We start from the raw sequence: 54,130 nt of genomic DNA on the forward strand, positions 1-54,130 counted from the left end.
GAACAGAACCAGGCGTGCCCTCGACATCTCGAAGCCGCGTCCCTCCGCATTGCTGCAGCGCAGGCCGGTCGGGCTCGCCGTGCAGGACAGGCCGCGCCCCTGCCAGGCGCGGCCATAGCCGAGCACCGGCGAGGACGGATCGGCCACGGTGTCGCCGTGGCAGACATAGCGGGCCGGCCCGCGCGGACCGAGTTCCGCGGAATCTCCGAAATCCAGATCGCAGTCCCGCGGCCTTGGCGGGCGGGGATAGGTCGATTGCAGGACGTCGCAGCGCAACGTGCCTTCGAAGGCCATGCAGTGGATGTTGCCCGAGGGCAACTGGAACGCCTCCTGCGCGGATGCTAGGACCGGGAGAAGCATGAAGGCCGCGATCCAGCGGATCATTCGAAACTCCTCAGCGGGATACCGAACGCGATGTCCTACGAAACGATCGACGCACTCGACGCCAAGGGCAAGCGGGTGTTGCTGCGGGCGGACCTGAACGTGCCGGTGCGCGACGGCCGCATCACTGACCGCACGCGGATCGAGCGCCTTTGCCCGACCATCGCCGAGCTGTCGAATGCGGGCGCGCGCGTCATCGTGTGCAGCCATTTCGACCGCCCCAAGGGCAAGCGCGTGCCCGAGATGTCGTTGAAGCCGCTGGCCGAGGCGCTGTCCGAGGCGCTGAAGCGCCCGGTCGCCTTCGCCGATGACTGCATCGGGCCGGAGGCCGAGGCGGCGGTGGCGAAGCTCGCCGACGGCGACATCCTGCTGCTGGAGAACACCCGCTTCCATGCGGGCGAGGAGAAGAACGACCCGGCCATGGCGGCGGGCCTCGCGAAGCTGGCGGACGCCTATGTGAACGATGCCTTTTCCGCGGCGCATCGGGCGCATGCTTCCACCGAAGGCGTGGCGAAGCTGTTGCCGGCCTATGCCGGGCGGTTGATGGAGGCGGAACTGACCGCGCTGGATGCGGCGCTGGGCTCGCCGGCGCGCCCGGTCGTCGCGATCGTCGGCGGGGCGAAGGTGTCCACGAAGCTCGACCTGCTCGGCAACCTGTCGAAGAAGGTCGATGTGCTGGTGATTGGCGGGGCGATGGCGAACACCTTCCTCGCGGCGCAGGGCTTCAACGTCGGCAAGTCGCTGCAGGAAGCCGAGATGCACGACACGGCGCGCGCCATCCTGGCCGAGGCGAAGTCCGGCGGCTGCGAGATCCTGCTGCCGGTCGACCTGGTGGTGGCGGAGCAGTTCGCCGCCAACGCGCCGACCCGCATCGTGCCGGCGGATGCGGTGCCGGAGGGCTGGATGGCGCTCGATCTCGGCCCGAAGTCGGAGGAGGCGATCGAGCAGCGGCTGCGTGGTGCCTCCACCCTGGTGTGGAACGGCCCGCTCGGCGCCTTCGAGACGCCGCCCTTCGATACGGCGACGGTGGCGGTGGCGCAGATCGTCGCCGCGATGACGCAGTCGGGCGCGCTGAAGTCGATCGGCGGCGGCGGCGACACGGTGGCGGCGCTGCGCCACGCCGATGTGGCGGACCGCATGACCTATGTCTCGACCGCCGGCGGCGCGTTCCTGGAATGGCTGGAGGGGAAGACGCTGCCGGGGGTGGCGGCGCTCTCCAAGGCGTGATTGCGGCTCGGCGGAGCTGCACGCAAAGGTTGCTGGAAGATTAACGGGCCGTCGGCGCAGGGTTTGGCCATGCGCATCGGACCCGTTCGTCGCTGGCAGCGATTAAGCCATTCTTCACGGCTCGGCTGGACAATGCTGTCCATGCTGAGCCTCAACACCCTTTCCGCCTTCACGCAGGAGGTCACGCGCAGCGCTGGCATTCAGCCGGTGCGCGGGCCGGAGCGGGCCGATGCGGCGCGCGGCGCCGGCGTGCCGCCGCAGCGAATTCTGGAAAGCGCACCGCCGACCGGCAGCGCCCCGCCCGCCGGCGGGGCATCCCTGCCGCGGGGCTCGCTGCTGGATCTGCGGGTCTAGCGGTCACGTTATTGCCGGATCGCGACGGCGCTTCGCAGCCTGCGCTTGCGCCGCGGGGGTGTGCGCCACCATGATTCGCGCATGTCACGTTTCGTCCGGCGCGTTCCCGATGGCGACGACCGCGAGCGCCTGATCTGCGCCGATTGCGGGCATGTCGCGTACGAGAATCCTAAGATCGTCGTCGGCTCGGTCGTGGCCGAGGACGATACCGTCCTGCTGTGCCGTCGCGCCATCGAGCCGCGCCCGGGCTTCTGGACGCTCCCCGCCGGTTTCCTGGAGATGGGCGAGACGGTGAAGGAGGGTGCCCGCCGCGAAGCGTGGGAGGAGGCACGGGCGCGCATCGCACTCGACGGCGTCCTCGCGGTCTATTCCATTGCCCGGATAGGCCAGGTGCAGGTGATCTTCCGCGCGCGCTTCGACGAGCCGGGCTTCGAAGCCGGCCCCGAGAGCCTGGAGGTACGGCGCTTCGCCTGGGATGAGATCCCCTGGGACGAGATCGCCTTTCCCTCCGTCCGCTGGGCGCTGAAGGCGTGGCGGAATGGCGCGGCCGGCGGGGCTGTGGCGCTGAACCCGCCCGAGGACCGCCGCGGCGTCCGCCCCTTGCCCGGCGGTGCGGCGTCATGATGGCGCGACGGACCCTGCTGGCGACGGCGACGTTGCTGGTCGCGACGCCGGTCCTGGCGCAACAGGCGCGGCGGGGCCGGCGGAACGACCCGCTACCCTTGCCGCCGCCGCCACCGCCGCCGGAAGCATCGAGCTTCGGCGAACCCGCGCCCGTGCCCAACAACGACATCGAGGCACCGCGCAGCCGGACGGCCGACAGCACCGCGCCCCAGGTCAACCCGGTGCTGATCGATCCGGACGACCCCCAGATAGGGACGCAGCGCGACCGCAGCAGCCTGCAATCGCGGGAGGACCGGCTGCTGCGCCAGCCGGCGCCAGGGGCGCGGCTGCGATTGCCGTTTGCCTACTGATGGCGGGGCCGGCGCCGGCGCTATGCAGAGCGAAACATTTCCCGACCCGGCGTTAGCCCGCTTCCTCCTCGGGCGTCGCCAATCGCAACGCCAACGCATGCATCCCGCCGGCGAACTCCCCCGCCAGCGCCGCGTGTACCGCACGGGAGCGTGCCACGCGGGACTGGCCGGCGAAGGCGGGTGAGACGACCGTGACGGAGAAATGCGTCTCCCCTTCGGGCCGGGCCCCGGCGTGGCCGGCGTGGCGATGGCTGTCGTCTTCGACCGTCACGCGGGCGTGCGCGAAGGCGGCTTCGAGGGCGGTGCGGATGCGATCGGCGCGCGTGCTCATGGTCGGCGCTTCTCTCGCCTCTGGCCCGCGCTGCCAAGGGGCAGCCGCTGCTTGCGGGACGCATCGTGGCGACCCATAACGGGCGAATGTCCCGACAAGGCAGGAAGCGCGCGCCGGAACCAGCGGATGACGGCGCGCCATTGCGCCACTGCGACCACCCCGGCTGCGAGGAGGCGGGGCTGTTCCGCGCGCCGCGCGATCGCACGTTGCGGGAGTTCCACTGGTTCTGCCTGCCGCATGTGCGCGCCTACAATGCCGCCTGGGATTTCTACAAGGGCATGGGTCCGAACGAGATCGAGCAGGCCCTGCGGTCGGACAGTTCCTGGCAGCGGCCGTCCTGGCCGCTCGGGCGGCTGGGCGGGGCGGGACGCTTCGACCCCGAACTGTTGCGCGATCCATTCTCGGTGCTGGGCCAGCAGGCACCGACGGCCCGCCGGCGGCCGCGCGAGGCGGCCGAGGCGCCGCCGCCCGAGCTGCGTGCGGCGCTCGACCTGCTGGAACTGCCATGGCCGTTGGACCAGGCCGATTTGCGTAGCCGTTACAAGGAACTGGCAAAGCGCTACCACCCGGATGTGACCGGGGGGGATCGCAGCGCGGAAGAAAGGCTGAAGGACATCAACCGGGCATACAGCCTGCTGAAGCGGCGGGTTCCGGCACGAAGGCCGGCCCCGACGCAGCCGGAAGCTGCGGCCGCCGGGTAGCGGTGCCCGCGCGAGAGGCATAGTATGTCCCCCGACCGTCACGGAACCGGACTTGCGATGAACAAGGTTGCCCAGATTTCCGAAATCCGCCCGACCTCGGCCATCGAGGCGCCGGACACCACGGTGAAGGCGCGCGAGGTCTTCGGCGTCGACATCGAGATGGATGTCCCGGCGTTCTCGGTCCGCACGGAACATGTGCCGGAGGTCGACAACACCTATCGCTTCGACAAGGAGACGACGCTCGCGATCCTCGCGGGCTTTGCCTTCAATCGGCGCGTGATGATCCAGGGCTACCACGGCACCGGCAAGTCGACGCATATCGAGCAGGTGGCGGCGCGGCTGAACTGGCCGTGTATTCGCGTGAACCTCGACAGCCACATCTCGCGCATCGACCTGATCGGCAAGGATGCGATCGTCCTGAAGGACGGCAAGCAGGTCACGGAATTCCGCGAAGGCATCCTGCCCTGGGCGCTGCAGCATCCCTGCGCGCTGGTGTTCGACGAATACGATGCCGGCCGCCCGGACGTGATGTTCGTGATCCAGCGCGTGCTCGAAGTCGAGGGCAAGCTGACGCTGCTCGACCAGAACAAGGTGATCCGGCCGAACCCGTATTTCCGCCTGTTCTCGACCGCCAACACGGTCGGCCTCGGCGACACCACGGGCCTGTATCACGGCACGCAGCAGATCAATCAGGGCCAGATGGACCGCTGGTCGATCGTCGCCACGCTGAACTACCTGCCGCACAAGCAGGAGACGGACATCGTGCTGGCCAAGCTCGGCCAGGAGAGCGACCCGAAGATGCGCAAGCAGGTCGAGGCGATGGTCGCGCTGGCCGATCTGACGCGCGCCGGCTTCATCGCGGGCGACATCAGCACCGTCATGTCGCCGCGCACCGTCATCACCTGGGCGGACAATGCGCGCATCTTCGGCGATGTCGGCTTCGCCTTCCGGCTGACCTTCCTCAACAAGTGCGACGAGGCGGAGCGGTCGACGGTGGCCGAGTACTACCAGCGCTGCTTCAACGAGGAAGTGCCGACGGGGCTGCTCCGCAAGGCCGGGTGAGGCGGCATGGCGCCGCGCTTCCGCCTGCACCACGCCCCGCGCTCCCGCGCCTTCCGCATCCTGTGGGTGCTGGAGGAGCTGGGCGCGCCGTATGAGCGTGTGCCGCATGTCCTGCAGCACGGGACGCAGAAGGCGCCGGACTTCCTCGCGATCAATCCCGACGGCAAGCTGCCGGCGCTTGAGGATCGCGGGCCGAATGGCGACTGGGCCGGCGTGGTGGTGACGGAGAGCGGGGCGATCTGCGCCTATCTCGCCGATGCGATGGAGTTGCTGGCGCCGCCGATCGGCACGCCGGATCGCGCGATCTATGCGATCTTCCTGGCCTATGCCGGGGCGGTGCTGGAACCGGCGATGACGGATGTCGCCTTCGCGCGCAAGGAAGCGCCGCCGCCCTCGACGATCGGTTGGGCGTCCTTCGATGATGGCGTCGCGCGCGTCGAGCGGCAGATCACGGCCTCCGGCGGGCCGTATCTGTTGGGGCAGGACTTCACCATGGCCGATGCGATGTGCGGCGGGCTGCTGCGCTTCGCCGCCGGCTTCGGCATGTTCAAACCGGGTCCGGTGACGGCGGGCTACCTCGCCGCGCTGGAGGAAAGGCCCGCCATGGTGCGCGCCAAGGCCATCGAGGACGCCGCGCAGAAGGCGGCAGAGGCATCATGAGCGGCAAGCAGGACCTGACCCGTCAGGAAGAATTCAAGCGGGCGACGGCGGGCGCGCTGCGCGCCATCGCCCATGCCGACCCCGAGGTGCAGGTGGCGTTCCAGCCCGGCCCCTCCGGCGTCGCGGGCAAGCGCGTGCGGCTGCCGCTGCCGACCCGCGCGCTGCCGGCCGCCGAGATGGCGAAGCTACGCGGTGCGGCGGATGCGGCCGCGTTGCGGCTGCGGCATCACAATGAGGCGCTGCATGCCTCCCGCGTGCCGGGGCGGCGCGAGGCGCGCGAGGTGTTCGACGCGCTGGAGCAGGTGCGCGTCGAGGCCGTGGGTTCGAAGCACATGGCGGGCGTGGCCGCGAACCTGCGCGCCAAGCTGACCGAGGAATGCGAGTCCGAGGGCTATGACCGCATGACCCGCAAGGACCAGCTGCCGCTGCCCGCGGCGCTGGCCATGCTGGCGCGGGAGAAGCTGTCGGGCGAGCCGGCGCCGCAGGTGGCGCATCGCGTGCTCGATCTGTGGCGCGACACGCTGGGCGAGAAGGCCGACGACGCCCTGGCCGAGATGGCAAATGCCAGCGAGGACCAGGAAGCCTTCGCCAAGGCCGCCCGCAAGCTGCTGACGGCGCTGGACCTGGCGGAAGCCGAGGTCGAGGCGGAATCCGAGCAGCAGGACGAGGAAGGCGAGGAGGGCGGCGAGAGCAGCCCGCAGCAGGACCAGTCCGGCGAGGGCCAGTCCCAGTCCGAGCAGGAAGAACAGATGCTCGGCGCCCAGCCCGAGCAGATGCAGGGCGAGGCCTCCGACGAGGAGGGCGAGGAGACCGAGGAGGACGGCGCCGCCGCGGATGGCGACGACAAGCCCGGCGGCCCGCAGCAGCGCCGCGAGGTGCCGCAGGTGGACGACACCACACGCTACCACGCCTTCACGACGCAGTTCGACGAGGTGGTGGAAGCCGAGGATCTCTGCGATCCGGATGAGCTGGTGCGACTGCGCCAGCAGCTCGACCAGCAGCTGTCGCATCTGCAGGGCGTCGTCTCGAAGCTCGCGAACCGGCTGCAGCGACGGCTGCTGGCGCAGCAGCAGCGGGCGTGGGAATTCGACCTCGAGGAAGGCATCCTCGATGCCGCGCGGCTGACGCGCGTCGTGACCAACCCGATGCACGCCCTGTCCTACAAGCATGAGCGCGACACGGATTTCCGCGACACCGTCGTGTCCCTGCTGATCGACAATTCCGGGTCGATGCGCGGGCGGCCGATCACCGTCGCCGCCATGTGCTGCGACATCCTGGCGCGCACGCTGGAACGCTGCTCGGTGAAGACCGAGATCCTCGGCTTCACGACGCGCGCCTGGAAGGGCGGGCAGTCCCGCGAGCGCTGGGTGCAGGAAGGCAAGACGCGCAACCCTGGGCGCCTGAACGATCTGCGCCACGTCGTCTACAAGGCGGCGGATGCGCCGTGGCGGCGCGCGCGCAAGAATCTCGGGCTGATGCTGCGCGAGGGGCTGCTCAAGGAGAACATCGACGGCGAGGCGCTGGAGTGGGCCTACAAGCGCCTGCTGCCGCGGCCGGAGCATCGGCGCATCCTGATGGTGATCAGCGACGGCGCGCCGGTCGATGATTCGACGCTGTCGGTGAACCCCGGCAACTACCTGGAACGCCACTTGCGCAAGGTGATCCACGAGATCGAGGGGCGGAACCAGGTCGAGCTGATCGCCATCGGCATCGGACATGACGTGACGCGGTATTATCGCCGCGCGGTGACCATCGTGGATGCCGAGGAACTCGGCGGGACGATGATGAAGAAACTCGCGGAGCTGTTTGACGAGGACGCCGCGGAGGCCTGGCAGCGGGCGGCGGCCGAACGGGGACCGGTGCTGGTGTGAGGGTCTTCAGAGGCGACTGTTGAGTTGGAGGGGCGTTGCCCCTCCAAACCACCCCACCAAAGGCCGAAGGGCCTTTGGAAACCTCAATTTGGTGTCGGGCCGAGCGGGCGAGGGCTGGTCCCGATCGGCGCGGATCCTCTGGCCACCGCGACAGGCGCAATCGTGGTCGACCGAATGACACGGGCGCCGATGCATCACGCAGCGTGCTCACATCGACACCTGGCATGGCTGGACGGCGCGCCGCGACCGCTCACTGACGCGCATGGCGCAGCGTCGTCCGGCCCAAAGACCGAACCGTTTTGCCCAGCGCCAAGTTGAGGTTTCCAAAGCCCTCCCTCGGCGTGCCGCACTGGCATTCGCACTCACCGCCGCCGGCTGTCGCCTCGACCCACCCCCCGGCAGCGCCGCCGTCGTCGTACCCGCATTCCCGCTCACCGGCCCGCTGCGTAGCCTCGGCGGGCTCGACATCGACAATGAGCGCCTGGGCGCGGGCGGCCTGTCGGGCATGCTGATCGACGATGACCTCGTCGCGACCTTCGTCGATGACCGCACGCGCTGGGCGCAGGCGCGCATCGTGCTGCGTGACGGGCTGGCGCAGGCGCTGACGCCGATCGCCTCAGGGCCGCTGCGGGATGGCGCGGGCCGGGTGCTGCCGCGTGGCTTCGGCGGGGATGCAGAGGCGCTGGCGCGCTTGCCGGACGGCACCTGGCTGGTGGGTTTCGAGCGGTGGCATCGCGTCCGGGCCTATAGGCACCTGGATGGGCCGGGGGCGTATTTCGAGGCGCCGGCGGGGCTCGGCGCCGCGCCGCGCAATGGTGGGCTGGAGGCGCTCGCGCTGCTCGAGGATGGCAGGCTGTTGGCCATCGCGGAGGCGTTGCCGCCGGCCGGCATCCCATCCCTGCGCCAGGGCTGGGTCGGCGGGCCGGGGGGCTGGGCGCCGCTGGCCTATCGCCCGGCGCCGGGGTTCGAGCCGGTCGATGCGGCCGGGCTGCCCGATGGCGGGGCGCTGGTGCTGGAACGGCGCTTCCGCGTGTGGGAGGGGTTTTCGGGCCGTCTGGTGCGCGTGGCGGCGGGGGACCTGTCGCCGGGCGCGGTGATGGAGGGGCAGGAGATCCTGCGCATCGACGGGATGCCCATCCCGGCGGAGAATTTCGAGGGCGTCGCGGTGCTGCGGCACGGGGGCCGGACGCTGGTCGGCATCGTGGCGGACGACAACCACATGCCGAACCAGCGCAGCCTGCTGCTGTTGTTCGAACTCGATCAGCGGAGAATGCTTTAGGGGAGCGACGCCTTGCCGGCCTGCGACCATGCCTGCAGGGCGGCCTCCTCGGATCCCGGCGCTTCCTTCGTCGGGAAGGGCGCGTAGTCGCCGAGCAGCACGACGGTGATGAGATAGGCGAGCAGCCGCCGGTCGTGGTCGTCCTGGGTCTCGCCGTACTGCTCCGGATCGCGGTTCACGCGTACCTGCCCGAGATGGAGCTCGTCGCCACGCCAGCCTGCCTCGACCTCATAGACGAGGATGCCGGTCCAGCTCCGGCGGAACAGCAGCCGGCCGCCTTCGAGATAGATGAACCACTTTTCCTCCATGACCGTCGGGACGAAGCCGCGTGCGATCATCCATGCGTCGAACGGGGGATAGGTCCGATCGAGGCTGAAGGAACCTTGGCGGGCGGGCATCGGGGGATGGTGGTTGCCGAAGCTGTCCGCGCTCGCACCGCGGAGGATGCGGGCCGGTGTCCGGCCGAAGATGGCGTCGAGGTGTTCCGTGGCGGTCGGACCGGGAAGCGGCGGCTGCCCGACGACGGAGAAGGTCGGGATGGCGGGCGGGCGGCGCCGCATGAGGATGGGGCAGTATGTCTCGAGCCAGCCATAGTCGGGCATGGCGACGATGACGGTGCGGATGGTGCCGTCATCGTCCTTCATCGTGCCGGTGAGGTGCCGGTCCCCGCGGAACAGGACCCGGAGCACGACCACCCGTTCGCGGGCGGCGATCGGGTGGATGGGCTGGACGAGGTGGAGCCGCAGCAGACCCTTGCCGGTCTTCAGCGGCTCGACATGCTGCAAGAGGATCGGGCTGGCGCCCCACCCCGGGGACACGACGGGTGCTTCAAGCCAGCACCACCAGCCGGGCTTCAGTTCCATGCCGTCCATGCGCGGGATCCGGTCCGGTTGCCTAGGCCGGCTCGCCTTCCGTCGGCACCACGCCGCAAGCGCGCATGAACACCAGCACGTCATGCGCCGCCCGCTTCACCGCCGTGTCGTCGAAGCCCTTCGCCACCACTGCCACGCCGCCGCCGCCGGGGCGGTAGTAGGGGTAGGAGCCGATGTCGATCTCGGGGTAGCGCTTCTGGATCTCCGCGAGGCCTTCGGCGATGCGGCCTTCCATCAGGCCGTTGGCGTGGACGGCGGCGGAGACGACGGGCGGGCCGCCCTGCAGCGTCGGCGCCAACGCTTCGAACATCGCCTGCATGATCCGTGGCACGCCGGCCATGACGTGGACGTTGCCGATGGTGAAGCCGGGCGCGATGGACACGATGTTGTCGATCAGCGCCGCGCCGCGCGGCATCGTCGCCATGCGCTGCCGGGCCGGGTTGAAGTCGCCCGGTGGGGTCAGGCGGGCATAGTGGGATTCGAGGCGGCGCCAGGCCTCGGGATGCGGTTCCCACGGCACGCCGAAGGCGGCGGCGACGCATTCGCTGGTGATGTCGTCATGCGTCGGCCCGATGCCGCCTGTCGTGAAGACGTGGTCGTACTTCGCGCGGACCTCGTTGACGGTGGCGACGATGGTCTCGGCGACGTCGGGGATGACGCGGACTTCGCGGACCGGGATGCCGATCTCGCCGAGCCGGCTCGCGATGAATTTCAGGTTGGCGTCCTGGGTGCGGCCCGACAGCACCTCATTGCCGATGATGAGCACGCAGGCGGTCGGGTTGGGCATGGTCGTATCCTCCGGGACGCGAAGGATAGGCGCGACCCGCGGCAAGACCAATGGCCGGCGGTGCGGACATGGCGGGTCGGCACTGCGGGCTACCGCATGTGCGAAGCGACCGTTTGACGCGGGCATGGCGGCGGGCGCACGCCTCGCCGGCGGCTTGCCGCGCCAGGGAGGAACCAAACCATGTATGCGATCATCCGGAGCTACACCGCGACGGGATCGGTGGAGGAGATCGTGCGCGGGGTCGAAGCGCTGGTCCTGCCGATGCTGAAGGATCGCCCCGGCTTCCGCGCCTACCACGCCGGGCGCAGCGAGGAGGGGGTCTTCTCGATCAGCCTGTTCGACAGCCGGGCCGAGGCCGAGGCCGCGCATGAAGCCGTGCGCGGCATCGTAGCGGCGAACCTGGCGGAACTGCTGCCGCAGCCGCCGGTCGTGACGCGGGGGGAGGTCCTCGTCTCCGCCTGAACCGTTCAGGCTGCGCGGTTCGCGCGTGCCACCACGGCCTCGAACAGCACCTGGCAGCCGGCCTCGGCTTCCTCGGGAAGGATGCTCTCGGCCTCGTTGTGGGAGAGGCCGTCCTTGCAGGGCGTGAAGATCATCGCCGTCGGCACCGACCGCGCGACATAGACGGCGTCGTGGCCGGCGCCGGAGATGATCTCGCGCGAGGACAGGCCGAGCCGCTGCGTCGCCTGGCGGACGAGATCGACGCAGGACGGGTCGAAGGGCTGGGCCGGGATGCGGAACAGCTCGGTCAGGTCGAGGCGGCAGCCGGTCTCGGCGACCAGCCGCGCGGCGTCGGCGGGGAAGGTCTCGGCGAGGGCGGTGATCTCGCCATCGATGGGGTGACGGAACTCGACGCTGAAGCGCACCTCGCCCGGGACGACGTTGCGGGAGGGCTGGGGGATCTGCAGCCAGCCGACGGTGCCACGGCCATCCTCGCCGCGGGCGCGCATCAGCTTGTCGACTAGGGTGACGATGCGGGCGGCGGCGACCAACGCATCCTTGCGGGCGGAGGGCGGGGTGGTGCCGGCGTGGCTGTCCTGGCCGGTGATGACCGCGTCGTACCAGACCTGCGCCTGGGCGCCGGTGACGATGCCGATCTGCTTCGCCTCGCGCTCCAGGATCGGGCCCTGTTCGATGTGCAGCTCGAAATAGGCATCGGCTGGGAACGGCTTCGCGGGGTGCTCGCCCTTGTAGCCGATGCTGTCGAGCGCGTCGGAGACGGAGATGCCGTCGACATCCTTCAGCCCGTAGGTCTTGTCGAGGCTGTAGATGCCGGCCCAGGTCCCGGAGCCCATCAGGGAATGGCCGAAGCGGGAGCCTTCCTCATCGGTCCAGTTCACCAGCTCGATCGGCGCCTCGGTCGTGATGTTGAGGTCGTTGAGCGAGCGCATGACCTCGAGCCCCGCGATGACGCCGAGCGCACCGTCGAACTTGCCGCCGGTGGGCTGGCTGTCGAGATGGCTGCCGAGCAGCACGGGCAGGCGCTTGGGGTCGCGGCCCGCGCGGCGGGCGAACATGTTGCCGATGGCATCGACGCGGACGGTGAGGCCCAGCGCTTCGCACCAGGTCCTGAAGGTGTCGCGGCCCTTCTTGTCCACGTCAGAGAGCGTCAGCCGCTTCACGCCGCCCTTCGGCGTCGCGCCGATCTCGGCCATGGTCATCAGGCTGTCCCAGAGCCGCTTGCCGTCGATGCGCTGGTTGGTGCCGCTCATTTGGTGCCGTCCGTCCGGATGATGCCGCTTCTCCTCCGTTACCGGAGCGGCGGAGTGCGAACAAGGCGCGGAGGCGGGGATGGACGTCGCGCAGGATGGCGCCGCGGGAGGTACGGCAACGGCCTGCCGCCCGCCGGTTACTCCAATCCTTCCGCGAGGCATCTGTGCCCCGTCGGGCCTGGTTGGCACGATCGCCCGCTGACCGGCGAATACAGTATATTAACGAATGAGTTCAGTTTTGATGTCGCGAAGTCAAAATACCAGCCGAGTGGTAATACTTGACGAATATGCGGGGTGGAGGCCAGTCCGTGCGGATGCTGGTCCGGTCGGTGGGTCGCTGCACGGCGCCGAGACTGTTGCCAGACGAGGGGAATTGTTGCATGGCATAGGGGCAGCGTCAGCGCTGTCTATGCCGACGGTCACATTCTGCCTGCTGGAGACTCCCATGCGCCGCCCGGCGGCGCATTCCCCCCCCAACGGCTCATGCAGCCAGGACCACCAAGGAGCTCCCCGATGGGGTTCAGAAGCCATCTTCCCGCCTTCCGTGACCGCCGAGCCGCGCCCCCCCGCGCCGCCGCGGCACCCCGGCCGGGCAGCATCCGGCGGGGCGCCCTGCGTGCAATGGCGGGCTGCGTGGTGTTCGGGCTTTCGGCGATGACCATGGGCTGCGCCCAGTCGGCCGAGGAGGCTGCCCCGGTTGCGCCCGCGCTGGCCCCGACTGCCGAGGTCGGCCGGCCCATCGGCGAACCGCAGGTCGGCACTGCCTCCTACTATGCGCGGCACTTCACCGGGCGACGCACCGCGAGCGGCGCTCGCTTCGACCCCGGGTCCGACACCGTCGCGCACCGCACCCTGCCTTTCGGGACCGTGGTGCGGGTGACGAACCTGCGAAACGGGCTGACCACCACGGGGACGGTGCAGGATCGCGGACCCTGGACCCGCGGGCGCATCGTGGATCTCAGCCCACGCATTGCCCAGCATCTCGACATGATGCGGAGCGGGGTCGCACCGGTGGAGATCGTGCCGGTGGAGCTGGCCGAGGCGCCGGAATAAGGCAGGGCGCGGCAGGCGGCGGGGCCGGCCCTCGGCCCGGCTGAGGCTGAAGGGGTCGTGTCGGCCATCGGAGGGGCGCTGCCCCTCCGAACCACCCCGCCAGGGGGTTGGACCCCCTGGACCGCAATCTGTTGGCGCCCGGCGCAACAGGCACGCGGGACCCTCCATACATGCTTCGCGCGCAAGAGCGGGTTCCGGCGTCGTTCCTGCCTGTGTTGCGCGGCGCCAAATGGAGGTTTGCAAAGGCCCTTCGGCCTTTGCTGGGGTGGCTTGGAGGGGCGACGCCCCTCCAACTGCAACAGCGGACGTATCAGCGAGGTCGGGCTGGCCCGTCATCGCACCAGCGGGCAGCCGCCTTCCGCCAGTGGGCGGAACGCCTCGTTGCCGGGAATGGTCTGGGCGACTTCCAGCAGGTCCCACTCGCCGCGCGCCTGGGATGGCTGCTTTGCCTTCATCAGATACATGTCGCGGATGACGCGGCCATCGGCGCGGATCGTGCCGTTGTTCGTCATGAAGTCGTTGATCGGCGTCTCGCGCATCTTCGCCATGACGGGCGCCGAGGCATCGGTGCCCGCGGCCTGCACCGCCTTCAGGTAATGCGTCACGGCGCCCCACATGCTCGCCTGGAACATGGTCGGCGGGCGGCCGTGCAGGCGGGCGAAGCGCTCGCTGAAGGCGCGGGTCCGGTCGTTCTGGTCCCAGTAGTAGGCCTCGGTGAAGACCATGCCCTGCGCGGTGTCCAGGCCGATGGCCTTCACATTCGTCAGCAGGCAGAGCAGGGCGGCGGGCTGGATGCCACGGCGGGTCAGGCCGAACTCGCCCATCTGCTTCACGATGTTGATGAAGTCGGTTCCGGCGGCTGCGATGCCGACGACATTCGCTCCGGATTGCGCGGCGCGAACCAGGTGGGATGAGTAGTCCGTCTCCCCCAGCGGGGCGCGGGCATTGCCGGCCACTTCGCCGCCCAGGCTGCGGATGACGGCGGCGGCGTTGGCTTCCAGCGAATGGCCGAAGGCATAGTCGGAAGTGATGAAGTACCATTTACGTCCGCCGCCGTTCATCACCGCACCGACGGTGCCGCGGGCGAGGGCGTAGTTGTCGTAGGTCCAGTGCACGCCGAAGGGCGAGCAATCCTTGCCGGTGAGATCGGTGGTGCCGGCGGCAACCACCACGTCGATCTTCTGCTTCTCCCGCGACAGGTTCTGCACGGCGAGGGCGACGGCGGAATTGCCCAGGCCGAAGATGGCATCGACGCGTTCCTGGTCGTACCAGCGCCGAGCGATCGACAGGCCCACATCGGGGCGGTTCTGCAGGTCGCCATAGACGAGCTCGATGGGCATGCCGTTCACCCGGCCGCCGAAATCCTCGACCGCCATGCGGGCGGAGACGACGTCGCCCATGCCCTGCTGGTCGGCGAAGACGCCGGACATGTCGTCGAGCACGCCGATCTTCACGACGCCGTCCGAGATGCCGGACTGGGCGTGGCCCGCCGAAGGGTGGATAGCGGCGAGCGGCAGCGCAGCGGCGCCGGCAAGGAGGTGCCTGCGGTTCATGGTCGTTCGTCTCCCTTGGTCTGGTTCTTGGCGCGCATCATGGCATGGGCGTGGGCAGTGACGAGGGGCGATCCCGGTCAGCCGATCGGGGTGGGGCGCGCAGGGCTGGCGGGCGCGGGGCGCTTCAGTCCGCGGCGCAACCCAGGAAGGCGGCAAGGGCCGCGCGTGCCGCCCGGATCTCGTCGATGGGGAAGGGCGCCGCTGGTAGGGAGGCTCGGCGACGGCCTCCGGAAGGGCTTATCGGCCTTCGTTCGGCCAGATGCCGGGCGTCGCGAACTCGCCGAGATTGCCGTCCGGGTCGCGGAAGTACAGGCTGGTGCCGCCGCGCGGCCAGCGCGTGCGCCCTTCCTCCGCCACGCCGTGCTCGGCGAGCCGTGCCGCCCAGCGCGGCAGGTCGGCCTCGGCGATCGACAGCGCGTAGTGGATGCGCCCGGAGCCGTCATGCGGGGGGATCACGCCGCCCGGCATGTGCACGGTCTCGGTCGTGCTGCCGCGCAGGAAGACGAGCAGCACCGCATGGCCGATCCCGTAGGCGACCAGCCGCGCATCGGAAAAGACGGGGGCGAGGCCGAGGACATCCTCGTAGAACCGGCGCGACCGGTCGAGGTCGGCGACGTAGATCGCGGTTTCCAGGACGCCGGCGATGGGGGGTGCTGCCATGGCTCCATCTTGCCCCCGGGCGGCGGCTGGAGGAACCTTCGTCGCGACAACGCCGTGAAAGAACTACGCCATGGCCCATGCCCTGGGCGCGCCCGCCGCCCCCGCCATCCTGCGCAACACCGAGCTCGACGCCGATGCGGTGCGGCAGGCGCGGGTGGACCTCGCCGCCTGTTTCCGGATGGCCGCGCGGCTTGGCCTGCAGGAGGGGATCTGCAACCACTTTTCCTTCGTCGTGCCGGGGCGGGACGACCTGTTCCTCGTGAACCCCTATGGCTGGGCGTTCAGCGAGATCACGGCGTCGCGCCTGCTGGTCTGCGATTTCAACGGCAACGTGGTTGCCGGCGACGGCGTGCCGGAGGCGACCGCCTTCTACATCCACGCCCGCCTCCACAAGCACCTGCCGCGCGCCAAGGCGGCGTTCCACACGCACATGCCGAATGCGACGGCGCTCGCGATGCTGGAGGGGCCGCCGCTGGTCTGGGCCGGGCAGACCGCGCTGAAATTCTACGGCCGCACGGTGGTGGACGAGGAGTATGGCGGGCTCGCCCTGGACGAGACGGAGGGCGACCGGATCGCGGCCAGCATCGGCGATGCCGACATCGTCTTCATGAAGAACCACGGCGTCATGGTGGTCGGGCCGACCGTATCGGAGGCCTGGGACGACCTGTATTACCTGGAGCGCGCCGCCGAGGTGCAGCGCCTGGCGCTGGCGACCGGCCGGCAGCTCAAGCCCGTGTCGCCCGAGATGGCGCAGCGCACCTATGAGCAGATGCGCGAGGGCGATCGCGAGAGCGCAAGGCTGCACCTGGAAAGCGTGAAGCGCATCCTGGCGCGCGACGAGCCGGACTTCATGCATTGACCGCCGCTCGGCCGCGCTGATGACGGCGGGGCCGCCCTCGCGGCCGGACGGTGCGGGGCTGGCGTTGCTGGTCCTGACGACCATGGGCTGGGGTCTGAACTGGCCGGCGATGAAGCTGCTGCTGGCCGAATGGCCGGTGCTGGCGACGCGCTCCGTCTCCGGCACGCTCGGCTTCGCGGTGCTGCTGGCGGTGGCGCTGGCGCGGCGGGAGAGCCTGGCGGTGCCGGTTGCGCTCTGGCCCCGGCTGGGCCTGGTTTCGCTGCTCAACGTCACGGCATGGATGGGGCTCGCTTCCTTCTCGCTGTTGTGGCTCTCGGCGGCGGAGGCGACGATCGTCTGCTACACCATGCCGGTCTGGGCGGTGCTGATGGCCTGGGCGGTCCTGGGCGAGAAGCCGGGACCGGCGCGCATCCTCGGGCTGGGGTTGGCGCTGTCGGGGCTGGTGCTGCTGGTGCTCGGCCGGGGCGTGGCGGTGGGGCTGGAAAAGGCGCCGGGCGTGGCGTTCGGGCTGGGCTCGGCGATCCTGTTCTCGCTCGGCACGGTGGTGACGAAGCGCTGGCCGCTCGGCCTGCCGCCGACCTGCGCGACGGTGTGGCAGGTGGGGCTGGGCATCCTGCCGCTGGTGCTGCTGTCGGTGGCCTTCGACGAGCCGGATACGGGACGGCTGGGGGCGCTGGAATGGGGGCTGCTGGCCTATGGCGGCGTCTTCGCGCTGGGGCTTTGCTACCTGAGCTGGTTCGCGGCATTGCGGCGGCTGCCGGCGTCGCTGGCATCGCTCGGCACGCTGATCACGCCGATGGTTGGGGTGGCGAGCGCTGCGCTGTTCCTCGGCGAGCCGTTCGGCTGGCGCGAGGCGACGGCGATGGGGCTGACGCTGTCGGGGGTGGGGTTGGCGATCCGAGGGTGAACAGGGCGCGGGGAGAGAATTCCCGGCGCCCCTCCTTTTTCTGCCCGTCGGGAAAGGGCGTGGTACGGCAGGGGATCCCCGATCAGGCGGGGGCGGCGGGCCGTGATCGGACAACGATGTGAGCCGGGCGGGTTCGGCTGATCCTGGCGGCAATGCGAGATGGTCGCCGGGCGCGCTCGCGACATGCCACGGTGCGACGCAAACCTTCCGCCTGCACATGGGATAACGCCAATGTTTCAGCGCGACAGGGCCAGATCCCGCGCTCAGCAGCGGCTGGGCGCATTGGCCGCAGTCGAGAAACTGGACGGAGGGTTCCTCACGGCCGTAGAGTGTATCGAAATCGGAACAAAAAGGGAGGAAGCACAATGCTACGCCGTGCCATTGTCTTTGCCGCCTGTTCAGTCGCCGGCTGTGCGTCTGAAACCGATCCGATGCCTGCGGTAGCGCCTCCCGTCGCATCGAGTGCGACCACCGATCCCATTCGCAGTGCAATGATGAGTGCCGGCAGCTACTTCCGACGACCCCAGGCCAACCGGCCCGCCGAGGCAGCGCGCGCTATCGCCAACATGGAGTTCCTGGCGGAGGCCGTGCCGAGGGACCCGAGGTGGCAAGCCGCGCCCGCGCAAGCGCTGACGCAGCTTCAGACGGCCAAGAATGAAGGCCGTTCCGCATTGGGAATCCCCGGCAGTGCGTCACCGCAGTCGGTCATCAGCGGCCTTATGGGGGCGGCATCCGCAATAGATGCGGGCGATCGGGCCGCCCTTGCCGGCGCCCTGCCGAACAATGTGTTCACGGGCGGCCCCGAAGGGACCGTGCGGCGCCTCTCGCAGCCTCCCCGAATTCCCAGCGCAGCGCCGGCCTTGCTGAGTATGGGTAGCGGAGGAGAGACGCAGCGTTAGGCTTCCCGGCCCCGACACACGCCTGAGCGCTCGCCGCGCTCAGGCTTTTCCGCGCACCGGCTCCAGCTCCGCGCCGGTGGCGCCCAACGGACAAGCAACAACGTCAAGCACCGACCCCATCGGCAATCAGTGCCTGGTCTGGGTCATCCGGTCGACATAGGCGATGCCGATCGCCGAGACGATGAAGGCCATGTGGATGATCGTCTGCCACATCACGGATTCCGACGTGACCGTGGCGTTCGGCAGACCGATCCGGCTCGCCTCGATGAAGGTCCGCAGCAGGTGGATCGAGGAGATGCCGATGATCGCCATCGCCAGCTTCACCTTGAGCACGCCGGCATTCACATGGCTGAGCCATTCGGGCTGGTCCGGATGCCCGTGCAGCCGCAGGCGGGAGACGAAGGTCTCGTAGCCGCCGACGATGACCATCACCAGCAGGTTCGAGATCATCACCACGTCGATCAGGCCGAGCACCACGAGCATGATCTGCTGCTCGGTGAAGTCGCCCGCATGGGTGACGAGGTGCACCAGTTCCTTGAGGAATAGGAAGACATAGACCGCCTGCGCGACGATCAGCCCGACATAGAGCGGGAATTGCAGCCAGCGCGACCCGAAGATGAGCTGGGCGATGAGGCCGAGCCGGACCGGGGGCGCTGCTTGGGTGTCACGCTGCATGGGGCATGCCGTCTCCTGAAGGGGCGGCGGGCCGATAGCACAGATCGCGGGGCGTTACCCCACGGCAATGTTGTCGAGCAGGCGCACCGTGCCGAGCCGCGCGGCGGCGATAAGGCGCATCGGCCCGGCGGTGCGCCGGGCGGCCAGCGGCTTCAGCGTCTCGGCCTCGACCAGCGCCAGGTAGTCCGGCGCGAAGCCGTGGCCACGGAGCGTGGCGAGGCCGTCCTGGAGCGCCGCTTCCACCGTGCCGCCCGTGGCGATCGCCGCCGCCGCCTGCGTCATGACGCGGAGCAGGACGGGCGCCGTCTCGCGGTCCTGTGACGAAAGGAAGCGGTTGCGGGAGGACATGGCGAGGCCGTCCACCTCTCGCACCGTCTCGACCGGGAGGATGCGGGTCGGGATGTCGAGGTCGGCCGCCATGCGGGTCACGACCTGGAGCTGCTGCCAGTCCTTCTCCCCAAAGACGGCGACATCCGCCTGGCTTTGCAGGAACAGCTTGCAGCAGACGGTGGCGACGCCGCGGAAATGGCCGGGGCGGGCATCGCCCTCCCAGCCGGCGGTCGGGCCGGCGACCTCGATGACGGTGGCGCTGCCGGGCGGGTACATCGCCTCGACCGGGGGCATCCAGACCAGGTCGCAGCCGGCGCGGCGGAGCTTGTCCAGATCCCCTTCCTCGTCCCGCGGGTAGCGGGAGAGGTCCTCGTTCGGATTGAACTGCAGCGGGTTCACGAAGATGGAGGTGGCGACGGCGTCGGCCGCCGCGCGGCCAGCCGTGACAAGCGCGATATGACCGTCATGCAGCGCGCCCATGGTGGGCACCAGCGCGAGGCGCTTGCCGCCGGCGTGCAGGGCGGCGCTGGCGGCGCGAAGGGACGGGAGGTCACGGCAGATCTGCATGGCCGGTTCTTAATGCGATTTGCGCCGGCCCGAAATCCGGCACGGGGCGCAGGGGCTGGATTGTGGACGTCGGTTGCCGCCGCGGGCCGGCAGGGCCAGCGCCCCGCCTTCGCTCGCCCCGCCTGGTGATCGGCGGGCATCGGCGCACCTTCGCATGGTTCCATCGGAACGCGATCTGCTCTAGTCGGCGGCATGTCCACCGACCGTATCACCCTGCGTCTCCAGCCCGGCCGCGATCGCCGGATCAAGGCCGGCCACCCTTGGGCCTTTTCCAACGAGATCGCGATGACGCCCGCGGCGAAGGCGCTGCCGCCGGGCAGCGTGGTGCGGCTGGAAGGCGATGACGGGGTGAAGCACGGCGCCTTCCACTTCAACCCGCATTCGCTGATCGCGGCGCGACGGCTGTCGGCCGATCCGGAAGCTGCCTGCGATGCCGGGTGGTTCCGGGCGCGGCTCGCCGAAGCGCTGGCGCTGCGCGAGAAGCTGTTCGACGCGCCGCATTACCGCCTGGTCCATGCCGAGGCGGATGGCCTGCCGGGGCTCGTCATCGACCGCTACGGCGACGTGCTGGCGATGCAGGCGAACACGGCGGGGATGGAGGCGGCGACGCCGCTGATCGTCGAGGCGCTGACGGGGCTGCTGGGGCCGCGCGGCATCGTGGCGCGCAACGACAGCGCGGTGCGCGGGCTGGAGGGGTTGGCTGAGGAGACGAAGCTGCTGCACGGCGATGCTGCCGGCACGGCGGTCGAGGAGAATGGGCGGCGCTTTCCGGTCGACCTGCTCGGCGGGCAGAAGACCGGGTGGTTCTTCGACCAGCGGGAGCATCGGGCGCGCGTGTCGCGCCTCGCGGCGGGGGCGAGCGTGCTTGACGCCTTCTGCCATACGGGTGGGTTCGGCATCGGCTGCGCCGTCGCGGGCGCTGCGAAAGTGACGCTGCTCGACCGCAGCGAGCATGCGCTGGCGACGGCGCAGCAGGCCGCGGTGCTGAACGGCGTCGCCGACCGCGTCACGACCCAGCGCGGCGAGGCGATGGAGGCGCTGGAGCGCATGGTCGGTGCGGGGCAGCGCTTCGGCGTGGTGGTCACCGACCCGCCGGCCTTCGCGAAGACGCGGAAGGACCAACCCGCGGCGCTGCGCGCCTATGGCAAGCTGGCGCGGCTGGCGGCGACGCTGGTGGAGCGCGGCGGGTTCCTGTTCATCGCATCCTGCAGCCATCATGTCGGGCCGGGCGAGTTCGCCGATGCGGTCGCGTGGGGCGTGCATCGCGCGCGGCGCGAGGCGCGCATCCTGCACATGGGTGGCGCCGGGCCGGACCATCCGCTGCATCCCATGCTGCCGGAAAGCCAGTATCTGAAGGGCATGCTGTTGCACCTGCCGTGATGCCGCCGCCCCACGCCCGCTTCCTGCACCCCGCGCCGCTGCCGGTTGGGGCGCGGCTTGCCCGCGGGTGGCGGCTCACGGCGTATGAGGCGGGGGGCGCCGTGGCGCGGCTGGGCCGGCGCTCGGCATCCGTGGATGCGCTGCTGATGGCGGCCGGCGTTCGCGAAGGGGCCTTTGCAGGCGCCTGGAACCCCCTGAGCCGCGCGCGGCCGCGCGGCTGGAACGACCGGGCGCTGACGCGGCTGCGGCAGGCCGCGTCGCGGCTGCGCTGGGTCGAGGGCATCGGGCGGGCTGACAGACCGACGTGGTGCGAGCAGCATCTGCTGATCCTTGGCGATGTGCGGCGGACCGCAGTGCTCGCGCGTCGCTTTCGGCAGCACGCCATCCTGCGTGTGCGGCTGCGCGCGCTGTCCCGGCTGCTGGTGCTGCGATGACCGGCGCGATCGGGTTCCTCGCCGCCGTCTTTCTGCTGCGCGCCGCCCTCGGCGTGCTGTTCCAGGCTCCGGGCGCCGCGGGGCCGGTGCTGGTGCCCGCCTTCGGGATGGACTGGACGCAGTTCGGCACGCTGGTCGGGCTGTTCTGGCTGCCCGGCCTGCTGCTCGCGATCCCGATCGGCCTTGCGGCGCCGCGGCTGAGCGATCGGCGCATGGTGCTGGCCGGCATGACGCTGCTGGTCGCGGGTGGGCTCGTCTCCGCCGCCGCGACGGTCGACGCGCCCGTGTTGCTGACGATCGGTCGCCTGCTGATGGGGTGCGGCACCGTCATGGTCATCGTGCTGATGACGAAGATGATGCAGGACCGCTTCAAGGGTGCGGACCTGTTCCCCGCGATGGCCGTCTACGTGCTCGGCTGGCCGGTCGGCATCGCCGCGGCGCAGGCCGTGCTGCCGGGACTCGCGGTGGATGTCGGCTGGCAGCTTCCGTTCCTCGCCGGCGCGGCCGCGATGGCGCTGGCATTGTTCGCCATCGCGGCGGCGTCGAGGCCCTCGGCGAGCGTCGCGCCGCCGCCAGCAGGATCGGGGCGCCTGACGGGGCGGGAGATCCGGCTGATGTGCCTCGCCGGCGGCTGCTGGGCCATGGTGAACGGCACCTACATGGTGCTCGTCACCTTCGCGCCGCCGCTGTTGACGGCCCGCGGGCTGTCCGTCGCCGAGGCCGGCTTCGCGACGTCGCTGATGTCCTGGGTGAACCTGGTCGCCGTGCCCGCCGGGGCGATGCTGGCGCGCCGGCCGTCGATCATCCTGCCGATGGTGGTGGGCAGCATCACGGCCTCTGCCGCGCTGGCGGCGGCGCTGCCCTATGCCGGGCTGGGCTGGGCGGCGGTGATCCTCGCGCTGCACGGCCTGCTCTATGCGCTGCCGATCACGGTGTTCTCGGCGCTGCCGGCGCTCGCCGTGCCGCCGGAGCGGCGGGCGCAGGGGCTCGGGGTGTATTTCGTGTGGTTCTACGGCGGCTGCACTGGCTTTCCGCCCTTGGCCGGGTGGCTCGCCGACCAGACCGGCGGCGCCACCGTGCCGGTGCTGTTCGCGGCGGGGCTGCTTGTCGGCGCGCTGGTGCTGTTCCTGGTCTTCCGGCGAGTGGTCGGGCGCGGCTGACAGCATCGAGGGGCGCCGCCCCTCGAGCACCCCGGCAGGAAACTCGAGTTTCCTGCACCTTCGGGCGATTTCTGCGAAATCGAAAGACTCAGTTCAGGCCGACGGCCGTCGCCATCACATCGCCAATGCCATCGCGGATGACGAGGTCGGCCATGTCGTCCAGCGGCGTCTCCTGCTTGTTCACGATGACCAGCCGCGCACCGTGGCGTTTCGCGATCTCCGGAAAGCCCGCGGCCGGATACACCACCAGCGACGAACCGAGGACGATGAACAGTTCCGCCGCCATCGTCTCCTCCTGCGCCCGGCGCATCGGTTCCGCCGGCATGGCCTGGCCGAAGCTGATGGTCGCCGTCTTCACGAGGCCCCCGCAGGCGGTGCAGGCCGGCACGTCGCCGTCGCGCTCGAACGCCACGCGCAGGGCGCCGATCTCATAGCGCCGCGCACAGTCGAGGCAATGCGCGTAGGTCGAATTGCCGTGCAGCTCGATCACCTGTGCCTCGGGGATGCCCGACGCCTGATGCAGCCCGTCGATGTTCTGCGTGATGACGGCCTGTGTCTTGCCCTGCCGCACCAGCAGCGCGACGGCGCGATGGCCGCGATTGGGCTGGGCGGCGCGCATCGTGTCGTCGCCGGCGAAGCGGCGGCGCCAGGTCTCGCGCCGTGCCTCGGCCGAGGTCACGAAATCCTGGAACATGATCGGCTGCATCTTGGTCCAGACGCCGTTGGTGCCGCGGAAATCCGGGATGCCGGATTCCGTGCTGATGCCCGCGCCGGTGAAGACGGCGATGCGGCTCGCCGCCTCGATCATCTGACGCAGGGCGGCGGCGTCGCTCATGGCAGCCTCGCCAGCATGAACAGGCGGCGGAAGGGCAGCAGCACGACGCCATCCGCCTGCGGCGGATAGGCCGCGCGCATGGCTGCGCGATAGGCTTCGAGGAAGCCGTCGCGTTCCGCGCCCTGCAGCACATCCAGATAGGGCCGCAGCGAGGTGCCCATGGCCCATTGCACGACGGGGTCCTCGCCGCGCAGCACATGGACGTATTCGGTGATCCAGAGGTCGAGCGCGGCGACGCTCGGCCGCAGCAGGTCATAGTAGTCGCCGGGTGCCAGGATCGGCGGTGCGCTGGTCACGCGGGCGAGCGTCGCCGCCCAGGGTCCTTCGCGGGCGATGCGGTCCTGCGTCGAGCGCAGCGGCGCCGCGTGCATGGAGGGCATCTGCACCGCCAGCACCCCACCGGGCGCGATGTGCGTGAGCAGGCGGGGAAACAGCGTCTCGTGATCGCCGAGCCATTGCAGGGCGGCGTTGCTGAACAGCACGTCGACAGGCTGGGTGGGGGACCAGGTGGCGATGTCCGCCTGCTCGGTCGCGAAGCCGGTCGCGCCTGCCTTTGCGAGCATGGCGGCGGAGCCGTCGACGCCCGTGACGGTCGCACCGGGGAAGCGCGTGGCGAGCGCCGGCAGGGCGTTGCCCGCACCGCAGCCGAGATCGATGACGCGCTTCGGTGCGGAATGATGGATGCGGCCGATCAGGTCGAGGGCGGGGCGGAGGCGCTCATCCTCGAAGCGCAGATACTGGCTGGCGTCCCAGGAGGATGCGCTCATGGCGACGGTCTCCATCGTTCAAGGGCCGGGATTGGAGGGGCGGGGGCGGGGAGGCGTCAAGGTGATGGGGGTTGCTGCGCCTCGCGCACGGACCGGAGAGCGCGTCGCCGCCTCGCGACGCCTCCACCAAAGCTGCCCAATCACGTTGCGGAGGTGCGTGACTGAGCACCCGCATAGGCCGAAGGGTCTTTGGAAATCTCCGGTTGGTGTTTTGCCTTGCCCGCAGAAGCGGCGGCGGGGCACGTCCTTCGCACGAGACCCGACTGCTGCTCGGCCCCGTGCAACGCAGGCATCGGGCGGCCAGATGTGCTTCCGTTCGCCTCGGCTCAAGCCAACGTAAGCCGCTGTCTCCGCAAGCATATTCACCGGACTTGGTGATCCACCTGATCAGGCGCTGCCCCAGCTTCCTTCCCCAACACCAAGTCGAGGTTTCCAAAGGCCCTTCGGCCTTTGGCGGGGTGAGGTCCGGAGAGGGGCAGAGCCCCTCTCCGTCACGCCCTCACAGGAATCTCGCCCGGATATCGACGGAACTCTCCCGTCCCAGCTTGTCGAAGTGTTCCGCGATCCAGGCTTCTGCCGCCTCGCGCCCGTATTGGCGCAGCATGCACAGGAATTCCCAGTCGCCGTTGAACTTCGTGGACAGCTTGAAGCCGCGCAGCCGGTCCTCATCCTCGATCAGGTGCACGAAAAGCCGGCGGTAGCGCGGCTGTTCCAGCCTTCCTGTGTCGAGCAGCCGCTGCACGAAGTCGATGGCGCGCATCTCCGCCATCAGCGATCCGTTGAAGGTGATCTCGTTCAGCCGGTTGACGATGTCCGAGACGGAGGTCGGGTGTTCCTCGCGGAACTGTGGGTTGAGCTGGATAAGGACGATGTCCGGCGGCCCACCCTGGTCGTAGAGCGGCCACAGCGCGGGGTTGCCGAGGTAGCCGCCGTCCCAGAAGGGCTCGCCGTCGATCTCGACGGCCTTGAACACCTGCGGCAGGCAGGCGGAGGCGAGCAGCGCTTCGACCGTTACCTCGCGCCGGGTGAAGACGCGGGGCTTGCCGGTGCGGACGGAGGTTGCCGAGACGAACAGGCGCGGCGCCTTGGCTTCCATCCGCAGCCGTTCGAAGTCGATGCTGTCCGTCAGCGCATCGCGCAGCGGGTTGAAGTCGATCGGGAACGGGTTGAGCTGGTAGGGGGACAGCACCCGGGAGAGCGTGTCGAAGGTGCGGTAGGCGAAGGACCAGGTTAGGTCGTGGCCCCAGACCAGCTTCTCGAATGGCGTCGCCTGCACGGGGGACATGGACAGGCGCTGCGCGATCGAGCGCCAGAAGCGGTCGAGCGCGGCGATGGCGGCTTCGGGGCCGCCTTCCAGCAGGCCCTGCACGAGCATGGCGCCGTTGATGGCGCCGGCGGAGGTGCCGGACAGGCCGTCCACCTCCAGCCGCTCGTCCTCGAGCAGCCGTTCCAGCACGCCCCAGGTGAAGGCGCCGTGGGTGCCGCCGCCCTGCAGGGCGAGGCTGACGCGCCGCTTCTGGGGGGGCTTGGCGACCGCCGGGGCCGCAGGGGTCGTCTCGTCGCTCACGTGGGGGCTCCGGGGCGCGGCCGGGCGGCGTGGGAGCGGGGCCGGCGGATGGGCGCGATGCAGTCTGAGTGGTCCATGGTTTCTGCGCCTCGGTCTTGATGGCCGTTCGGACGGGGCCGTGCCCCGCGGGTCGCGCATGGTGGCGAAGTGGGCGCCGGGGGGAAAGAGCCCGGCGGGCGACCCAGCCCTGCGCCGATCAGGGTCCGGAAAGGAATTTCCGTGAGGATGGGGCGAACTGCCAACCAGGAAGGTCGCCGCATGCTCTCCAGTTTGTCCATCCGCGCCAAGCTCCTCGGGGGGTTCGGCGTGGTCATCCTGCTGCTGTGCGCGCTCGGCGCAGGAAGCCTGTTCGCAACGTCCAGCCTGCGCGGTTCGGTCGATGCGCTGGCGCAGAACCGGGTGCCGTCCATCCGGTATCTCGGCGCCTATTCCATCGCGCTGACCCAGCTGCGTCAGACCGAAACGACATTGCAGCTGTTCGACGACCCCGCGGACCGTGCGGCGCGGATGCCGCGCGTCGCACCGCTGCTGCAGACGATGCAGCGGTCCTGGGCGGCCTATGAGCCGTTGGTCAGTGCCGGGGAAGAACGGCGGCTGGCCGACGAGGTCCGGGCGCAGGACGCCGCATACATGCCGGTGCATCGCGAGCTGATCGCGCTGCTCGCGGCGAATGACAACGCGGCGGCCCTGCGCGTCTTCATGGGCTCGCGCCAGCGCTATGAGGGGTTCGTCGCGGCTGTCGAGGCGCTGAGCCGGTTCAACGCCGAGCAGGCCGGTCTGGAGGCCGAGGCGTCCGAACGGCTGTCGGGTCGGTTGAACTGGGGCCTGATCGCGTTGATGACCGCCGCGGTGGTGATCGCCATTGGCATCGCGCTGTTGATCGGACGCAGCATGGCGAGCCGCGTGGCGCATCTGGCGGCGGCGATGGGGCGGCTTGCGCAGCGTGACTACGGCTTCACCCTGACTGAGACTCATGACCAGGATGAGATCGGTGAACTGGCGCGCGCTGTCGATACCTGTCGCGACGGTTTGAAGGCGGCGGACGAGATTGCTGCGCGGCAGCGGGCGGCGGAACAGGAAGCTGCCGAGCGCGGGCGGCGGATCGACACACTCGTCTCGGCCTTCGACGAGGAGGCGAGTGACGCGCTGCGCACGGTCGCCGCCGCGGCGACGCAGCTCGACGCCACGGCGAAGTCGATGGCCGACACTGCCGATGACGGCACCAGCCAGGCGACCGCGGTCGCCGCCGCGACCGAGCAGGCGAGTGCCAACATCCAGACCGTTGCGGCATCCGCCGAGGAGTTGGCGGCGTCGATCGCCGAGGTCGCCCGCCAGGTGCGCGGCACCGCCGGCATCACCGGCCGTGCCGCCGATGCGGCGCGCGAAACCGACGGAACGGTGCGCGGGCTGGCCGATGCCGCCAATCGGATCGGCGATGTGGTGCGGCTGATCAGCGATATCGCCGGCCAGACCAATCTGCTTGCGCTGAACGCGACGATCGAGGCGGCGCGGGCCGGCGAGGCCGGCAAGGGCTTCGCGGTGGTGGCGAGCGAGGTGAAGCAGCTTGCGGCGCAGACGGCGCGGGCGACGGAGGAGATCGGGCAGCAGATCTCGGCGATCCAGGCCGAGACGACGCGCACCGTGGACGCCATCGCCGGCATCGCGAAGACCATCGAGGAGCTGAACGCGAATACCAGCCAGGTTGCGGCGGCGAGTGAGGAGCAGGCGGCGGCGACGCAGGAGATCGGCCGCGCGGTCGCCGAGGCGGCGATGGGGACGCAGGATGCGTCCCGCAACGCGGCCGGGGTGAAGCATGGGGCCGAACGCACCGGCCAGTCGGCGGGGGAAGTGCGCGGCGCCTCGGCAGAGCTCTCACGGCAGGCGGAGCGGCTGCGCGGGCGGGTGGGAAGCTTCCTCGCCGAAATCCGCGCGGCCTAGAGCATTCTCCGTTCGCCCTGGCTCACGGCGAATGCTCCATTCCCTTGCTTTTACCCGATCAGGGGATTCCACCTGATCGGGATCTGCCCTGGCGCGGCTACGGCCGCGCCAGGTTCTCCCGCAGCGTCTTCCCCTCATACTCCGTCCGGAAGAGGCCGCGCCGCTGGAGTTCCGGCACGACCAGCCGGCAGAATTCCTCGAACATCCGGGGATGCACCGTCGGCGTGATGATGAAGCCGTCGCAGGCGCCGGATGTGAAGTAGTCCTCCAGCTGGTCGGCAACCATCGTCGGGGTGCCGACCAGCAGGCCGCGCGGGCGCTTCGTCGCGTCGGCGAAGCTGATGCCTTCCTGCTGCATCACCTGCATCACGCGGTCGATCGACCCGCTGATGCCCTGGTTGCCGGTCGCTTCGGCGAAGCTCTGCGGATCGCGGTGCTTCGACAGGTCGGCGCCCATCAGCGAGGAGTTCAGCATCTGCTGCGCCTCGGGGTCGATCAGGGATTGCAGGTATTCGTACTTCTCCTGCGCGATGCTTTCGGTTTCCCCCAGCACCGTCATGAAGCTCGGCAGGATCCTGCAATCCTCCGGTGCCCGGCCGTACTTTGCCATGCGGGCCTTCACGTCGGTGGTGAAGGCGAGCGTGTCGGCCTTGCTGTGCGGCGTGCAGAAGATCAGTTCGGCCCAGCGCGCCGCGAAGTCGCGCCCACGATCGGAGGAGCCCGCCTGCATGAAGACGGGCCGCACCTGCGGCGAACGCGGCATGGCGAGCGGCCCGCGCGTCTTCACCCAGCGTCCCTCGAAATTCGTGTACCGGACCTTGGACGGATCGATGAAGACGCCGCCCTCCTTGTCGAGCACGAGGGCGCCTTCGTCCCAGGACTCCCAGAGCGCGGTGCAGGCCGCGAGGACCTCATCGGCCCGGTCGTATCGCTCGTCCTTCGAGGGGATGCCGTCGAGGCCGAAGTTCTTCGCTTCGAGGTTGGTCGCGGAGGTCACGATGTTCCACGCCATCCGCCCGCCCGTCAGCAGGTCCAGCGAAGCGAGGGTCCGCGCGATCCAGTAGGGATGAAGAAAGGTGGTGGACAGCGTGGCGCCAAGGCCGAGATGCCGCGTGACGCGCGCCATGATCGGCAGCACCACGAGCGGGTCCAGGTAGGAGATCTGCCCGCCGAGCCTGAGATAGGCATCGAAGTTGCCGCCATGGATGTCGGGCAGGCCGAAGGTGTCGGCGTAGAAGCAGGCATCGAAGCGCGCCTCCTCCAGCACGCGGGCGATATGCTCGTAACGCGTGGGGGAGAGGATGTCGTCGAGCGGCGCCTCGGGGTGGCGCCAGGCGCCCGGGTGGTTCGCGGTGGGACCGGTTTTGAGATAGGCGACCAGATGCATCCGGCGCTGCGTCATGCGGTGCGGTTCCGGCGGTAAGGGGTGCGGGCCATGGGACGTTCGGTCTCCGTAAGGCCGTGCCGGCGTTCGGCGGTTCGCCGGACTATGCGGGCGCGGCCGGGGAGCGGCAAGGAACGGTGTCAGCCCGGCTGGGCGGGACCTGCGGTGAAGGTCAGGGTTGCCGCGCGTTCGTTGCCGACCAGCACCAGGCAGTTCACCTGCAACGTCGCGCGCGCGACCATGCGCGGGGTGCACAGGGCCGAGAGGCGCGATCCTTCGGCGGCACCGGACAGTTCGACCGCATGCTCGCGCGGCATGCCGCCCTGCATCGCCACCCGCCCATTCACCGTAATGAACACTTCATGTTGGGGCTGCGTAGTCAGGCCGGCGGGCACGCGCCGCGTGTCCATGTAGCCACCGATCAGCCAGGATTCCTTGGTCACGCTCGGTCGCCAGAATTGTGGTCCTGCCTCGGCGCGGCCAGCCGCCGTGCGAGGGCCGCAGGCAGCGAGCGTGGCCAAGGCGGCCAGGGCGACGGCGCGCACCATGCTGACCTCATCCGGATATGCGGGGGAAGGCTAGCCCGCCGGCGCGCCGCGCGCCTAGGTTGCAGGCAGCGGCAGGCACGACTTGACCGCCCGGCGACGGGAAGTCAGATACCGGCACCCCTCGGACGGGGCGAGGAACGCCGATGACTGAGCCTGCCGAAACGCTCGACGCCATGCATATCCTGGCTGGCGCGCTGCCCTTCCTGAAGCGCTACGACGACGCCACCGTCGTCGTGAAGTACGGCGGCCACGCGATGGGCGAGGAAGAGACGGCGCTGCGCTTCGGCCGAGACATCGCGCTGCTGGAGCAGGTGGGCGTCAATCCGGTCGTCGTGCATGGCGGCGGGCCGCAGATCAACAACATGCTCAAGCGCCTGAACGTGAAGTCCAACTTCGTCCAGGGCCTGCGCGTGACGGATGAGGAGATGCTCGACGTCGTCGAGATGGTCCTCGCCGGCCCGGTCAACAAGCAGGTGGCGGAGGCGATCACCCGCGCGGGCGTCGTCGCCGTCGGCATCTCCGGCAAGGATGGCGGGCTGATCCGCGCGCGGAAGCTGCAGCGCACCTACCGCGACCCCGAAAGCAACATCGAGAAGGTGCTCGACCTCGGCTTCGTCGGTGAGCCCGAGAGCGTCGACCCGAAGGTGCTGCGCCTGATGATCAGCGCCGACATCGTGCCCGTGGTCGCCCCGGTCGGCGCCAGCGCTGACGGCCAGACCTACAACATCAACGCCGATACGGCGGCCGGCGCGATCGCCGGCGCGCTGAATGCCGAGCGCCTGCTGATGCTGACCGATGTGGCCGGCGTGCTGGACCCGGCGAAGCGGCTGATCCCCGAGATGACGGTCGCCGAGGTCAAGGCCGGCATCGATGCGGGCTGGATCGCCGGCGGGATGATCCCGAAGGTCGAGACCTGCATCTACGCGATCGAGCGCGGCGTGAAGGCGGCGGTGATCCTGGACGGCCGCGTGCCGCATGCGATCCTGTCCGAGCTGTTCACGGATGCGGGGCCGGGGACGCTGATCCGGCCCTGAGCAGTGGGCCGGAGAAGGCGTTGCTCCTCTCCGGACGCCTTCAGGAAGCTCGCCCGGCGCGTGATCCCGGGTTGCCCGGCGCTTCGAGTCGATCGCCCCGCGCCGTTATCCATCTTACCGCCGTGCGGCGCGGTCGATGGCGTTGATCCGCCACCGCAACTCGCTGTCTCCGACCGCTGCCGGGCTGGTCAGGGCCGGCGGCGAGGGCGCCAGCAGGGCGACCGTGGCCTCGGCGGTGTCGTCGCTGAGCCCGGCCTTGCGGCAGAGCCCGGCGAGGGATTTGCCGCATCGTGTCGCGACGGCGTGATCGATGACGCTTCGCGGCATGTCGGCGAGGCCGGCCAGCGCGGTGACGACGAAGGCCGTCTCGCCGCGGCGCGCGGCCTGCAGGACCGCCGCATCGTCGAGCGCCCCGCCGCTTTGGAGGATGGCGACGCGTGTCGCAGCGTCCTCCGCCGTTTCATGCGGATGTTGCGTGCCGGCGAGGCGGGTGGCGACGGCGGCGCGGAGCTGCGACACGACCTCCGCCGGCAGATCGGCACGTTCCATTAGCGGGGCAAGCAACTCCTCGGCGACGAACTGCGCCAGCGCGAGAGCGGCGCGGGCGGTCAGGTCCGGCCGGCGCACCAGCGGTGCCTGCCATGATGTCTGCTCGGCGGCCTGCACCACCAGGGCGTCGAGGGTGCTCTCGCGGATTGCGGCGCTGCGGTTGCCCAGCAGGTCGCCGATGGCCGCGGCATCGCCGCTGCCCACCAGCGCCTCGGCCACCGTCTCGCTGATCGCCGGGCGCCGCGCGATGGCCGCCAGGGTCTCCGCCACGGGCGGCGCGGCGATGAGGGTGAGGAGATCACCCTCGGTCAGCAGCGGGCACAGCCGGATCAGCGGGTCGGCGACGCGCAGGCTGGTGTCGCGGGCAAGCCGCAGCACCAGTGCGCGCGGCGCGTCAGGCAGGTCCTTCAAAGCCTCCGCGATGGTGGCGCGGATCTGCTCCGCGGCATCCTCGGCAAGCCGGGTCATTGCCTCCCACGCCGCATGGGCGATGCGGTCCTGCTGGCGGCCCGGCAATCCGGGCGCCAGGGCGACGAGGCGGTTTGCCAGCGCCTGGCGCACGGCCTCGTCCTCATCCGCCGCGAGGGTGACGAAGGTCTGGTAGGGGCTTGCCGGGTTCGCCGCGACGGTGGCGCGGACGGAGGCGGCGCGGTCGCCCATCAGGTAGTACAGCGCCTCGGGCGGCGTCGCGGGATCGGTGGCGAGGCTGGCGCGGGCGGCCGGAGGGCCGTCCGCCAACAGTCGGGCGATGGCCGCGATGTCCATCATGCGGCGGGCGGGGCCAGACGCCAGCCGCCGCGGTGCTCACGCTTCGCGTCGTAGAGAGCGGCGTCGGCGCGGGCGAGGAGCCCGCCGGCGGTCTCCGCGGCCCCACCTTCGCGGCAGGCGAGGCCGATGCTGAAGCGCGGCGCCGCGCTGCCGGCGGGCAGGGCGGTGGCGGCGGCGATCAGCGATTCCGCGCAGGCGATGGCTTCCACCGGCGCCGCGCCCGGCAGCCAGAGCGTGAACTCATCCCCGCCGAGGCGCGCGGCGGCGCCGCGGCATCCCGCCGCGTCACGCAGCAGCAGTGCGGCGGTGCGCAGGGCGGCGTCGCCCGCGTCATGGCCGAGCCGGTCATTGAGCGGCTTCAGATTGTCGAGGTCGATGAACAGCAGCGCGCCGCCTGGGGCCCCATCGCCGATCGAGGCGGCGAGGCCGGCGAGGAACGCCCGGCGGTTGGCAAGGCCGGTCAGCGGGTCGGTCCCGGCCTGGCGTTCGAGTTCGGCCTGCACCCGGCCGAATCCCAGCACGCCGCCGAGCGTCGCCGCCATGGCGCGCAGCACGGCGAGATCCTCGGCATCCCAGTCGCGACCGCCCGGCGCGCGCCAGGCGGCCAACGCCGAGACGGTGGGCGGGCGGCCGTGATGGTGGAACAGCGCAACCGGCAGGTGCCCGGGCAATTGCCCCACCCAATCCTCGGCCGAAGCCAGCGACCGGGCGGCGACGGACGGGAGTTCCGTCGGCACCGGGGCGGTCGGGTTGATGATCTCCGCGCCGGCCGCGGCCGGCACGACCATGGTGGTGCCGGCGCAGCCCAGGGCGTCGCGCAACTCGACCAGGCCGTGGGTCAGGGCCTCCGTCGCCGTGCCGGCATGGCGCACCGTTTCGCCCAGCGCATCCAGCAGCGCTGCGCGGCGCAGCCCGGCGGCCGCGGCGGTTGCGGCGGCTTCCTGGTCGGTCACGTCCTGGGCGACCCCGCGCAGGCCGGCGAACTGGCCGCGCGCATCGCCGAGTGGGGCCAGGGAGAGCGAGAGGCACCGCGGCCGCCCCCCGGCGCCGGCGACCCAGGCCCGATGGTTGCGGACCGCCTGCCGCAGCGCGAAGGGATCGCCGACGGTGCCGAGCAACAGCGAGTCCGCCCGCCGCCCGAGCAGGCCCGCGGCCGGATGGCCGAGCACGGTGCCGGGCCAGAGGAAGCTGAAGCGGCCCTCGCTGTCCGTCTCGAAGACGAAATCGGCGGCGAGGCCGGCGAGGTCCTGCCAGCGCTGGCGCGATTCCAGCAGGGCGCCGTGCAGCGCCGTCGCCGCGGCCGCCGCGGGTGGGATCGTAGCGCTACGCTCCTTGTGCAGCAGGGCCATTGTCATCGCCGCCATGGAAGCGCCACGGCGATGAACGGGCGGTTAGCGACTTGCTCGTGCCCCTCCGGGGCCGGCGGCGATCCGGCGCGCCCTGCGCCAGGACTGGCTGGCGCCCGATGCGGGGCGCGGCGGTACGTTGACAGTCCGCTGCGGCGGCCCCAAGCACCCATGCCTTTCATGATCGCCCGAGGACGTCCATGGACCATTCCGCCCTGCAGTCGCGCATCGAAACGCTCTGGCAGAACCGCGACCGGGTGAACCCCGGCACCGGCGGCGCCGACCGCCAGGCGATCGAGGACGCGCTCGAGATGCTGGATTCCGGCAAGGCCCGCGTGGCGCAGTCGGACGGGAAGGGCAATTGGCAGGTCAACCAGTGGCTGAAGCAGTCCGTGCTGCTGTCCTTCCGCCTGGTCGATTCCGCGCCGATGGACACGGCTGCCGGCGCCTACGACAAGGTGCCGCTGAAGTTCGCCGACTGGGGTGAGAACCGCTTCCGCGAAGCAGGCTTCCGGGCCGTGCCGGGTGCCGTGGTGCGGCGGTCGGCCTATATCGCGAAGAACGTCGTGCTGATGCCGTCCTTCGTGAATCTCGGCGCCTATGTCGACGAAGGCACGATGGTGGATACCTGGGCGACGGTCGGGTCCTGCGCGCAGATCGGCAAGAACGTGCATCTGTCGGGCGGCGTCGGCATCGGCGGCGTGCTGGAGCCGCTGCAGGCCAATCCGGTGATCATCGAGGATGACTGCTTCGTCGGCGCGCGATCCGAAGTCGCGGAGGGCGTGATCGTCGAGAAGGGCGCGGTGCTGTCGATGGGCGTCTTCCTCGGCGCCTCGACCAAGATCATCGACCGCGCGACAGGCGAGGTCTTCATCGGCCGCGTGCCGTCCTACTCGGTGGTGGTGCCGGGATCGCTGCCGGGCAAGCCGCTGCCGGACGGTTCGCCGGGCCCATCGCTGTACTGCGCCGTGATCGTGAAGCGCGTGGATGCGCAGACGCGCGCGAAGACGGCCATCAACGAGCTGCTGCGCGACTGATCGCACGCACTACGGAACAGCGCAGCTAGGAGCGGAGCGTGAACCGGTGGCGGAAGGAACTCTGATGGCGGCGGATCCGGTTCCCCTCGCCCAGGCGATGATCCGCTGCCGGTCGGTGACGCCGGCGGATGACGGCGCGCTGGACGTGGTGCAGCGCGCGCTGGAGCCGCTCGGCTTCACCTGCACGCGGCTGGTCTTTGGGCCGGACGACTATCGGGTGGACAATCTGTTCGCCCGGCGCGGCACTGCCGGCCCGCATTTCTGCTATGCCGGGCATACCGATGTGGTGCCGCCGGGGGACCCGGCCGCCTGGGCCGACGACCCCTTCGCCGCCGTGGTCCGCGACGGCACGCTGTATGGCCGCGGCGCCTGCGACATGAAGGGCGGCTTTGCGGCCTTCATCGCCGGGCTGACGGATTACCTGGCCGCGAACCCGAACCATCCTGGCTCAATCTCACTGCTGATCACGGGGGATGAGGAGGATCGGTCCGTCGATGGCACGCTGAAGGTGCTCGAATGGATGCAGGCGAACGGTCAGGTCCCCGACATGGCACTGGTCGGCGAACCCACCAGCCGCCGCGCGTTGGGCGACACCATCAAGATCGGTCGGCGCGGCAGCCTGACCGCGCGCATCACCGTGCAGGGGAAGCAGGGGCACAGCGCCTATCCGGCGCTGGCCGACAACCCGATCCATCGGCTGGTCGCCGCGCTGGGGCCGCTGCTCGCCGCGCCGCTCGACAACGGGTCGGAGTTCTTTCCGCCGACCACGCTGCAGGTGACGGGCTTCGATGTCGGCAACAAGGCGTCCAACGTCATTCCCGCCGTCGCGCGGGCAATGCTCAACATCCGCTTCAACGACCACCACAGCAGCGCGACGCTGACCGAACGCCTGCACGCCGCGCTGCGCGCCGCGGGCTGTGCGTATGAGATGCAGGCGGATTGTTCGGGCGAATCCTTCCTGACGCGGCCCGGGCCCTTCGTCGATGCGCTGTCCCGCGCCATCGCGCGCAGCACGGGGGAGACGCCGGCGCTCGATACCGGCGGTGGGACATCCGATGCGCGCTTCATCGCGCGGTACTGCCCGGTCGCAGAGTTCGGGGCGGTCGGCGCCACGCTGCACCAGGTGAACGAGAGTGCGCCGGTCGATGAGCTGCGCCGGCTGGCGGCGACCTATCGCGCGATCCTCGAGGAGGTCCTCGCCTGAGCGGCGCCCCGCCGCCCGCCGGGCCCGCGGTGCGTGGCATCGCCGGCGCGCTGATGCTGGCGCGGGCAAGGCCCGAGGGCATAAACGCGTTCAGATCCACCATGCAGGACGCCCGTGCGTCCTTCATCGCCGCGGCGCTCTGCCTGCCGATCTTCCTCTTGCTGCGCGCCGGCGCCGGGTCGGCGGCCGACCCGGGGCGTGCGCTGGCCGCGGATCTGATCGCCTTCGTCTGTTCCTGGGCAGGTTTCGCCCTCGCTTCCATCCCGATCGCCGAGGCGATGGGGCGGCGGGCGCTCTGGCCGCGCTTCATCGCGGCGTGGAACTGGGTGAACCTGGTCCAGTATTCGGTGATGGCGTTGCTGTCGCTGCCCGACCTGCTGGGGCTGACGGGGATCATCGCCGGCGCGATGGCGCTGTCGGGCCTCGGCTACGCGCTGTGGCTGCAATGGTTCACGACGCGGGTCGCGCTGGGGCTGCCAGGGCCCAAGGCGGTGGCGTTCGTCGCGCTGGACCTGGGGCTGTCGGTGTTCCTGTCGGGGCTGGCGGCGACGATGGCGGCGGGGTGAGTCGGGTTGGCGGTTCCCGGAGAAGGGCTTTGCCCCTCTCCGGACCTCTCCCCACCAAAGGCCGAAAGGCCTTTGGAAACCTCGACCTGGCGCCGGGCGAGGTTGGCGCTTCCGCAGGCGCCGGGCAGGGTGCCTGGGATGCCTTCAGGCACCGGGCATCATGCATGCTGCCAGTTTCCGTTGAGGCAACGCAGCCCGGCACCGCCGGAACGTGCGGACCTTCGTCTTGAGATAGGTCGGCGCCTTCACTCACCCGCGCCGCGAAGCCGGACCATACCTGGCACTGCCCATGTGCAATGGCGGCTTGAGGTTTCCAAAGGCCTTTCGGCCTTTGGCGGGGAGGGTTCGGGAGGGGCGGCGCCCCTCCCGATCCACTTGAGCGCCCAAGACTTCCCCGCCTCTCACGCCCACTCGATGGCATCGGCATACCGCACGCCCGTCAGCACCAGCCCCTCGGGCGGCGCTGTCTGGCCCGCCCGGGTCCGGTCCTGCTCGTCCAGAACGCTGCGCGGCCAGGATACGGGGCGCTTGCCGATGCCGACCTCGACCAGCGTGCCGACCAAGTTGCGGACCTGGTGGTGCAGGAAGGATCGGGCCTCGGCGGTGATCACCACCTCATCGCCCAGCCGGGTGACGTCCAGTCGGTCGAGTGTGCGGAGCGGCGACTTCGCCTGGCAGGCGGCGGCGCGGTAGGCGGAGAAGTCGTGCTGGCCGAGGAGGCCCTGCGCCGCCGCATGCATCGCCGCGGCGTCCAGCCGGCGCTGGACATGCCAGACGCGGCCGAGATCGAGCGCCGGGCGCGCGCGGCGGTTCAGGATGCGGAAGCGATAGGCGCGGCCCGTGGCGGAGAAGCGGGCTGACCAGTCTTCGGGCATGACAGCCGCGCCGAGCACGGCGACGGGATGGGGGCGGGTGTGGAAGTTCAGCGCCTCCCGCACCCGTTCCGGCGTCAGGGTGGCGGAAAGGGCGACCTGCGCCACCTGGCCTTCGGCATGCACGCCGGCATCGGTGCGGCCGGCGGCGGTGACGACGGGGGTCTCGCCGCCGTTCAGATGCGCGGCGGCCTCCTCCAGCACCTGCTGTACGGACGGGCCGGTGTCCTGGCGTTGCCAGCCGACGAAGGGCGTGCCGTCGTATTCCAGGAGCAGGGCGTAGGACGGCATCAGTCGAGCGCGGCGCCGCGCGGCATCGCGAAGCCACGCAGGAAGGCGTCGGCATCCATCGCGGCCCGGCCGGGGCGTTGCAGGCGGAGCAGGCGCAGCGCGCCGCTGCCCGTTGCCACCAGTGCGGTATCGTCCAGCAAGGTGCCGGGCGTGCCGCTGCCGGGTTCGATGCGGGCGGCGAGGATGCGGATCTGCTCGCCGGAATGGACGAAGAAGGTGCCCGGCCACGGGTTCAGTGCGCGGACGCGCCGTTCCAGTGCGGCAGCGTCGAGCGACCAGTCGAGCCGCCCGTCCTCCTTGGTCAGTTTTGCGGCGTAGGTGACGCCGGCCTCGGGCTGCGGGGTGGCGGGCGGGTCCTCGGCCAGGGCGCGGAGGATGAGGCGGGCGCCGATCTCCGACAGTGCGTCGTGCAGGACCTGGACCGTGGTGTCCGGGCCAATGGGTGTCGCTTCCTTCAGCAGCATGGGACCGGTGTCGAGGCCTTCCTCCATGCGCATGATGGTCACGCCGCTTTCGGCATCCCCGGCCAGGATGGCGGCGTGGATTGGCGCAGCACCCCGCCAGCGCGGCAGCAGGGAGGCGTGGATATTGAGGCAGCCGCGCTTCGGCGCGTCGAGCATCGGCTTTGGCAGGATCAGCCCATAGGCGGCGACGACCGCGGCATCGAGGTTCAGCGCGGCGAAGGCATCGTGCTGTGTGATATCGCGCTTCACGCGCGCCGGGGTGCGGACCTCGAGACCGAGGTCGAGCGCCGCGCGATGCACGGGGCAGGGCGTTTCCCGATGCCCACGGCCGGCGGGTCGCGGCGGCTGCGTGTAGACCGCGGCGATCTCGTGCCCTGCATCGTGCAGGGCGCGCAGTGCCGGCACGGCGAAATCCGGGCTGCCCATGAAGGCGATGCGCATGGGCGGGTCACTCCCGAGACGTATTGGTTTCCGACGGCCCCGTGGCCTTTGGTGGGGTCAGGTCCGGAGAGAGGCGAGGCCCCTCGGGTCCTACTCCCGTTCCTTCGACTTCAGATCCTTGGCGAGCTTCCGCAGCAGCATGTTCCGCTTCAGCGCGGAGAGGTAGTCCACGAACAGCACGCCGTTCAGATGGTCGATCTCATGCTGCAGGCAGGCGGCAAGCAGGCCGTCGCCTTCGATCTCGCGCTTGGCACCGGTCAGGTCCCGGTAGCGCACCTTCACCCGCGCCGGCCGCGTCACCTCGGCATACTGGCCGGGGAGGGAGAGGCAGCCTTCCTCGCGCGTCGCCTGCTCGCCGCTCTCGGCGATGATCTCCGGGTTCACCAGCACGATCGGGCTGCGCGTGTCGTCCCTCTGCAGGTCGATCACCACGAGGCGCCGCATCTCGCCCACCTGCGGCGCGGCGAGACCGATGCCGGGGGCGGCGTACATGGTCGCGAGCATCGTCTCGGACAGCGCGCGCACGTCATCGCCGGCGGCGACGGGTTTCGCCTTGGCGCGCAGGCGCGGGTCGGGGACGAGCAGGATCGGCAGGAGGGTGGCGTCGGTCATGGCGGGAACGGCGGCATGTAGCCCTCGACGTGCCCCCTTGCAACTACCGGCCCGGCCGCCAAAATTGAGGCTCGGCGGGGTGCTTCGGGTCCCGCCGCCCGCTTCGCTCTCGGATGAGGAGGCCCGCATTCGTGTCTCGCCAATCGCTGTTCGGCTCGCCCCTGTTTCTCGGCTTCGACCACCTCGAGCAGATGCTCGATCGGGTGGGCAAGAACGCCGATGGGTATCCGCCCTACAATATCGAGCAGATCAGCGTGGACCGCCTGCGGATCACACTGGCCGTCGCCGGCTTCGGCATGGACGACCTGCAGATCACGCAGGAGGACAATCAGCTCGTCATCCGCGGCCGTCAGAAGGACGACTCCGAAGGGCGCATCTTCCTGCATCGCGGCATTGCCGCGCGGCAGTTCCAGCGCGCCTTTGTCCTGGCGGAGGGCATGGAGGTCGAAGGTGCCTGGCTCGATAACGGGCTGCTGCACCTCGAGCTCAAGCGACCGCAGCCGGAGACGCGCGTGAAGACCATCCGGATCGGTGCCCGCGGCAACGGCCCGACCGCACTCGTGGGAGCGCCCCCGGAGCCGGGCTGACCCACTTCCCAGCCGGGCCCATCCGGGCCGGCATCAAAGCGCCGTGCGGGCCCAGTGGGACGCAGCGGCAGGAGGACAGATCGATGACCGACGACCATGACGACATCGATATCGTCGAGGACGGCGATGCGATGGTCCCGACCGCGGAGGAACTGCGGCGGCTCTCGCCGTTGGCCTGGGCGCGGTATGGTGTGCAGTCCATAGCCTATGCCCGTCCGGTGGTGGTGAACGGGCAGGCGGCCGTGGCGATCCATGCGGCCGACGGCACCCCGATCGGCGCGGCGCCGACCGTGGCGCTGGCGACTGCGGCGATCGTGCAGCATGGGATGGGCGCGGCGCTGGTGCATTGACCGGCGCGGCGTCTACGCCGCGGGGTAGCCCAGCCTTTCGGCGACATCGCCGAACTTCTCGCGGAATCGCGCATGCAGGGCGGGTGTGAAGTGTTCCCGCCACTGCTGCGGCTGGCCGCTGCGGATATGGCTCGTGCGCCGGCGGCCGGAGAACAGGCTCTGCGCGTAGGCGATGGCAAGCGCAGGGCCCAGATGCTCGCCGCGGATGCCGAGCCAGGCGAAGACGCGATGGAACTCGAATAGTTCCTCGTCAGTGACCAGATCCTCGAAGCGTGTCAGGCGGAATTCGGGGCGCAGCGATACGAAGCGCTGCATGCGTTCGATCGTGCGCCCGCCCATGTTGTCCATCTCGAAGGCGAAGCGAGCTTCGTCGGAAGGCAGCGAGTTCAGCTTCTCCTGATAGGTCATGCCGTCATAGGCGGGTGAGGGCAGGTGTACCCAGGCGTCGTTCTGCCCCTTCTTGAGCCGGCTGTGATAGAACGCGCCGCTGATGATGACGTCGCGCGGGTCGCGGATGACGACGGTGCCGCGGAAATTGCCCTCGAGATGGCACGGGTCGAAGCGCGAAAGCGGGTCGAGGAACAGGTCCCACTCGTCGCGCGTCTTCTCGGTGCCGCGCATCCACATCCGATAGCCGAGCTCTTTGCAGATCCGCGAGAAGATGCCGATCATCAGCCAGGTGCCGGTCTTGTGGAAGGTGCCCACGACCATCTTGGGGCGTTCGCCGGAAGCTTCCGGCGCAGGATTCGGCAGGTCTTCGGTCACGGACGGGACTGAGGCGGACGCGTGCACGAAATCATCCTTGGAGGCAGCGGAGTGCCTGACATTGGCAGCAGAAAGCCGCGTCATTAGGGTGACTGCCCCTGGCCCGGTCAAGCCCGCGGCGCGCCGCGGGCACGGCGATCATGCGGCGCCGGGTACTGTTGAAGGAGCCCCTATGGACGAGGCGGCGACAGCGCGTGGGGCCGCGCGCGCATCGGCGCATCCGCCTGCTGCGCGCGGCGCCGGGGTGGCCGAACTGGCCGCCGAGGCTGCGGCACTCATCGACACCGGCGACCATGCCGCCGCCTGCGCGTTGCTGCTCACCGCAACGGCGCGGCACGCCGCTCCGCCGCTGCTGCGTCGTCTGGTCGACGCGGCATTCCTGTCCAAGGACGGCGCTGCGCTCCGCCTCGCCGTGCTGCGAACGATCGAAGCGGAATTGCCGGGCCGCGCGCGCGCCGGCATCGCCTGGCAGTTCATGCGCGGGAACCGGCTGCGCGAGGCCTATGCCGTGCTCACCGCCGATCCCGCGATCCTGCAGGACGTCTCCGCCCGGCGGCAGGTGATCGCGACATTGAACGGCATCGGCCGCAGCGCCGTGGCGCCCGAGGATCTTCGCTGGGCTTCTCGCGCGCTGGTTCGCCGCATTCTCAACGTGGATGAATCGGGCTGGTCGGACAGCCCCTTCCGCTTCGCGCCGGAGGAACCGGTCGTGGCGGCACCACCGCCGCCGCGCATCGGCCTCGACCCGTTGGCGCCGGCGGACGCGGCGGATGTCGTCAGACGCACGCTGCTGCAAGCGGAACGGCAGCATCAGCGGCTGCGCAACGCGCCCGACGTTCGCGTCTATACGGATGTCTTCGTGAATCGCGCCGGGCAAATCTGGCGCCGGGACGGGGTCGTGGTGCGCAGTACGGGAATCCCCCTGCTGGAGGATTCCGCGATGGCCGCGTTGGATCGCGCGCCTGTCGTCAACGAAGGCGTGTTGGCTACGGGCGACACCGGCAACTTCAACCATTGGTTCGCCAACTGGCTGCCCGGCATTGCGTGGCGCTTCGAGCCGGGCGTGCCGGACCTGCCTATCCTGCTGCGCGACGACGCGCCGAGATTTCAGGCGGCGAGCCTCCGCTTGCTGGGCGGTGCGGACGTGCCGATGGCGCCGGTCGGCGCGGCGGCTTTCGTGCGACGCCTGCATGTCTGCGACCGGGGTTCGGTGCGGATCGACCCGGGCGGCGCCGGGCGCCGCCTGATGGAGCGCCTGGCCGCGGCCGGAGATACGCCGGGTGGGCCGCCCACGGCGGATCGGCTGTTCATCTCGCGTCGCGATTCCAGGCGCCGCCGTCCGGACAATGAACCGGAGATCGAGGAGGCCTTTGTCCGGCAGGGATTCACGCCGGTGATGTTGTCCTCCCTGGATCTGGTCGACCAGATCCGGCTCGTGCGCCGCGCCTCGGTCATTGCGGGGTCGCACGGCGCCGGGCTGACGCTGCTGTTCGCTGCCCGGCCCGGCGCCGTCGCTTACGAGCTACTGCCCTTCATGCCCGCCACCCTGCCGGTGCGCATCTGTATGGCGCGCATGTCGCGAATGTTCGGCCATCCGCACCGCCTTTGGATCACGCCGTGCGACGAGCGGACCGAGACGTGGTCCGCCGACATCCCGGCGCTCGAGGCCGACTTGCGCGGCTTTCTCGCGGAAGCCGCGCCGTCAGGGGCCTAGCGAGCGGTCATACCCCGCCCGGATCGATCCACCCGACATTCCCATCCCCGCGCCGGTACACGACGTTGAGCGCGCGGGTGGCCTTGTTGCGGAACATCAGCACCGGCACATGGCCGAGATCCATCCGCATCACCGCCTCGCCCACCGTCAGCAGGGCGATCTCGGCGGGGTGCTCGGCGACGATGGCGCCATGGTCGGCACCGTTCGCCATGGGGGCGGCTTCCTCGCCCTCCTCGTCCTCGATCGCCTGAAGGACGCGCTCGCGGCCTTCCGGCGCGTCGATGCGGTCGGGCGCGGAGGATCGCGCATGCTCGTTCACTCGGCGGCGATAGCGGCGCAGCCGCTTGGCGAGATGCTCGGAGGCCACCTCGAAGGCGCGATGAGCGTCAGGGCCCTCGCCCTCGGCGCGCATGGTCAGCCCTCGACCGGCCTTGAGATTGATGTCGCAGGCGAAAAGCGCGCGCGAGCGATGGAAGGTGACGTTCGCTTCCAGCGCATGGTCGAAATACTTGCGCGTGATGGCATCGAGGCCGTCGCGCACATGGACCTTCAGCGCCTCGCCGGTTTCGACCTGCTTGCCTGCGACAGTAACGTGCATGGGGCCTTGCCCTCCTTCCTCTAGTGAAGGGGAGGGGCCGCCCCGTGGCGACCGATCGCCGGCCCACATCCTCAAGCGGGCCGCCCAGGCAAGGTCGGATTAGGCCGGGACGGCCTTCTCCCTTTTGCGCTGCACCGAAGACGGTATCCGCAGCGCATCGCGGTATTTGGCCACGGTCCGGCGGGCAATGTCCACGCCTTCCGTACGCAGCCGCTCAACGATCGCGTCATCGGACAGGATATCGGACGGCACCTCCGCCTCGACCATCGACTTGATGCGATGCCGGACCGCTTCCGCGCTCACCGCCTCGCCTCCCGCCGTGCCGGCGATGGCGGTGGTGAAGAAGTATTTGAGCTCGAAGGTGCCGCGCGGGGTGGCGATCGCCTTGTTGGAGGTGACGCGGGACACGGTGCTTTCGTGCATGCCCACTTCGTCGGCCACGTCGCGCAGGATCAGCGGGCGGAGATGGACGACGCCATGGCGGAAGAAGCCATCCTGGCGACGCACGATCTCGGCCGAGACACGCAGGATGGTGTTGGCCCGCTGCTCCAGCGATTTCACGAGCCAGGATGCGACCTGGAAGCGCTCGGCGACCCAGGCCTTCTCGTCGCGCGACTTCGCACCGACCACCGCGCGGGCGTGGAAGCCGCGATTGATCAGCACGCGCGGCAGCGTTTCCGGGTTCAGTTCGATGATCCAGTCATCGGCAGGGCCACGGCGCATCAGCACGTCGGGCACCAGGGTCAACGCGGGTGGCGCATCGAAGCGCGCGCCCGGCTTGGGGTCGAGCCGCCGCAACTCGGCGACCATCTCGGCCATGTCCTCGGCATCCACGCCGCAGACGCGCTGCAAGCCGCGCAGGTCGCGCCGCGCCAGCATGTCGAGATTGTCGAGCATCGCGCCCATCGCCGGATCGAACCGGTTTCGGTCCTGAAGCTGCACCATCAGGCATTCGCGCAGGTCGGCGCAGAACATCCCGACCGGGTCGAAGCGCTGCATGCGGTGGCGTACCGCCGTGACGGTCGCTTCCTGGCAGCCCAGGGCGGCCGCGATGACGGCATCCGGCACGTTCAGCCGCCCGGCGGGATCGACGAGGGCCAGCAGATTCGCCGCGATCACGCGGTCCTGGTGGGACGCGAAGGTCAGCCGGACCTGGTCGCCGATATGCTCGCGCAGCGTCCGGTCGGGCGCGGCCATCGCCTCGATGCCGGAGAGATCGTCGTCGAAATCGGCGCTGCCGCCGCGACCGACCGGCGGCGTGCCGCCATCGTAGACGTTGTCCCATTCGGCATCGAGCGGCGCGGCGTTCTCGGCCGGCAGCGCGTCGGAGGAGGCGGCGGCCGCGGCATCCGGTACGTCGTTCACGACCGGCAGCGGGTCGGTGCTGCGGCCGGCATCCGGGCCGGGTGGCGCGCGCTCATCGCGTTCGAGCAGCGGATTGCGCTCCAGCTCCTCCTCGACGAAGGCGGTGACCTCGAGGTTGGAGGATTGCAGCAGCTTGATCGCCTGACGCAGCTGCGGCGTCATCACGAGCTGCTGCGAATGGCGAAGGTCGAGCCGAGGGCCGAGCGACATCACGCCGCACCCATCGCCGGGCGCCGCCCTGCCTCAACAGTCGGTGTGGCGGCTGCGCGCATCGCTGCCAGACTAGAGGCTGAACCTTTCGCCGAGGTAGACGCGGCGCACGCCCTCATGCGCGACGATGTCGCGCGGGCTGCCTTCCATCAGCACCTGGCCGTCATGGAGGATGTAGGCGCGGTCGATGATCTCCAGCGTCTCACGCACATTGTGGTCGGTGATCAGCACGCCGATGCCGCGATCCTTGAGATGCTTCACGAGGTCGCGGATCTCACCGACCGCGATCGGGTCGATACCCGCCAGCGGTTCGTCGAGCAGGATGTAGGAGGGGTGCGTCGCGAGTGCGCGGGCGATCTCGCAGCGCCGGCGCTCGCCGCCCGACAGTGCCAGCGCAGGGGCGCGGCGAAGATGCGAGATGCCGAACTCCGCCAGCAGCGCGTCAAGCATCTGTTCGCGCCGGTTGCGCACCGGCTCCACGACTTCGAGCGCCGCACGGATGTTGTCCTCGACATTCAGGCCGCGGAAGATCGACGCTTCCTGCGGCAGGTAGCCGAGGCCGAGGCGCGCACGCCGATACATCGGCAGCGACGTGACGTCGTGGCCGTCCATCACCACCTGGCCTTCGTCGGGCTGGACGAGGCCGGTGATCATGTAGAAGGTCGTCGTCTTGCCGGCGCCGTTCGGGCCGAGCAGACCGACCGCCTCGCCGCGCTTCACCGAGATCGAGACGTTCCGTACCACCGGGCGCTTCTTGTAGCGCTTGCCGAGGCCACGGGCGATGAGACCGCCGCCGGACTTGCCGTCCACCACGCGCAGGCTCTCGCTCATCGTGCCGGCTCCTGCGACGGTTGGGCGGGCTGTTGCGGGCCGCCGGGCACGGTCTGCCCCTGCTGCGGCACCACCAGCCCCTGGACCCGCGCGCCGGGCGCGGAGACCAGCCGGGCGACGCCCGTCTTCATGTTCACGATGGCTTCCTGACCGGTCAGCGTGTTGTCCCCCCGGGTGATGCGGACGTCGCCGAGCAGACGCGCGAGGCCGGAATTCGGGTTGTAGACGCCGCGATCCCCGCGGACGACTTCCTCGGCAGTGCGGATGTCGACATTGCCATAGGCCTCGACCCGCTCGATCGAGGAGGGTTGCTCGCCGGGCGGCTGGCCCGGGCGGGTGGCAGCCTGCTGGCCACGCGGCGGCGTGGCGCCGGGCTGCGCGGTGGCGCCGGGCTGCGCATTCTCGGCGAAATAGGCGACGAGCGTGTCGGCGCGGACGCGGCGGCCGTCATTCGTCACGACCACGGCGTTGCCGCGCGCCACCGCCATGCGCCGCTGCGCCCAGTATTCGATGCTGTCGCGCGCCGTCAGCGTGTTGTCCGGCGTGATGAGGCGGAGATTGCCGCCCGTCATCACCATCACCGCCTGATCCATGTCGTAGACGGCGCGGTCGCCCTCGGCACGGTCGGTCGCCGAGGTGACGACGACGTTGCCGTCGGCTTCCAGGCGCCAGATCTCACCGCCGCCGGCCGGGCCCTCGGCGGCCGGCCGCGCGGGTGCCTGGGTGGTGCCGCCGCGCGGGCGGTAGCGAGCGATCAGCCGGTCAGCGTCGACCGTGACGCCGGCGCGCACCGCGCGCGCTTCGCCGCGGGCGACCACCACCTGTTCCTGCTGGCGCCATTCGATGCCGTCATTGGCGGTGACCTCGACCGGCCCGCCCTGCGTCATGTCGAGACCCTGCGCGGCGGCCGCCGTCGCGAGCAGCGCGGCGGCAAGGCCGGTGACGATTCTGCGCTTCATTGCCCGCCCTCCAGCATCGCGCGGGCGCGGCCGGTGAAGACCACCACCTGTCCGCGCTCGGTCAGGCGGAAGCCCTCGCTGACCAATGTTCCGAACGGCCCCTGCGCGGCGACTGGCTGGTCTCCCGATGCGGAGCCTTCCTGGAGCTGCACCTGCGCCGCGGCCGTGACCAGCATGTTCCCCCCATCCTGCCACAGCGTGACCTCGCCCCAGAGGTCGAGCAGGTGCCGGCCCTTGTCGAAGCGCCCCTGTTCGGATTCCAGCAACACCCAGCTTCCATCCGTCAGCAGCACGTCGGCGCGCGGACGGTCGAGATCGACGATGTCCGGGTTCTCGGTCTGCGTCGCCACGGTGGCGGTGACGGTAAAGGGACGGCTTTCCTCATCCAGCCCCTGGTAGCGCGGCGAGACCAGGCGCACCGCCTCGGGTGCCGCCTGGATCACCCGACGGAAGGAGACGCGGGCGCGGTCCTCCATGCGGTCCAGTTCCGGCCAGACGGCGATGGCCGCCAGAAGGCCGACGCCGGCGATCGGCAGCAGCCATTTCGCGACCTGCACGGCAAAGCGGCGGCGCGCGATCTGTCCCGCCGACGGCGACCAGCGCCGCCGCGAGGGTGGCAGCATGTGGCGCGAGGCGGCAGCGCTACGCTCGGCGCGCAGCGGCACTGCCGGCGCCGGGCGTGGCTCGTCGCGTCCGCTCATGCAACGCCCGCGCGCAGCAGGTCGTGGATGTGCAGGATGCCGACCGGGCGGCGCGCGGCATCCACGACGAACAGCGCGGTGATCGAGCGCGCGTTCATCTCGTGCAGCGCCTCGGCGGCCAGGGCGTCCGGGGCGATGCTACGCGGGTTGGGGTTCATCACCGCGCCGGCCGTACGGGCGAGCAGACTGGCCGCGCCGCCATCGAGCGCGCGACGCAGATCGCCGTCGGTGACGATGCCTGCGAGCGCGCCGTCCGGCCCGACCACGCCGAGGCAGCCGAAGCGCCGCGCGGTCATCGCGACGATGGCGGCGTCCATCGTCATCTCGGGCGGGGCGAGGGGCAGTTCCTGCGGGCCATGCATCAGGTCCCGCACGCGGGAAAGCTTCGCGCCGAGCTTGCCGCCCGGGTGGAAGACGCGGAAATCCGCCGCCGTGAAGCCGCGTCGCGTCAGCAATGCCACCGCGATCGCGTCGCCGAGCGCGAGTTGCATGGTCGTGGAAGTGGTCGGCGCGAGGCCCATCGGGCAGGCCTCGGGCGCCGCCGGCAGCACCAGGGCGACGTCGGCGGCGCGGGCCAGGGCGCTGCCGTCGCGGCCGGTGATGCCGACCAGCGGCAGGCCGAAGCGCTTGGCATGACCGATCAGGTCCGCGAGTTCCGAGGTCTCGCCGGAATTGGACAGGGCCAGCACCGCATCGCCCGCGACGATCATGCCGAGGTCGCCGTGGGAGGCCTCGCCGGGATGGACGAACAGCGCCGGCGTGCCGGTCGACGCCAGCGTCGCGGCGATCTTACGGCCGACATGGCCCGACTTGCCCATGCCCGAGACGACGACCCGCCCGGTGGTGCCGGCCAGCAGCGAGACGGCGCGCGCGAAGCCGTCGTCGAGGCTCGCGGCCAGCGCCGTCAGGGCTTCGGATTCGAGCGCCAGGACCTGGCGCGCGGTGTCGAGATCAGGATGAGGGATCGGGGCGTTCACGCCATCTGTATGGTGCGGCGGCGGGCGGGGGTCAACAAATGTGCGCTGACGAGAATCAAGAACCGTGCCAACTGCGGCAATAGAATGGCAGAACCCCATTTCCTCCCGGCTCCGAGGGCCTCGGGAAGCGTCCCTGAAGACGCGTTTCCGTGTCGGGCGGGGGTGGGATGCGCGCCGAGACGGGTCGCGCGCGCTTCCTCGTCGATTGCGGCATGGTCCAGGGGCCGAAGCCGCTGCCGGACCGTCCAAACGGACCTGTTAATGGCTGAGGATGTCCGGATCCTCGTATCCCAGCAGATCCAGCTTTCCGCGAGCGGGAAGGAAGCGGAAGCACGCCTCGGCGAGGTCGAGGCGGCCCTCCCGCTTCAGCAGCCCTTCGAGCTTCGCCCACAGCGCATGCAGGTGCAGCACATCGGAGGCCGCGTAGGCGAGCTGCTCCGGCGTCAGCTCCGGCGCGCCCCAATCCGAAGTCTGCTGCTGCTTCGACAGATCGACGCCGAGCAGTTCCCGGCACAGATCCTTCAGCCCGTGCCGGTCTGTGAAGGTGCGCACGAGCTTGGCGGCGACCTTGGTGCAGACGACGGGTGCGACGGTGACGCCGAGATAGCGGTACAGCGCGGCGACGTCGAAGCGCGCGAAATGGAACAGCTTGGTCACCGCCGGGTCGGTGAGCAGCCGCCGCAGGTTCGGCGCCGCATAGCCCTGACCGCCCAGGCTTTCCGGGATGAGCTGCACGAGATGCGCCGAGCCGTCGCCGGACGAAAGCTGCACCAGGCACAGCCGGTCGCGATGCGGATTGAGCCCCATCGTCTCGGTGTCGATGGCGACGATGCGGCCGAGGTCGAGCCCATCGGGCAGGTCGTTGCGATGCAGGCGGATGGTCACGCCGGCATGGGTGAAAAGCGTTGTGCCCATCGGATGTGGCCGTGCCTTGTCGCAGAGGGGGGAGCCCCGGGCGTGAAGCGTCCCGGAGCGGCGTGCCGAGGCTTACGGCGAAGCGGTGCCATCGGCAACCGCCACCCCGCAGAGGCGACGCCGGTGCCGCCGCCGCAGGCACCGCCGGTCCGCGGGCTCGCCGAGGCATCGCGCCATGTAGAGCTGAGCTTGCTGGAACAACGGCAGATCGCAGGTGTCGCACTTGGCCGTGATGGCCTGCATCATCCAACCGGTGTTGATGTCCAAACGCGGCCTGATAGTGCGGGCAACGGGACGCTCAATACCGGGGTGGCGCCCGCGATCGAGACTCAGCGTTGAGGCGACAATCTGGGCATCACGTTGGCGCCGCCATGAAGGGACTTGAGAGTGCCAATGTGAGGCCGGCTAAGGCCCGGCCTCCATCACTCCGACAGGTGTGAAGGCGGTGACAAGGCGGAGGTGACGCCGGGTGCCACTGGGGCCGTTCCGATGTTCGCGGCGCACGAGGAAACCGGCTGGAAAGGGGGGTAGTCGTCGCACTCACTGGGGGCCGCTTCGGGCTGTGCCGCCGCATGGACGGCGACGATGACATCCCTGGTCAATGCGCAAAGGGGGCGCTGTTCGGCGCCCCCAGATAGCGTTGTTGCGCAGCATTAACGGAGAATGATTTCCACGCGTCGATTCTGCGGCTCACGGGTGTTATCCGGCGTCGGAACCAGCAGGTTCGTCTCGCCGAAGCCTTGCGCGACGATTTCCTGTCGCGGCACGCCAAGCCGCACCAGTTCGGCCGCCACTGCATTGGCGCGGCGAACCGACAGGCCCTGGTTGTATTGCGGCGAACCAGAGGTGTCGGTGTAGCCGTTGACCTCGATGCGGGTGACCGCCTGGCGCGTGCGGGCCTGCGCGGCCTCGCTGATGATCTGTCGTGACCGGTCGGTCAGGTCCGCCCGGTTCCAATCGAAGAACACGAGGAAGGTGCGCGCCGGCACCGGCGCCACGGCGGCTGGCAACGGGGGTGTCGCCTCGGCGACTCCGAAGGCATAGCGAACGCCGAGCAGGACGGAGTGGTTGAAGTTGTCCACCTCGACCGAGCTCCGCTGGACCACGCCGTTCGCATTGATCGCGGTTGCGTTGAAGTCCTGCGACAGCGTGCCGAAGAAGCGATACTCCGCCGTGACCGCGAGTCCAGGCACGGACGGGATCGGGAAGCCCAGACCGACGATTGCCTGATACGCAAATTCCCCGCCGGTACCGTCGATTCTGGCGCTGGGGAGCGTATTGCCGGCCGTCGCCAACGCGCGAATGGTCACATTGTCGTAGTTTTGCCAAGCATAGCCGACACCGAGGCCGAGGTAGGGATAGACCGGCCAGTCAAAAACCGCGCCGAAATCGTAGAAGGCGTTCGCCATGATGCCGTAGGTGCGCGCCGTTCCGCTCGATGAGCCCCCGAAGCCGGTGACGGTGATCTGATCGACTTCGTTCTGGCGGTAGTTCCCCTCGAGCTCAACTCGAAGGCCATTTCCAAACCCCCAACCTACGGAAAGAACGCCGGCAAAACCCAGACTGAACGAGACGTTGAAGTTACCTGAGGGCGTCAGGCCGAGGTTTGTGGGATTGATATTTGTACTGTCGATGAAGCTTTGTAGGTTTCCTCCGTCGGAATCCGTCAGCCAATTTAGGCCGGCGCCGCCTGCCACATAGACACCTGAGACGGGTTGCGCCTTTGCTATGACAGGTACCGACAGTAGCGTGGTCGCCAGGAGGAGCATTCTGGTTTTCATCGCCGTCGCCTCTCGCTGCTTCTTGGTTGGCTGCAGGCCGAGATTGACACAAATGGCAATGGGGTCCGGTCCGAAATCAGCGCGTCTTTTCGAGAATAGAAAGACTAGTTGCAAGCACGACACAATAAACTAATTAGGCGCTTTGTTCGCCAAGATGTTTCAATAATGGTTGAGGCCCCGGCCTGGTCGGGTTGCACACAAAGCGGCACGCGCCGAGGAGCGGCAACGTCGTCGGTGGCGTCATCGCGTGGTGAGTGGGTTTCCTCGTCGCGTTCGTGATCGCCAGGTGTCTTGCGGGCGCCCCGCCCAGACATCGTTATCCATTCGGATCCAGCGCGCCAGCCACGGCATCGTTCCTGCCCTTCGGGAGCAGCTTCATCATTGGGATGAAACCAGCCCGCATCAGGCAGACGGCGTTCTTGAGGATCGACTTTCCGCAGCGTTACGCTTCGAGCGTTGCAAGCAGCTCCGCACGTTCGTCAGTGCTCGCCGAGGCTCCGCGGTGCCCTTGCTCTCGAAGAGCGAGCAGCAGAGCGTTCTGATGCCGGAGCAAGCTGGCTGGAGCGCGCCTTGGTGGCAGATGAAAAGCCACGTCAGCAAACGACCGGGGACTTGGCTGGGCCGCAACCCGTCTGGCTCAATCCAGCCGCTGTCTGGAGGTACGGTCGGGGTTACGTCCGGGCCGCGCCAGAATGTCTCAACTGATCCGATGTCTTGCGGACAAAGGATGGTGCCCAGGAAAGAAGCCTACCAAGGCAGGCTAATCAGCGTCTTGGCGGAAAGTGGGACAACCCGGAGACCCAAGGAATCTCTAGGTTTCATACGGCGACTGTCCCACCGAAGCAAGCGAGATCGCTGTCCATTCGCGCCCTCCTGACCGAGGCCGGCGAGCACCGCCGGCGAGGTGACCACGCGGTCGCGGGCTATCTTGAGGGCATGGCCCTGGTGTCGGTGCGCCATGGCTGACGGCATGTCCTTCGGCACACCGCCCCCGAACGCGGCCGCCATCACCGCGCCCGTCACCATCATCCGGTCGCTCAAGCCGGCCATGGTGTGCAAGCGGTACACCATGGGACCGAACGGCCCGGAGAAGGCGGCCGTAGCCTCCGTGACAGAGGGCGCGGCCTTCGCTCGCGATGTGCCCGACGCCGCGGCGATGATGGAGATCCTCGCCGAGGTGACCGAGGCGTCTAACCTTGTCATCTGTCCCGGCGCCTTCATGGGCGCGGGAACGGAGCTGTTCAGGCTCGTCGACGAGGCCACCCTGGCGCGGAAGCTGGGCGGCAAGGTGGGCGAGGTGGATGGTGGCGTTCACGTCATCAACGGCGAGCGAATCGCCGCGCGCCTGAAGCGCGGCATCGTCGACGGTGAGTGGATGCTGATCGACGCCGACAACCCGCCCGGCATGCCGGAGGAGTGGGAAGGGCTCACGATCGGCGAGCGCCTCCGGATGCTCGACGCCATCATCCCCGGCATATCCACATGCGAGCGCATCGAGCTCCGTGGGAGCAGTGCGCGGGTGGTGAAGGATGGGGACGTTCCGGGCGAGCCGACGCACGCCTGGTTCCGCGTCTCCACTCCCTCGCGCATCGCCACGCTGAAGGCGGCGACCACGATCGCAATGGTGACGGCTGGCCTGTCCTTCGCCTCCCCGCGCTACTCACGCTCGGAGCCGGGCAAGGTGGTGGGGCACCAGCAGCGCACCGTCGTCGACCTGTCGGTCTGGGATACCGGCCGGCTCGTCTTCTGCGCGCGACCTGACGTACAGATGCCGGGCTACAGCGTCGCGGATGCCGGGATCACGCTGGTGAACGCCGGCGCTGGCGCGCTCGACATCTCCGGCATCGCCTTGCCGGACGCGCCGGCGCTCACCGAGTACCGCGAGCGCACCGGGCATCGCGTCGAGCTCAGCGAGACGAACCGCATCGTCTCCATGCGGACTTGGGGCGAGCTCACCCTCGACACGGAGATCGAGCGGCGCGGCACCACCAAGGCGTTGCGCGCGTGGCTCGCGACGTTGAAGGCAGGCGATTCGATGCGTTGCGAGACGCCGTTCCGCGCCTCGGTCTCGGAAGCCGCGGTGGTCTCCGTCGCCGCGGACGGCATCCCGCGCCTGCACGACGTCGGCAGCGGCGTCACCTACTACCTCGAGCAGGTGCACACCGCCGACGATGTGATGAAGCTGGTCTACAGCATCGCGGGCCGGGTGAAGCGGGAGGGCGGCAGCTACGAGAACGGCCTCGCCGCTCTCGCCGCCGATCCCCGCACCGCCACATGGCTCGCCGAGCACGGCATGGCGAACAATCAGCAGAAGATGCGGAGGACATGGGACAAGCTCCGCGAATCTGCTGCGCCGTGGTTGGCGAAGTGCCATATGGGGAACGACGGCACCGCCCGCGGCAACCTGCACAACGCGCTAATCGCGATGCGTGAAGACGAGCGGCTGCGTGGTGTCTTCCGCCGTGACGAGATGTTGTGCGCGACGGTGTTCAAGGAACGGGAAGTGATCATCCCTGCGACCGACGTGCACGTCGGTCGACTGCAGGCGATGCTCCAGCGCGAAGGCTTGGAGACAGTCGGCAAAGACACGACGCATCAGGCAGTGGAAATCGTCGCTGCGGAGAACGCCTTCCATCCGGTGCGTGACTATCTCACCGGCCTGAAGTGGGACGGCTATCCCCGCCTCGGGACGTGGCTGCACGTCTACCTCGGCGTCGAGCGCAGCGAGTACCCGGGCAGTGAGAGCACGTACAAGGCCCTGTCGCACGAGGCGTTCTCGAAGCACGGCCTCGCGGTGTCGCTGCTGCTCGCCGACGAGGTGCATGCGTGGCCGTCGCGCGAGCTGTGGGAGGTGCTGATTACCTCCATGGGCAAGCGGCTGGCCCCGCTGACAATCGTCACCACCACGGCCGGCGTGGGGCGCGGAAATCTCGCCTGGGACCTCTACGACTATGCTCTGAAGGTTGAGCGCGGCGACGTTGTCGACGAGACATTCCTGCCCGTTCTCTATCAGGCACCGCACAACTGCGACTGGGAAGACGAGGCCGTGTGGATGGCGGTGAACCCGGCCATGGCCGCGGGCTTCCGAAGCCTCGAGGAGATGCGGATCACCGCGCGGCAGGCCAAGGAAATTCCGTCGCAGCGCGAGATGTTCCGCCGGCTGTACCTCAATATCTGGGGCGATTCGGCGACGGCGACGTGGGTTGACCTGGCGGTGTACGACGAGGGCGACAAGGCGCGGCCCGTCGAGCTCGGCGACCTGGCGGGGCGCGACGTCTTTGTCGGCGTGGATCTGGCAAGCGTCTCCGACCTCGCTGCGGTGTACGCGGTGGCGTCGGATGGCGAGGGGGGATGGCTGGTGTGGGGCCGGCAGTATTGCCCCCGCGAGCAGTTCCGCCGCCGCTGCGCCGACAACCTGCCCTATGCCGAGTTTGAGGCGTCGGGCCGCCTGGTGGTGACGGACGGC

At 69.7% G+C, this 54,130-nt stretch carries 53 protein-coding genes (2 of these 53 cut by a window edge); 25 read left to right on the plus strand and 28 right to left on the minus strand.

All coding sequences use genetic code 11. The features are described 5' to 3' along the window. On the minus strand, window positions 1–384 hold the 5' portion of the coding sequence (locus tag GXW78_RS15750) for a DUF6636 domain-containing protein (RefSeq protein ID WP_211869789.1). It extends 3 nt beyond the left edge of the window; the window shows 384 of its 387 coding nt (coding positions 1–384); its start codon is at window positions 382–384; its stop codon lies beyond the left edge, outside the window. Window positions 385–414: 30 nt separating this feature from the next. On the opposite strand from GXW78_RS15750, the gene GXW78_RS15755 reads away from it, so the two are divergent. The 4 genes from GXW78_RS15755 to GXW78_RS15770 all read left to right on the plus strand — a co-directional run bounded on the left by GXW78_RS15755 (window position 415) and on the right by GXW78_RS15770 (window position 2,936). Next, entirely contained in the window at window positions 415–1,608 is a 1,194-nt protein-coding gene (locus GXW78_RS15755; protein ID WP_211869790.1) for a phosphoglycerate kinase, read from the plus strand. Between the two features lie 141 nt (window positions 1,609–1,749). After that, window positions 1,750–1,962, plus strand: coding sequence for a hypothetical protein (locus GXW78_RS15760; RefSeq protein ID WP_211869791.1), 213 nt, complete (start codon window positions 1,750–1,752; stop codon window positions 1,960–1,962). An 81-nt stretch (window positions 1,963–2,043) separates the two neighbouring features. Continuing rightward, window positions 2,044–2,586 carry an NUDIX hydrolase gene (locus tag GXW78_RS15765; protein ID WP_211869792.1) on the plus strand — a complete coding sequence of 181 codons (543 nt, stop codon included), beginning with the start codon at window positions 2,044–2,046 and terminating at the stop codon, window positions 2,584–2,586. After that, entirely contained in the window at window positions 2,583–2,936 is a 354-nt protein-coding gene (locus tag GXW78_RS15770; protein ID WP_211869793.1) for a hypothetical protein, read from the plus strand. Before GXW78_RS15765 ends, GXW78_RS15770 begins: the two co-directional genes overlap by 4 nt. 52 nt (window positions 2,937–2,988) lie before the next feature. On the opposite strand, the gene GXW78_RS15775 is transcribed toward GXW78_RS15770, so the two are convergent. After that, the gene (locus GXW78_RS15775) at window positions 2,989–3,267 is read right to left on the minus strand and encodes a BolA family protein (RefSeq protein ID WP_211869794.1); all 279 of its coding nucleotides are present in this window, start codon (window positions 3,265–3,267) and stop codon (window positions 2,989–2,991) included. An 86-nt stretch (window positions 3,268–3,353) separates the two neighbouring features. Between GXW78_RS15775 and GXW78_RS15780 the strand changes: the two genes are divergently transcribed. The 5 genes from GXW78_RS15780 (at window position 3,354) to GXW78_RS15800 (ending at window position 8,840) form a co-directional block, all read left to right on the plus strand. Beyond that, window positions 3,354–3,968, plus strand: a complete 615-nt coding sequence (locus tag GXW78_RS15780; protein ID WP_211869795.1) for a J domain-containing protein — start codon at window positions 3,354–3,356, stop codon at window positions 3,966–3,968. A gap of 57 nt (window positions 3,969–4,025) precedes the next feature. Beyond that, entirely contained in the window at window positions 4,026–5,030 is a 1,005-nt protein-coding gene (cobS, locus tag GXW78_RS15785) for a cobaltochelatase subunit CobS (RefSeq protein WP_211869796.1), read from the plus strand. A gap of 6 nt (window positions 5,031–5,036) precedes the next feature. After that, complete coding sequence (locus tag GXW78_RS15790) at window positions 5,037–5,690, plus strand: glutathione S-transferase family protein (RefSeq protein WP_211869797.1); 654 nt, start codon at window positions 5,037–5,039, stop codon at window positions 5,688–5,690. After that, entirely contained in the window at window positions 5,687–7,561 is a 1,875-nt protein-coding gene (gene cobT, locus GXW78_RS15795; protein ID WP_211869798.1) for a cobaltochelatase subunit CobT, read from the plus strand. Before GXW78_RS15790 ends, cobT begins: the two co-directional genes overlap by 4 nt. A gap of 262 nt (window positions 7,562–7,823) precedes the next feature. Continuing rightward, window positions 7,824–8,840, plus strand: a complete 1,017-nt coding sequence (locus GXW78_RS15800) for an esterase-like activity of phytase family protein (RefSeq protein WP_211869799.1) — start codon at window positions 7,824–7,826, stop codon at window positions 8,838–8,840. Here the strand turns inward: GXW78_RS15800 and GXW78_RS15805 are convergent. Beyond that, window positions 8,837–9,712: a hypothetical protein gene (locus GXW78_RS15805; RefSeq protein WP_211869800.1), complete on the minus strand. Its 876-nt coding sequence runs from the start codon at window positions 9,710–9,712 to the stop codon at window positions 8,837–8,839. The genes GXW78_RS15800 and GXW78_RS15805 overlap by 4 nt on opposite strands. 22 nt (window positions 9,713–9,734) lie before the next feature. Beyond that, window positions 9,735–10,499 carry a competence/damage-inducible protein A gene (locus tag GXW78_RS15810; RefSeq protein ID WP_211869801.1) on the minus strand — a complete coding sequence of 255 codons (765 nt, stop codon included), beginning with the start codon at window positions 10,497–10,499 and terminating at the stop codon, window positions 9,735–9,737. A 180-nt stretch (window positions 10,500–10,679) separates the two neighbouring features. Between GXW78_RS15810 and GXW78_RS15815 the strand changes: the two genes are divergently transcribed. Further along, the gene (locus tag GXW78_RS15815; RefSeq protein WP_211869802.1) at window positions 10,680–10,961 is read left to right on the plus strand and encodes a hypothetical protein; all 282 of its coding nucleotides are present in this window, start codon (window positions 10,680–10,682) and stop codon (window positions 10,959–10,961) included. Window positions 10,962–10,966: 5 nt separating this feature from the next. Here the strand turns inward: GXW78_RS15815 and GXW78_RS15820 are convergent, their stop codons facing one another. Beyond that, entirely contained in the window at window positions 10,967–12,211 is a 1,245-nt protein-coding gene (locus GXW78_RS15820; RefSeq protein WP_211869803.1) for a Zn-dependent hydrolase, read from the minus strand. 513 nt (window positions 12,212–12,724) lie between these two features. On the opposite strand from GXW78_RS15820, the gene GXW78_RS15825 reads away from it, so the two are divergent. After that, on the plus strand, window positions 12,725–13,264 hold the full coding sequence (locus tag GXW78_RS15825) for a septal ring lytic transglycosylase RlpA family protein (protein ID WP_246522271.1): 540 nt from the start codon (window positions 12,725–12,727) through the stop codon (window positions 13,262–13,264). A gap of 332 nt (window positions 13,265–13,596) precedes the next feature. On the opposite strand, the gene GXW78_RS15830 is transcribed toward GXW78_RS15825, so the two are convergent. After that, complete coding sequence (locus tag GXW78_RS15830) at window positions 13,597–14,817, minus strand: ABC transporter substrate-binding protein (RefSeq protein WP_211869804.1); 1,221 nt, start codon at window positions 14,815–14,817, stop codon at window positions 13,597–13,599. Window positions 14,818–15,054: 237 nt separating this feature from the next. Next, window positions 15,055–15,477 (minus strand): VOC family protein, encoded by a 423-nt coding sequence (locus tag GXW78_RS15835; protein ID WP_211869805.1) that lies wholly within the window; start codon window positions 15,475–15,477, stop codon window positions 15,055–15,057. A 70-nt stretch (window positions 15,478–15,547) separates the two neighbouring features. Here GXW78_RS15835 and GXW78_RS15840 point away from each other — a divergent pair, with 70 nt between their 5' ends. Continuing rightward, window positions 15,548–16,336, plus strand: coding sequence for an aldolase (locus GXW78_RS15840; protein ID WP_211869806.1), 789 nt, complete (start codon window positions 15,548–15,550; stop codon window positions 16,334–16,336). A gap of 19 nt (window positions 16,337–16,355) precedes the next feature. Then, on the plus strand, window positions 16,356–17,243 hold the full coding sequence (locus tag GXW78_RS15845) for a DMT family transporter (protein ID WP_211869807.1): 888 nt from the start codon (window positions 16,356–16,358) through the stop codon (window positions 17,241–17,243). A 1,025-nt stretch (window positions 17,244–18,268) separates the two neighbouring features. On the opposite strand, the gene GXW78_RS15850 is transcribed toward GXW78_RS15845, so the two are convergent. Further along, window positions 18,269–18,817, minus strand: a complete 549-nt coding sequence (locus GXW78_RS15850) for a TIGR00645 family protein (protein WP_211869808.1) — start codon at window positions 18,815–18,817, stop codon at window positions 18,269–18,271. A gap of 54 nt (window positions 18,818–18,871) precedes the next feature. Further along, the gene (panC, locus tag GXW78_RS15855) at window positions 18,872–19,714 is read right to left on the minus strand and encodes a pantoate--beta-alanine ligase (RefSeq protein WP_211869809.1); all 843 of its coding nucleotides are present in this window, start codon (window positions 19,712–19,714) and stop codon (window positions 18,872–18,874) included. A 192-nt stretch (window positions 19,715–19,906) separates the two neighbouring features. On the opposite strand from panC, the gene GXW78_RS15860 reads away from it, so the two are divergent. Genes GXW78_RS15860 through GXW78_RS15870 form a run of 3 tightly spaced genes read left to right on the plus strand, consistent with a single transcriptional unit; the run spans window position 19,907 to window position 22,688 of the window. Next, on the plus strand, window positions 19,907–21,094 hold the full coding sequence (locus tag GXW78_RS15860) for a class I SAM-dependent rRNA methyltransferase (RefSeq protein ID WP_211869810.1): 1,188 nt from the start codon (window positions 19,907–19,909) through the stop codon (window positions 21,092–21,094). After that, a complete protein-coding gene (locus tag GXW78_RS15865; protein WP_246522279.1) occupies window positions 21,094–21,528 on the plus strand; it encodes a DUF3293 domain-containing protein in 435 nt (144 codons plus the stop codon). The genes GXW78_RS15860 and GXW78_RS15865 overlap by 1 nt, the downstream gene beginning before the upstream one ends. Next, the gene (locus tag GXW78_RS15870; RefSeq protein ID WP_211869812.1) at window positions 21,525–22,688 is read left to right on the plus strand and encodes an MFS transporter; all 1,164 of its coding nucleotides are present in this window, start codon (window positions 21,525–21,527) and stop codon (window positions 22,686–22,688) included. The genes GXW78_RS15865 and GXW78_RS15870 overlap by 4 nt, the downstream gene beginning before the upstream one ends. Window positions 22,689–22,776: 88 nt before the next feature. Here the strand turns inward: GXW78_RS15870 and GXW78_RS15875 are convergent, their stop codons facing one another. The 3 genes from GXW78_RS15875 to GXW78_RS15885 all read right to left on the minus strand — a co-directional run bounded on the left by GXW78_RS15875 (window position 22,777) and on the right by GXW78_RS15885 (window position 25,857). Next, window positions 22,777–23,523 (minus strand): SIR2 family NAD-dependent protein deacylase, encoded by a 747-nt coding sequence (locus tag GXW78_RS15875; RefSeq protein WP_211869813.1) that lies wholly within the window; start codon window positions 23,521–23,523, stop codon window positions 22,777–22,779. After that, complete coding sequence (locus tag GXW78_RS15880; protein WP_211869814.1) at window positions 23,520–24,290, minus strand: methyltransferase domain-containing protein; 771 nt, start codon at window positions 24,288–24,290, stop codon at window positions 23,520–23,522. Before GXW78_RS15880 ends, GXW78_RS15875 begins: the two co-directional genes overlap by 4 nt. 499 nt (window positions 24,291–24,789) lie before the next feature. Further along, window positions 24,790–25,857 (minus strand): patatin-like phospholipase family protein, encoded by a 1,068-nt coding sequence (locus tag GXW78_RS15885; protein ID WP_338147754.1) that lies wholly within the window; start codon window positions 25,855–25,857, stop codon window positions 24,790–24,792. Window positions 25,858–26,115: 258 nt separating this feature from the next. On the opposite strand from GXW78_RS15885, the gene GXW78_RS28330 reads away from it, so the two are divergent. Next, complete coding sequence (locus tag GXW78_RS28330) at window positions 26,116–27,795, plus strand: methyl-accepting chemotaxis protein (protein WP_211869816.1); 1,680 nt, start codon at window positions 26,116–26,118, stop codon at window positions 27,793–27,795. A 97-nt stretch (window positions 27,796–27,892) separates the two neighbouring features. Here GXW78_RS28330 and GXW78_RS15895 read toward each other — a convergent pair whose 3' ends face one another. Beyond that, window positions 27,893–29,197: an LLM class flavin-dependent oxidoreductase gene (locus tag GXW78_RS15895; RefSeq protein ID WP_211869817.1), complete on the minus strand. Its 1,305-nt coding sequence runs from the start codon at window positions 29,195–29,197 to the stop codon at window positions 27,893–27,895. Between the two features lie 122 nt (window positions 29,198–29,319). Further along, window positions 29,320–29,727, minus strand: coding sequence for a hypothetical protein (locus GXW78_RS15900; RefSeq protein ID WP_211869818.1), 408 nt, complete (start codon window positions 29,725–29,727; stop codon window positions 29,320–29,322). Between the two features lie 143 nt (window positions 29,728–29,870). Here GXW78_RS15900 and argB point away from each other — a divergent pair, with 143 nt between their 5' ends. Then, a complete protein-coding gene (argB, locus tag GXW78_RS15905; RefSeq protein WP_211869819.1) occupies window positions 29,871–30,761 on the plus strand; it encodes an acetylglutamate kinase in 891 nt (296 codons plus the stop codon). Between the two features lie 114 nt (window positions 30,762–30,875). Here the strand turns inward: argB and GXW78_RS15910 are convergent, their stop codons facing one another. After that, window positions 30,876–32,078: a DUF2336 domain-containing protein gene (locus tag GXW78_RS15910; RefSeq protein ID WP_211869820.1), complete on the minus strand. Its 1,203-nt coding sequence runs from the start codon at window positions 32,076–32,078 to the stop codon at window positions 30,876–30,878. Further along, window positions 32,075–33,442 (minus strand): sensor domain-containing diguanylate cyclase, encoded by a 1,368-nt coding sequence (locus GXW78_RS15915; RefSeq protein WP_211869821.1) that lies wholly within the window; start codon window positions 33,440–33,442, stop codon window positions 32,075–32,077. Before GXW78_RS15915 ends, GXW78_RS15910 begins: the two co-directional genes overlap by 4 nt. A gap of 182 nt (window positions 33,443–33,624) precedes the next feature. On the opposite strand from GXW78_RS15915, the gene dapD reads away from it, so the two are divergent. The 3 genes from dapD to GXW78_RS15930 all read left to right on the plus strand — a co-directional run bounded on the left by dapD (window position 33,625) and on the right by GXW78_RS15930 (window position 36,231). Continuing rightward, a complete protein-coding gene (dapD, locus tag GXW78_RS15920) occupies window positions 33,625–34,461 on the plus strand; it encodes a 2,3,4,5-tetrahydropyridine-2,6-dicarboxylate N-succinyltransferase (protein ID WP_211869822.1) in 837 nt (278 codons plus the stop codon). 64 nt (window positions 34,462–34,525) lie between these two features. Continuing rightward, on the plus strand, window positions 34,526–35,665 hold the full coding sequence (dapE, locus tag GXW78_RS15925) for a succinyl-diaminopimelate desuccinylase (RefSeq protein WP_211869823.1): 1,140 nt from the start codon (window positions 34,526–34,528) through the stop codon (window positions 35,663–35,665). 101 nt (window positions 35,666–35,766) lie between these two features. Then, window positions 35,767–36,231, plus strand: a complete 465-nt coding sequence (locus GXW78_RS15930; RefSeq protein WP_211869824.1) for a hypothetical protein — start codon at window positions 35,767–35,769, stop codon at window positions 36,229–36,231. Between the two features lie 401 nt (window positions 36,232–36,632). Here the strand turns inward: GXW78_RS15930 and truA are convergent, their stop codons facing one another. The 3 genes from truA to def form a co-directional block, all read right to left on the minus strand. Further along, window positions 36,633–37,394, minus strand: a complete 762-nt coding sequence (gene truA, locus GXW78_RS15935) for a tRNA pseudouridine(38-40) synthase TruA (RefSeq protein WP_211869825.1) — start codon at window positions 37,392–37,394, stop codon at window positions 36,633–36,635. Then, a complete protein-coding gene (gene fmt / locus GXW78_RS15940; protein WP_211869826.1) occupies window positions 37,394–38,299 on the minus strand; it encodes a methionyl-tRNA formyltransferase in 906 nt (301 codons plus the stop codon). Before fmt ends, truA begins: the two co-directional genes overlap by 1 nt. 90 nt (window positions 38,300–38,389) lie before the next feature. Next, the gene (def, locus tag GXW78_RS15945) at window positions 38,390–38,911 is read right to left on the minus strand and encodes a peptide deformylase (RefSeq protein WP_211869827.1); all 522 of its coding nucleotides are present in this window, start codon (window positions 38,909–38,911) and stop codon (window positions 38,390–38,392) included. Between the two features lie 131 nt (window positions 38,912–39,042). On the opposite strand from def, the gene GXW78_RS15950 reads away from it, so the two are divergent. Both GXW78_RS15950 and GXW78_RS15955 read left to right on the plus strand, forming a co-directional pair. Further along, the gene (locus tag GXW78_RS15950) at window positions 39,043–39,498 is read left to right on the plus strand and encodes an Hsp20 family protein (protein WP_338147755.1); all 456 of its coding nucleotides are present in this window, start codon (window positions 39,043–39,045) and stop codon (window positions 39,496–39,498) included. A gap of 83 nt (window positions 39,499–39,581) precedes the next feature. After that, window positions 39,582–39,848, plus strand: coding sequence for a DUF1150 domain-containing protein (locus tag GXW78_RS15955; protein WP_246522274.1), 267 nt, complete (start codon window positions 39,582–39,584; stop codon window positions 39,846–39,848). Window positions 39,849–39,860: 12 nt separating this feature from the next. Here GXW78_RS15955 and GXW78_RS15960 read toward each other — a convergent pair whose 3' ends face one another. Beyond that, entirely contained in the window at window positions 39,861–40,613 is a 753-nt protein-coding gene (locus GXW78_RS15960) for a sulfotransferase domain-containing protein (RefSeq protein WP_211869829.1), read from the minus strand. Window positions 40,614–40,785: 172 nt separating this feature from the next. Between GXW78_RS15960 and GXW78_RS15965 the strand changes: the two genes are divergently transcribed. Next, entirely contained in the window at window positions 40,786–42,327 is a 1,542-nt protein-coding gene (locus GXW78_RS15965) for a glycosyltransferase family 61 protein (protein ID WP_211869830.1), read from the plus strand. A 7-nt stretch (window positions 42,328–42,334) separates the two neighbouring features. On the opposite strand, the gene hpf is transcribed toward GXW78_RS15965, so the two are convergent. The 8 genes from hpf to GXW78_RS16005 form a co-directional block, all read right to left on the minus strand. Continuing rightward, window positions 42,335–42,925: a ribosome hibernation-promoting factor, HPF/YfiA family gene (gene hpf / locus GXW78_RS15970; protein ID WP_211869831.1), complete on the minus strand. Its 591-nt coding sequence runs from the start codon at window positions 42,923–42,925 to the stop codon at window positions 42,335–42,337. Window positions 42,926–43,024: 99 nt separating this feature from the next. Beyond that, window positions 43,025–44,500: an RNA polymerase factor sigma-54 gene (gene rpoN / locus GXW78_RS15975; protein WP_211869832.1), complete on the minus strand. Its 1,476-nt coding sequence runs from the start codon at window positions 44,498–44,500 to the stop codon at window positions 43,025–43,027. A 72-nt stretch (window positions 44,501–44,572) separates the two neighbouring features. Further along, window positions 44,573–45,331 carry an LPS export ABC transporter ATP-binding protein gene (gene lptB, locus GXW78_RS15980; protein ID WP_211869833.1) on the minus strand — a complete coding sequence of 253 codons (759 nt, stop codon included), beginning with the start codon at window positions 45,329–45,331 and terminating at the stop codon, window positions 44,573–44,575. Next, window positions 45,328–46,290 carry an LptA/OstA family protein gene (locus GXW78_RS15985; protein WP_211869834.1) on the minus strand — a complete coding sequence of 321 codons (963 nt, stop codon included), beginning with the start codon at window positions 46,288–46,290 and terminating at the stop codon, window positions 45,328–45,330. Before GXW78_RS15985 ends, lptB begins: the two co-directional genes overlap by 4 nt. Beyond that, on the minus strand, window positions 46,287–46,991 hold the full coding sequence (lptC, locus tag GXW78_RS15990) for an LPS export ABC transporter periplasmic protein LptC (RefSeq protein WP_246522275.1): 705 nt from the start codon (window positions 46,989–46,991) through the stop codon (window positions 46,287–46,289). Before lptC ends, GXW78_RS15985 begins: the two co-directional genes overlap by 4 nt. Then, complete coding sequence (locus GXW78_RS15995) at window positions 46,988–47,968, minus strand: KpsF/GutQ family sugar-phosphate isomerase (RefSeq protein WP_338147756.1); 981 nt, start codon at window positions 47,966–47,968, stop codon at window positions 46,988–46,990. Before GXW78_RS15995 ends, lptC begins: the two co-directional genes overlap by 4 nt. Window positions 47,969–48,226: 258 nt before the next feature. Beyond that, entirely contained in the window at window positions 48,227–48,883 is a 657-nt protein-coding gene (locus tag GXW78_RS16000; protein ID WP_211869836.1) for a ribonuclease D, read from the minus strand. A 653-nt stretch (window positions 48,884–49,536) separates the two neighbouring features. Beyond that, window positions 49,537–50,664 (minus strand): OmpA family protein, encoded by a 1,128-nt coding sequence (locus tag GXW78_RS16005; RefSeq protein WP_211869837.1) that lies wholly within the window; start codon window positions 50,662–50,664, stop codon window positions 49,537–49,539. Window positions 50,665–51,622: 958 nt separating this feature from the next. Between GXW78_RS16005 and GXW78_RS16010 the strand changes: the two genes are divergently transcribed. Beyond that, window positions 51,623–54,130, plus strand: partial view of a terminase TerL endonuclease subunit gene (locus tag GXW78_RS16010; RefSeq protein WP_211869838.1) — the 5' portion only. Its footprint extends 432 nt past the window's final position; 2,508 of the gene's 2,940 nt are visible here — the first part of the coding sequence; the start codon lies at window positions 51,623–51,625; its stop codon lies off the right edge, out of view.

This window comes from Neoroseomonas terrae (assembly GCF_018129025.1).
GTDB lineage: Bacteria > Pseudomonadota > Alphaproteobacteria > Acetobacterales > Acetobacteraceae > Neoroseomonas > Neoroseomonas terrae.

Excerpts from the sequence above, each read along its gene's own strand:
- GXW78_RS15755 (WP_211869790.1), top strand. The coding sequence starts at position 415 with ATGTCCTACGAAACGATCGACGCACTCGACGCCAAGGGCAAGCGGGTG.
- GXW78_RS15760 (WP_211869791.1), top strand. The coding sequence starts at position 1,750 with ATGCTGAGCCTCAACACCCTTTCCGCCTTCACGCAGGAGGTCACGCGC.
- GXW78_RS15765 (WP_211869792.1), top strand. The coding sequence starts at position 2,044 with ATGTCACGTTTCGTCCGGCGCGTTCCCGATGGCGACGACCGCGAGCGC.
- GXW78_RS15770 (WP_211869793.1), top strand. The coding sequence starts at position 2,583 with ATGATGGCGCGACGGACCCTGCTGGCGACGGCGACGTTGCTGGTCGCG.
- GXW78_RS15775 (WP_211869794.1), bottom strand. The coding sequence starts at position 3,267 with ATGAGCACGCGCGCCGATCGCATCCGCACCGCCCTCGAAGCCGCCTTC.
- GXW78_RS15780 (WP_211869795.1), top strand. The coding sequence starts at position 3,354 with ATGTCCCGACAAGGCAGGAAGCGCGCGCCGGAACCAGCGGATGACGGC.
- cobS (WP_211869796.1), top strand. The coding sequence starts at position 4,026 with ATGAACAAGGTTGCCCAGATTTCCGAAATCCGCCCGACCTCGGCCATC.
- GXW78_RS15790 (WP_211869797.1), top strand. The coding sequence starts at position 5,037 with ATGGCGCCGCGCTTCCGCCTGCACCACGCCCCGCGCTCCCGCGCCTTC.
- cobT (WP_211869798.1), top strand. The coding sequence starts at position 5,687 with ATGAGCGGCAAGCAGGACCTGACCCGTCAGGAAGAATTCAAGCGGGCG.
- GXW78_RS15800 (WP_211869799.1), top strand. The coding sequence starts at position 7,824 with ATGGCGCAGCGTCGTCCGGCCCAAAGACCGAACCGTTTTGCCCAGCGC.
- GXW78_RS15805 (WP_211869800.1), bottom strand. The coding sequence starts at position 9,712 with ATGGACGGCATGGAACTGAAGCCCGGCTGGTGGTGCTGGCTTGAAGCA.
- GXW78_RS15810 (WP_211869801.1), bottom strand. The coding sequence starts at position 10,499 with ATGCCCAACCCGACCGCCTGCGTGCTCATCATCGGCAATGAGGTGCTG.
- GXW78_RS15815 (WP_211869802.1), top strand. The coding sequence starts at position 10,680 with ATGTATGCGATCATCCGGAGCTACACCGCGACGGGATCGGTGGAGGAG.
- GXW78_RS15820 (WP_211869803.1), bottom strand. The coding sequence starts at position 12,211 with ATGAGCGGCACCAACCAGCGCATCGACGGCAAGCGGCTCTGGGACAGC.
- GXW78_RS15825 (WP_246522271.1), top strand. The coding sequence starts at position 12,725 with ATGGGGTTCAGAAGCCATCTTCCCGCCTTCCGTGACCGCCGAGCCGCG.
- GXW78_RS15830 (WP_211869804.1), bottom strand. The coding sequence starts at position 14,817 with ATGAACCGCAGGCACCTCCTTGCCGGCGCCGCTGCGCTGCCGCTCGCC.
- GXW78_RS15835 (WP_211869805.1), bottom strand. The coding sequence starts at position 15,477 with ATGGCAGCACCCCCCATCGCCGGCGTCCTGGAAACCGCGATCTACGTC.
- GXW78_RS15840 (WP_211869806.1), top strand. The coding sequence starts at position 15,548 with ATGGCCCATGCCCTGGGCGCGCCCGCCGCCCCCGCCATCCTGCGCAAC.
- GXW78_RS15845 (WP_211869807.1), top strand. The coding sequence starts at position 16,356 with ATGACGGCGGGGCCGCCCTCGCGGCCGGACGGTGCGGGGCTGGCGTTG.
- GXW78_RS15850 (WP_211869808.1), bottom strand. The coding sequence starts at position 18,817 with ATGCAGCGTGACACCCAAGCAGCGCCCCCGGTCCGGCTCGGCCTCATC.
- panC (WP_211869809.1), bottom strand. The coding sequence starts at position 19,714 with ATGCAGATCTGCCGTGACCTCCCGTCCCTTCGCGCCGCCAGCGCCGCC.
- GXW78_RS15860 (WP_211869810.1), top strand. The coding sequence starts at position 19,907 with ATGTCCACCGACCGTATCACCCTGCGTCTCCAGCCCGGCCGCGATCGC.
- GXW78_RS15865 (WP_246522279.1), top strand. The coding sequence starts at position 21,094 with ATGCCGCCGCCCCACGCCCGCTTCCTGCACCCCGCGCCGCTGCCGGTT.
- GXW78_RS15870 (WP_211869812.1), top strand. The coding sequence starts at position 21,525 with ATGACCGGCGCGATCGGGTTCCTCGCCGCCGTCTTTCTGCTGCGCGCC.
- GXW78_RS15875 (WP_211869813.1), bottom strand. The coding sequence starts at position 23,523 with ATGAGCGACGCCGCCGCCCTGCGTCAGATGATCGAGGCGGCGAGCCGC.
- GXW78_RS15880 (WP_211869814.1), bottom strand. The coding sequence starts at position 24,290 with ATGAGCGCATCCTCCTGGGACGCCAGCCAGTATCTGCGCTTCGAGGAT.
- GXW78_RS28330 (WP_211869816.1), top strand. The coding sequence starts at position 26,116 with ATGCTCTCCAGTTTGTCCATCCGCGCCAAGCTCCTCGGGGGGTTCGGC.
- GXW78_RS15895 (WP_211869817.1), bottom strand. The coding sequence starts at position 29,197 with ATGACGCAGCGCCGGATGCATCTGGTCGCCTATCTCAAAACCGGTCCC.
- GXW78_RS15900 (WP_211869818.1), bottom strand. The coding sequence starts at position 29,727 with ATGGTGCGCGCCGTCGCCCTGGCCGCCTTGGCCACGCTCGCTGCCTGC.
- argB (WP_211869819.1), top strand. The coding sequence starts at position 29,871 with ATGACTGAGCCTGCCGAAACGCTCGACGCCATGCATATCCTGGCTGGC.
- GXW78_RS15910 (WP_211869820.1), bottom strand. The coding sequence starts at position 32,078 with ATGATGGACATCGCGGCCATCGCCCGACTGTTGGCGGACGGCCCTCCG.
- GXW78_RS15915 (WP_211869821.1), bottom strand. The coding sequence starts at position 33,442 with ATGGCGGCGATGACAATGGCCCTGCTGCACAAGGAGCGTAGCGCTACG.
- dapD (WP_211869822.1), top strand. The coding sequence starts at position 33,625 with ATGGACCATTCCGCCCTGCAGTCGCGCATCGAAACGCTCTGGCAGAAC.
- dapE (WP_211869823.1), top strand. The coding sequence starts at position 34,526 with ATGGCGGCGGATCCGGTTCCCCTCGCCCAGGCGATGATCCGCTGCCGG.
- GXW78_RS15930 (WP_211869824.1), top strand. The coding sequence starts at position 35,767 with ATGCAGGACGCCCGTGCGTCCTTCATCGCCGCGGCGCTCTGCCTGCCG.
- truA (WP_211869825.1), bottom strand. The coding sequence starts at position 37,394 with ATGCCGTCCTACGCCCTGCTCCTGGAATACGACGGCACGCCCTTCGTC.
- fmt (WP_211869826.1), bottom strand. The coding sequence starts at position 38,299 with ATGCGCATCGCCTTCATGGGCAGCCCGGATTTCGCCGTGCCGGCACTG.
- def (WP_211869827.1), bottom strand. The coding sequence starts at position 38,911 with ATGACCGACGCCACCCTCCTGCCGATCCTGCTCGTCCCCGACCCGCGC.
- GXW78_RS15955 (WP_246522274.1), top strand. The coding sequence starts at position 39,582 with ATGACCGACGACCATGACGACATCGATATCGTCGAGGACGGCGATGCG.
- GXW78_RS15965 (WP_211869830.1), top strand. The coding sequence starts at position 40,786 with ATGGACGAGGCGGCGACAGCGCGTGGGGCCGCGCGCGCATCGGCGCAT.
- hpf (WP_211869831.1), bottom strand. The coding sequence starts at position 42,925 with ATGCACGTTACTGTCGCAGGCAAGCAGGTCGAAACCGGCGAGGCGCTG.
- rpoN (WP_211869832.1), bottom strand. The coding sequence starts at position 44,500 with ATGTCGCTCGGCCCTCGGCTCGACCTTCGCCATTCGCAGCAGCTCGTG.
- lptB (WP_211869833.1), bottom strand. The coding sequence starts at position 45,331 with ATGAGCGAGAGCCTGCGCGTGGTGGACGGCAAGTCCGGCGGCGGTCTC.
- GXW78_RS15985 (WP_211869834.1), bottom strand. The coding sequence starts at position 46,290 with ATGAAGCGCAGAATCGTCACCGGCCTTGCCGCCGCGCTGCTCGCGACG.
- lptC (WP_246522275.1), bottom strand. The coding sequence starts at position 46,991 with ATGAGCGGACGCGACGAGCCACGCCCGGCGCCGGCAGTGCCGCTGCGC.
- GXW78_RS16000 (WP_211869836.1), bottom strand. The coding sequence starts at position 48,883 with ATGGGCACAACGCTTTTCACCCATGCCGGCGTGACCATCCGCCTGCAT.
- GXW78_RS16005 (WP_211869837.1), bottom strand. The coding sequence starts at position 50,664 with ATGAAAACCAGAATGCTCCTCCTGGCGACCACGCTACTGTCGGTACCT.